General features: G+C 55.9%; 55 protein-coding genes and 2 tRNA genes (1 of these 57 running past the window's edge). 25 read left to right on the top strand and 32 right to left on the bottom strand.

What is annotated here, in order from left to right:
• The 6 genes from arcC to BQ5361_RS03660 all read right to left on the bottom strand — a co-directional run.
• Positions 1 to 416 carry the 5' portion of a carbamate kinase gene (gene arcC / locus BQ5361_RS03685; RefSeq protein WP_035473201.1) on the bottom strand. 523 nt of this gene lie to the left of the window's left edge, so only the first 416 of its 939 coding nucleotides appear in the window; the start codon lies at positions 414 to 416; the stop codon falls past the left edge of the window.
• Positions 417 to 611: 195 nt separating this feature from the next.
• Positions 612 to 1,313 (bottom strand): SIR2 family NAD-dependent protein deacylase, encoded by a 702-nt coding sequence (locus BQ5361_RS03680; protein ID WP_035473199.1) that lies wholly within the window; start codon positions 1,311 to 1,313, stop codon positions 612 to 614.
• A 27-nt stretch (positions 1,314 to 1,340) separates the two neighbouring features.
• Positions 1,341 to 1,814, bottom strand: a complete 474-nt coding sequence (locus BQ5361_RS03675; protein WP_154822314.1) for a hypothetical protein — start codon at positions 1,812 to 1,814, stop codon at positions 1,341 to 1,343.
• 238 nt (positions 1,815 to 2,052) lie between these two features.
• Positions 2,053 to 2,125, bottom strand: a tRNA-Gly gene (locus BQ5361_RS03670).
• A gap of 288 nt (positions 2,126 to 2,413) precedes the next feature.
• Positions 2,414 to 3,619 (bottom strand): OmpA family protein, encoded by a 1,206-nt coding sequence (locus BQ5361_RS03665; RefSeq protein ID WP_143047491.1) that lies wholly within the window; start codon positions 3,617 to 3,619, stop codon positions 2,414 to 2,416.
• A 188-nt stretch (positions 3,620 to 3,807) separates the two neighbouring features.
• Positions 3,808 to 5,031, bottom strand: coding sequence for a DUF763 domain-containing protein (locus BQ5361_RS03660; protein ID WP_035473195.1), 1,224 nt, complete (start codon positions 5,029 to 5,031; stop codon positions 3,808 to 3,810).
• Positions 5,032 to 5,289: 258 nt separating this feature from the next.
• Between BQ5361_RS03660 and BQ5361_RS03655 the strand changes: the two genes are divergently transcribed.
• From BQ5361_RS03655 to BQ5361_RS03645, 3 genes are all read left to right on the top strand, one after another.
• Positions 5,290 to 5,377 (top strand) — tRNA-Ser (locus tag BQ5361_RS03655).
• A 391-nt stretch (positions 5,378 to 5,768) separates the two neighbouring features.
• A complete protein-coding gene (locus tag BQ5361_RS03650) occupies positions 5,769 to 6,314 on the top strand; it encodes a lipocalin family protein (protein ID WP_022063105.1) in 546 nt (181 codons plus the stop codon).
• Between the two features lie 187 nt (positions 6,315 to 6,501).
• Positions 6,502 to 7,641: a hypothetical protein gene (locus BQ5361_RS03645; protein WP_035473193.1), complete on the top strand. Its 1,140-nt coding sequence runs from the start codon at positions 6,502 to 6,504 to the stop codon at positions 7,639 to 7,641.
• A 50-nt stretch (positions 7,642 to 7,691) separates the two neighbouring features.
• Here the strand turns inward: BQ5361_RS03645 and BQ5361_RS03640 are convergent, their stop codons facing one another.
• Together BQ5361_RS03640 and zupT are read right to left on the bottom strand one after the other, a co-directional pair.
• Positions 7,692 to 7,898: a hypothetical protein gene (locus BQ5361_RS03640; RefSeq protein WP_022063107.1), complete on the bottom strand. Its 207-nt coding sequence runs from the start codon at positions 7,896 to 7,898 to the stop codon at positions 7,692 to 7,694.
• Between the two features lie 35 nt (positions 7,899 to 7,933).
• Positions 7,934 to 8,746: a zinc transporter ZupT gene (gene zupT, locus BQ5361_RS03635; protein ID WP_257526631.1), complete on the bottom strand. Its 813-nt coding sequence runs from the start codon at positions 8,744 to 8,746 to the stop codon at positions 7,934 to 7,936.
• Positions 8,747 to 8,950: 204 nt separating this feature from the next.
• Between zupT and BQ5361_RS03630 the strand changes: the two genes are divergently transcribed.
• The 5 genes from BQ5361_RS03630 to BQ5361_RS03610 all read left to right on the top strand — a co-directional run bounded on the left by BQ5361_RS03630 (position 8,951) and on the right by BQ5361_RS03610 (position 12,425).
• The gene (locus tag BQ5361_RS03630) at positions 8,951 to 9,514 is read left to right on the top strand and encodes a phosphoribosyltransferase (protein WP_035473191.1); all 564 of its coding nucleotides are present in this window, start codon (positions 8,951 to 8,953) and stop codon (positions 9,512 to 9,514) included.
• Between the two features lies 1 nt (position 9,515).
• Complete coding sequence (locus BQ5361_RS03625) at positions 9,516 to 10,154, top strand: 7-carboxy-7-deazaguanine synthase QueE (RefSeq protein WP_035473189.1); 639 nt, start codon at positions 9,516 to 9,518, stop codon at positions 10,152 to 10,154.
• A gap of 17 nt (positions 10,155 to 10,171) precedes the next feature.
• A complete protein-coding gene (locus tag BQ5361_RS03620) occupies positions 10,172 to 10,450 on the top strand; it encodes a septum formation initiator family protein (protein WP_022063111.1) in 279 nt (92 codons plus the stop codon).
• On the top strand, positions 10,447 to 10,875 hold the full coding sequence (aroQ, locus tag BQ5361_RS03615; RefSeq protein ID WP_035473187.1) for a type II 3-dehydroquinate dehydratase: 429 nt from the start codon (positions 10,447 to 10,449) through the stop codon (positions 10,873 to 10,875). Before BQ5361_RS03620 ends, aroQ begins: the two co-directional genes overlap by 4 nt.
• 95 nt (positions 10,876 to 10,970) lie before the next feature.
• Positions 10,971 to 12,425, top strand: coding sequence for a lipopolysaccharide biosynthesis protein (locus BQ5361_RS03610; protein WP_035473186.1), 1,455 nt, complete (start codon positions 10,971 to 10,973; stop codon positions 12,423 to 12,425).
• 89 nt (positions 12,426 to 12,514) lie between these two features.
• Here BQ5361_RS03610 and BQ5361_RS03605 read toward each other — a convergent pair whose 3' ends face one another.
• Positions 12,515 to 12,892 (bottom strand): RidA family protein, encoded by a 378-nt coding sequence (locus BQ5361_RS03605; protein WP_022063113.1) that lies wholly within the window; start codon positions 12,890 to 12,892, stop codon positions 12,515 to 12,517.
• A 331-nt stretch (positions 12,893 to 13,223) separates the two neighbouring features.
• Here BQ5361_RS03605 and BQ5361_RS03600 point away from each other — a divergent pair, with 331 nt between their 5' ends.
• Positions 13,224 to 13,673: an META domain-containing protein gene (locus BQ5361_RS03600; protein WP_022063114.1), complete on the top strand. Its 450-nt coding sequence runs from the start codon at positions 13,224 to 13,226 to the stop codon at positions 13,671 to 13,673.
• A 92-nt stretch (positions 13,674 to 13,765) separates the two neighbouring features.
• Here BQ5361_RS03600 and recR read toward each other — a convergent pair whose 3' ends face one another.
• From recR to BQ5361_RS03580, 4 genes are all read right to left on the bottom strand, one after another.
• The gene (recR, locus tag BQ5361_RS03595; protein ID WP_022063115.1) at positions 13,766 to 14,365 is read right to left on the bottom strand and encodes a recombination mediator RecR; all 600 of its coding nucleotides are present in this window, start codon (positions 14,363 to 14,365) and stop codon (positions 13,766 to 13,768) included.
• A 55-nt stretch (positions 14,366 to 14,420) separates the two neighbouring features.
• The gene (locus tag BQ5361_RS03590; RefSeq protein ID WP_035473343.1) at positions 14,421 to 15,206 is read right to left on the bottom strand and encodes a tetratricopeptide repeat protein; all 786 of its coding nucleotides are present in this window, start codon (positions 15,204 to 15,206) and stop codon (positions 14,421 to 14,423) included.
• Between the two features lie 8 nt (positions 15,207 to 15,214).
• Positions 15,215 to 17,041, bottom strand: a complete 1,827-nt coding sequence (locus tag BQ5361_RS03585; RefSeq protein WP_035473185.1) for a BatD family protein — start codon at positions 17,039 to 17,041, stop codon at positions 15,215 to 15,217.
• A gap of 358 nt (positions 17,042 to 17,399) precedes the next feature.
• On the bottom strand, positions 17,400 to 19,010 hold the full coding sequence (locus BQ5361_RS03580; protein WP_035473341.1) for a fumarate hydratase: 1,611 nt from the start codon (positions 19,008 to 19,010) through the stop codon (positions 17,400 to 17,402).
• Positions 19,011 to 19,270: 260 nt separating this feature from the next.
• Here BQ5361_RS03580 and BQ5361_RS03575 point away from each other — a divergent pair, with 260 nt between their 5' ends.
• Positions 19,271 to 20,263: a class II fructose-bisphosphate aldolase gene (locus BQ5361_RS03575; protein WP_022063119.1), complete on the top strand. Its 993-nt coding sequence runs from the start codon at positions 19,271 to 19,273 to the stop codon at positions 20,261 to 20,263.
• Between the two features lie 63 nt (positions 20,264 to 20,326).
• Here the strand turns inward: BQ5361_RS03575 and BQ5361_RS03570 are convergent, their stop codons facing one another.
• From BQ5361_RS03570 to fabG, 3 genes are all read right to left on the bottom strand, one after another.
• On the bottom strand, positions 20,327 to 21,001 hold the full coding sequence (locus BQ5361_RS03570) for a recombinase family protein (protein WP_022063120.1): 675 nt from the start codon (positions 20,999 to 21,001) through the stop codon (positions 20,327 to 20,329).
• Between the two features lie 609 nt (positions 21,002 to 21,610).
• Positions 21,611 to 23,179: a S41 family peptidase gene (locus BQ5361_RS03565; RefSeq protein WP_035473183.1), complete on the bottom strand. Its 1,569-nt coding sequence runs from the start codon at positions 23,177 to 23,179 to the stop codon at positions 21,611 to 21,613.
• Positions 23,180 to 23,335: 156 nt separating this feature from the next.
• A complete protein-coding gene (fabG, locus tag BQ5361_RS03560) occupies positions 23,336 to 24,082 on the bottom strand; it encodes a 3-oxoacyl-[acyl-carrier-protein] reductase (RefSeq protein ID WP_022063122.1) in 747 nt (248 codons plus the stop codon).
• A gap of 170 nt (positions 24,083 to 24,252) precedes the next feature.
• On the opposite strand from fabG, the gene BQ5361_RS03555 reads away from it, so the two are divergent.
• Complete coding sequence (locus BQ5361_RS03555) at positions 24,253 to 24,993, top strand: TapB family protein (protein WP_143047490.1); 741 nt, start codon at positions 24,253 to 24,255, stop codon at positions 24,991 to 24,993.
• Between the two features lie 377 nt (positions 24,994 to 25,370).
• Here the strand turns inward: BQ5361_RS03555 and BQ5361_RS03550 are convergent, their stop codons facing one another.
• Together BQ5361_RS03550 and BQ5361_RS03545 are read right to left on the bottom strand one after the other, a co-directional pair.
• The gene (locus BQ5361_RS03550; protein WP_161940422.1) at positions 25,371 to 25,844 is read right to left on the bottom strand and encodes a hypothetical protein; all 474 of its coding nucleotides are present in this window, start codon (positions 25,842 to 25,844) and stop codon (positions 25,371 to 25,373) included.
• Positions 25,801 to 26,145, bottom strand: a complete 345-nt coding sequence (locus BQ5361_RS03545; RefSeq protein WP_035473176.1) for a hypothetical protein — start codon at positions 26,143 to 26,145, stop codon at positions 25,801 to 25,803. Before BQ5361_RS03545 ends, BQ5361_RS03550 begins: the two co-directional genes overlap by 44 nt.
• A 598-nt stretch (positions 26,146 to 26,743) precedes the next feature.
• On the opposite strand from BQ5361_RS03545, the gene glyA reads away from it, so the two are divergent.
• The gene (gene glyA, locus BQ5361_RS03540) at positions 26,744 to 28,024 is read left to right on the top strand and encodes a serine hydroxymethyltransferase (RefSeq protein WP_035473339.1); all 1,281 of its coding nucleotides are present in this window, start codon (positions 26,744 to 26,746) and stop codon (positions 28,022 to 28,024) included.
• Positions 28,025 to 28,139: 115 nt separating this feature from the next.
• Here glyA and BQ5361_RS03535 read toward each other — a convergent pair whose 3' ends face one another.
• Together BQ5361_RS03535 and BQ5361_RS03530 are read right to left on the bottom strand one after the other, a co-directional pair.
• The gene (locus BQ5361_RS03535; protein ID WP_257526572.1) at positions 28,140 to 28,607 is read right to left on the bottom strand and encodes a GNAT family N-acetyltransferase; all 468 of its coding nucleotides are present in this window, start codon (positions 28,605 to 28,607) and stop codon (positions 28,140 to 28,142) included.
• Between the two features lie 110 nt (positions 28,608 to 28,717).
• Positions 28,718 to 28,957 (bottom strand): hypothetical protein, encoded by a 240-nt coding sequence (locus tag BQ5361_RS03530; protein ID WP_143047488.1) that lies wholly within the window; start codon positions 28,955 to 28,957, stop codon positions 28,718 to 28,720.
• Positions 28,958 to 29,158: 201 nt separating this feature from the next.
• Here BQ5361_RS03530 and BQ5361_RS03525 point away from each other — a divergent pair, with 201 nt between their 5' ends.
• Together BQ5361_RS03525 and BQ5361_RS03520 are read left to right on the top strand one after the other, a co-directional pair.
• Positions 29,159 to 29,605, top strand: a complete 447-nt coding sequence (locus tag BQ5361_RS03525; RefSeq protein WP_083389264.1) for a CidA/LrgA family protein — start codon at positions 29,159 to 29,161, stop codon at positions 29,603 to 29,605.
• Positions 29,602 to 30,297: an LrgB family protein gene (locus tag BQ5361_RS03520; RefSeq protein WP_035473170.1), complete on the top strand. Its 696-nt coding sequence runs from the start codon at positions 29,602 to 29,604 to the stop codon at positions 30,295 to 30,297. The genes BQ5361_RS03525 and BQ5361_RS03520 overlap by 4 nt, the downstream gene beginning before the upstream one ends.
• Positions 30,298 to 30,394: 97 nt before the next feature.
• Here BQ5361_RS03520 and rbr read toward each other — a convergent pair whose 3' ends face one another.
• Positions 30,395 to 30,970, bottom strand: coding sequence for a rubrerythrin (gene rbr, locus BQ5361_RS03515; protein WP_022062916.1), 576 nt, complete (start codon positions 30,968 to 30,970; stop codon positions 30,395 to 30,397).
• A gap of 227 nt (positions 30,971 to 31,197) precedes the next feature.
• Between rbr and ettA the strand changes: the two genes are divergently transcribed.
• The 5 genes from ettA (at position 31,198) to BQ5361_RS03490 (ending at position 37,754) form a co-directional block, all read left to right on the top strand.
• The gene (ettA, locus tag BQ5361_RS03510; RefSeq protein WP_022062917.1) at positions 31,198 to 32,871 is read left to right on the top strand and encodes an energy-dependent translational throttle protein EttA; all 1,674 of its coding nucleotides are present in this window, start codon (positions 31,198 to 31,200) and stop codon (positions 32,869 to 32,871) included.
• A gap of 4 nt (positions 32,872 to 32,875) precedes the next feature.
• Complete coding sequence (gene hisS, locus BQ5361_RS03505; protein ID WP_022062918.1) at positions 32,876 to 34,267, top strand: histidine--tRNA ligase; 1,392 nt, start codon at positions 32,876 to 32,878, stop codon at positions 34,265 to 34,267.
• 175 nt (positions 34,268 to 34,442) lie between these two features.
• Positions 34,443 to 36,053: a S41 family peptidase gene (locus BQ5361_RS03500; RefSeq protein ID WP_257526563.1), complete on the top strand. Its 1,611-nt coding sequence runs from the start codon at positions 34,443 to 34,445 to the stop codon at positions 36,051 to 36,053.
• Positions 36,054 to 36,379: 326 nt separating this feature from the next.
• Complete coding sequence (locus tag BQ5361_RS03495; RefSeq protein ID WP_052131049.1) at positions 36,380 to 37,003, top strand: YqaA family protein; 624 nt, start codon at positions 36,380 to 36,382, stop codon at positions 37,001 to 37,003.
• A 10-nt stretch (positions 37,004 to 37,013) separates the two neighbouring features.
• Complete coding sequence (locus BQ5361_RS03490) at positions 37,014 to 37,754, top strand: shikimate dehydrogenase family protein (protein WP_035473163.1); 741 nt, start codon at positions 37,014 to 37,016, stop codon at positions 37,752 to 37,754.
• 118 nt (positions 37,755 to 37,872) lie between these two features.
• Here BQ5361_RS03490 and BQ5361_RS03485 read toward each other — a convergent pair whose 3' ends face one another.
• Entirely contained in the window at positions 37,873 to 38,118 is a 246-nt protein-coding gene (locus BQ5361_RS03485; protein WP_022062922.1) for a putative signal transducing protein, read from the bottom strand.
• 186 nt (positions 38,119 to 38,304) lie between these two features.
• Between BQ5361_RS03485 and BQ5361_RS03480 the strand changes: the two genes are divergently transcribed.
• The 3 genes from BQ5361_RS03480 (at position 38,305) to trxA (ending at position 43,300) form a co-directional block, all read left to right on the top strand.
• A complete protein-coding gene (locus BQ5361_RS03480; protein WP_035473160.1) occupies positions 38,305 to 38,967 on the top strand; it encodes a TonB-dependent receptor in 663 nt (220 codons plus the stop codon).
• A gap of 239 nt (positions 38,968 to 39,206) precedes the next feature.
• On the top strand, positions 39,207 to 42,923 hold the full coding sequence (gene dnaE, locus BQ5361_RS03475) for a DNA polymerase III subunit alpha (RefSeq protein WP_035473157.1): 3,717 nt from the start codon (positions 39,207 to 39,209) through the stop codon (positions 42,921 to 42,923).
• 59 nt (positions 42,924 to 42,982) lie between these two features.
• A complete protein-coding gene (gene trxA / locus BQ5361_RS03470; RefSeq protein WP_022062925.1) occupies positions 42,983 to 43,300 on the top strand; it encodes a thioredoxin in 318 nt (105 codons plus the stop codon).
• Positions 43,301 to 43,536: 236 nt separating this feature from the next.
• On the opposite strand, the gene BQ5361_RS03465 is transcribed toward trxA, so the two are convergent.
• Positions 43,537 to 45,594 (bottom strand): BamA/TamA family outer membrane protein, encoded by a 2,058-nt coding sequence (locus BQ5361_RS03465; RefSeq protein ID WP_143047487.1) that lies wholly within the window; start codon positions 45,592 to 45,594, stop codon positions 43,537 to 43,539.
• 165 nt (positions 45,595 to 45,759) lie between these two features.
• Positions 45,760 to 46,950 (bottom strand): sugar transporter, encoded by a 1,191-nt coding sequence (locus BQ5361_RS03460; RefSeq protein ID WP_035473154.1) that lies wholly within the window; start codon positions 46,948 to 46,950, stop codon positions 45,760 to 45,762.
• A 283-nt stretch (positions 46,951 to 47,233) separates the two neighbouring features.
• On the opposite strand from BQ5361_RS03460, the gene omp85 reads away from it, so the two are divergent.
• The 3 genes from omp85 to BQ5361_RS10810 are packed head-to-tail and all read left to right on the top strand — an operon-like array spanning position 47,234 to position 49,191.
• On the top strand, positions 47,234 to 48,601 hold the full coding sequence (omp85, locus tag BQ5361_RS03455) for an Omp85 family outer membrane protein (RefSeq protein WP_035473152.1): 1,368 nt from the start codon (positions 47,234 to 47,236) through the stop codon (positions 48,599 to 48,601).
• A gap of 7 nt (positions 48,602 to 48,608) precedes the next feature.
• Positions 48,609 to 49,007, top strand: a complete 399-nt coding sequence (locus BQ5361_RS10940; RefSeq protein ID WP_336433323.1) for a GrpB family protein — start codon at positions 48,609 to 48,611, stop codon at positions 49,005 to 49,007.
• Positions 48,922 to 49,191 carry a GrpB family protein gene (locus BQ5361_RS10810; protein WP_336433322.1) on the top strand — a complete coding sequence of 90 codons (270 nt, stop codon included), beginning with the start codon at positions 48,922 to 48,924 and terminating at the stop codon, positions 49,189 to 49,191. Before BQ5361_RS10940 ends, BQ5361_RS10810 begins: the two co-directional genes overlap by 86 nt.
• A gap of 91 nt (positions 49,192 to 49,282) precedes the next feature.
• On the opposite strand, the gene rsxA is transcribed toward BQ5361_RS10810, so the two are convergent.
• The 8 genes from rsxA to BQ5361_RS03410 form a co-directional block, all read right to left on the bottom strand.
• Positions 49,283 to 49,855, bottom strand: coding sequence for an electron transport complex subunit RsxA (gene rsxA, locus BQ5361_RS03445; protein ID WP_022063036.1), 573 nt, complete (start codon positions 49,853 to 49,855; stop codon positions 49,283 to 49,285).
• 41 nt (positions 49,856 to 49,896) lie between these two features.
• On the bottom strand, positions 49,897 to 50,484 hold the full coding sequence (locus BQ5361_RS03440) for an RnfABCDGE type electron transport complex subunit E (RefSeq protein ID WP_022063035.1): 588 nt from the start codon (positions 50,482 to 50,484) through the stop codon (positions 49,897 to 49,899).
• Positions 50,481 to 51,356 (bottom strand): RnfABCDGE type electron transport complex subunit G, encoded by an 876-nt coding sequence (locus BQ5361_RS03435; protein ID WP_071424932.1) that lies wholly within the window; start codon positions 51,354 to 51,356, stop codon positions 50,481 to 50,483. The genes BQ5361_RS03440 and BQ5361_RS03435 overlap by 4 nt, the downstream gene beginning before the upstream one ends.
• Before the next feature lie 5 nt (positions 51,357 to 51,361).
• Positions 51,362 to 52,342 (bottom strand): RnfABCDGE type electron transport complex subunit D, encoded by a 981-nt coding sequence (locus BQ5361_RS03430; RefSeq protein WP_022063033.1) that lies wholly within the window; start codon positions 52,340 to 52,342, stop codon positions 51,362 to 51,364.
• A gap of 100 nt (positions 52,343 to 52,442) precedes the next feature.
• Positions 52,443 to 53,780 (bottom strand): electron transport complex subunit RsxC, encoded by a 1,338-nt coding sequence (gene rsxC / locus BQ5361_RS03425; RefSeq protein ID WP_257526543.1) that lies wholly within the window; start codon positions 53,778 to 53,780, stop codon positions 52,443 to 52,445.
• A gap of 13 nt (positions 53,781 to 53,793) precedes the next feature.
• Complete coding sequence (locus BQ5361_RS03420) at positions 53,794 to 54,705, bottom strand: Fe-S cluster domain-containing protein (protein WP_022063031.1); 912 nt, start codon at positions 54,703 to 54,705, stop codon at positions 53,794 to 53,796.
• Positions 54,706 to 55,122 (bottom strand): SoxR reducing system RseC family protein, encoded by a 417-nt coding sequence (locus BQ5361_RS03415; protein WP_022063030.1) that lies wholly within the window; start codon positions 55,120 to 55,122, stop codon positions 54,706 to 54,708.
• A gap of 18 nt (positions 55,123 to 55,140) precedes the next feature.
• The gene (locus tag BQ5361_RS03410; RefSeq protein ID WP_022063029.1) at positions 55,141 to 56,715 is read right to left on the bottom strand and encodes an NAD+ synthase; all 1,575 of its coding nucleotides are present in this window, start codon (positions 56,713 to 56,715) and stop codon (positions 55,141 to 55,143) included.
• Positions 56,716 to 56,806 lie beyond the last annotated feature (91 nt).

Here is a 56,806-nt window from a genome sequence, read left to right as displayed (position 1 = left end):
TTCGTATAATAAGGACCGATGGGTTTGGTCGGATTGGCGAAACGCTCGTCGTTGCGGTCCACCACCACCTCCGTTACCATCGTGACGACATTGCGACGAAGTTTCCTGACGGCAAGTTCATTACGCAGGGTACGCTCTATCATGTACCCTATCGACCCCTGTGTTTCGGCCACACAGAAATCCATCGGCATGACCTGCAGTTCATACACCTTGCGTCCGGCATCCTGCTGCAACAGCACGTTGCCCACCTGAGGACCGTTACCGTGGCCTATGACCAGATTGTAGTTCATGGAAACAAGCTGCAACAGGGAGTTGCAGGTATCTTGTACGTTTTGTAACTGTTCGGCGTAAGTACCTTTCTGGCCGCTCCGCAGAAGGGCATTCCCACCCAACGCGACTACTGCGAGTTTTGTCATTTTTTAAGGCATTTATAAAATATCGGGCCGAAAGCCCCTCGGCTTCCGGCGTCCGCAAAAGTACGCAAAACTAAACAAAAAACAAATCCTGAGTTACATTCCGTTACGATTCCGCTTAAAAAACTGCCGATTCATAGCCTTTTCTTCCCGAACACACTCATCCTGCCGCGGCCTCTTTCCGCTTTATAAGCGGCTTCAGTCCATCTCTTTTCTCAGACGGGCCGCAAGCAGCGGCAGTCCTTCGGCACCGCGCATCCGGATGTGCTCCTTGAGATTGCGCAGGCCGCGCACATCCGGTTCGCCCGGGTCCACAAGATAGACCGGAACCCCACCGGGCACGTACCTTACGAGCGAGGCCGCAGGATAGACGGCAAGCGAAGTTCCCGCAACTATCATCAAGTCGGCCTGCGCCGCAATTTCCGCAGCTCGCTCGAAATTGGGGACGGCCTCCCCGAAAAAGACGACGAAAGGCCGTGCAGGCGAACCGTCCGGCGCACGGTCGTCAGGTTTTTGTTCCCAACCTTCGATGGGAAAGACGAGTCGTTCGTCGACCGTACTGCGCAGTTTGCGCAGCTCTCCGTGCAGATGAAGCACCTGCCTGCTGCCCGCCCTTTCGTGAAGGTCGTCGATATTCTGGGTAATCACCCGAACATCGAACACATCCTCCAGCCCGGCCAGTGCATAATGTCCCGCATTGGGTTTCGAAGCCAACAGCTCCCGTCTTCTCATGTTATAAAATCCGATAACCTGTTCCCGGTTTCGTGCCAGAGCTTCCGGAGTACAGACATCCTCTATCCTGTAATTAGCCCACAAACCGTCCGCATCGCGGAACGTAGCGATACCGCTGTCGGCACTGACGCCGGCTCCGGTGAAGACAACCAGTTTTTTCTTTTCCATACCCCTTACTTCCGATTTAATACGAATTTACACGGTGCCGTTCTCTTCCTGCCGACGTTTGACCGTCCGCCATACCGGAAATACGACACAAGCTACGACCATCAGTCTGACAATCACTTCCGCTACACACTCCGCAAGGCTCCGTCCGCCCGCAAGAAAACGCTGTATGCTCGGATAGGCAAGCAGTACCAAAGCCGCCAAAGCACATCCTGCGAGTTTCAGACGCGCCGATATCGTTTCCCTGCCGCCGTTCGCTTCCTCCTCTTCCTCCTCCCGGTCGAGCTGTACGGCACACCAGATACCCACGACATAGCCGAAACCGCACACTCCCGCCGCCACCAGCGCTCTGCGCATGACGGCACTTTCCGACGCCCCGCCGACAACACAATAGAACAGAAAGATGACCGTAAACGCGAGCGCCATGGCAGGCAATACGCCCCGCCACAGACGTGTATGGAAAAACGCCCTCCATACGGAGGGGTCGAAACCGAGTCTGTGCATATCGAATCCCATCGTTCGTCTCCCTGAATGCGGATGCCCACATTGTTCCGCATGCAAAGATACGGAGATATCCGCCTCGCTGAACGAGGAAACCTCGATTTGCCTCTCCGCCACATCCCCTCCATCACTCCGGATTCCGTCCAAGGCCTCGAAAAAGCACAGACACCGCCTGTCTGACATGAAAAAATCCCCACGAACCGCCCAATGGCTTCCCGCAGGGATTAATCATTTATTCATGAGCGGAAAACGGGATTCGAACCCGCGACCCTCAGCTTGGGAAGCTGATGCTCTACCGACTGAGCTACTTCCGCGTTCGGAGTGCAAATATACGAAATCTGCCGAACTTTCATCATCATTCGGCCAATTTTTATTTTCTCCGTCCGACATCGACGATAAACGGACCGGGGCATCGGTGCTATACCGGAAAACCGGGCCGCACGGATACGGCTTACCGGAAAAAGCGGCCATCCACAACCTGCGGCAGACCGTCCCCCTCCGACACTCTCTCCGGCTATCCGCAACAGCCGGACACAGTCCGGGAAACAGAATGCAAAACGGGGGTATCTCCTACCCCCGTCCATTGTTCGGCTGTCGGCCGGTCACTTCGTAAAACGCATGGCGATACTACGGTCTACGGCCCGCTGCGCTGCGGTCGCATCGGCAGGCACCGTCGCGAACTCTTTTCCGAAGCCCTCGGTACTGATACGGTCTGCCGGAATCCCGTCCTTCACGAGTATCGATTTGATATACTCCGCCCGTTTTTTGGAAATTTCGTAATTCACCGCCCGAGTACCCGTCTTATCCGCAAAACCGCCTATTCGAATCCTAACATCGGGATAGTTTTTCAGTATCGCCGCAATATTGTCGAGCTGCTCCATCGAATTTCCTGCAAGAGCCGTCTCGCTGTCATGCATGAAATCTATCTTGTCGAACTGTATCCAATTCTTGCTCAGCTCTTCGTTCGTGGCTTTCCGGTATGCATCGGACTGGAGATACTTCAGCATGCAGTCCTCGCATCCGCCTTCGGCCACCCGGATGGTTCTGCCGTCGGGCAATTTGTGTTCCACGAAAGTCAGTCCCTCCTTCGCAGCAGCAGTCTGTGCCGCCGGAGCAGTCGGAACGACGGTCACATTTTCAGTAACCGCTACGACCTCTCCACCACCGTTCCGATTGCACGAACGGATACTCAGAAAGACGATAATCACAACAATCAGGACAATGATAAGCCATACCAGCCAATTGTTCCTTTTGCCGTCCCGTCCGGCAACCGGCGCACTGCTGCTGCACATGCCGCTGATTCCCGCAGCACGGCCCACCTTCACCGGTATCTCCTTTACTGCCGAGCCGCGCTCCTGACGCAACCCGGCCATTACGGCAGACATGGAGAGATTGTTACGGACTATCTTATGGCCCACATAGCCGGCGATAACCGCTGCCACCCATCCCGACAACCGGTCGGCGCTCGCTGCGGAGATACCGCTTTCGGCCGCCACGGCATTCGGATAGGCCTTGTTTTCCGCCCCGACCAATTCGTTTTCGAACCGCTCGCCGAGATTCATTCCTCCATCTATTCCGTGGCCGGCGAATATCTCCGCCCGTCTGTCAAACAGCTCCGCATTGCCGGCTTCGCGAATAGTCTCATTGACCCGTGCCGTCTCACCCTGGTCCATAAACCTGACCAGCAACGAAGGCAGCAATACCGCCACGGCCGAAGCCACTCCCTTTTCATCCTCGCGAAGCGTAGCCGCGGCCGTTTTCAGCATCTGCGGCGAGATGCTCTCTTTCAGTGATTCATAATGTGTCATAATCGTATAATTTAAGTTGAAATCGAATCCGCCTATATTCCGGTCTTTCCGGAAACATCTGCACACAATATATCCTCATTCAATTTCAATGCCTAACCGTACTCAACGCCGCATTTTATGAACCCTTTTCCACTGGAAGAGGCTGCTCCGAGTGCTGCAAAAAGAAACCCGCTCCTTTTCGCAGTCCGTTACCACAGCGTCAGTTGGCGGGAACCGGCAGTCTCCGGCGGAGTGTCGTCGGGCGGTTTTGCATCGCCGTACACCGTTTTTCCTCCCCATCGCCAGGCATTCCTACGCTCCTGCTCCACATATTTGTCGAAATAATCGCCCGGTTCATATCCGCGTTCCAACGAAACGGATACGCGCGAGAGATGCTTCAGCGCCTCCGTCTTGTCCCTCTCTCCGAGACGTGCACTATGGATGGCCCGGTCGAGCACCTCTATGGTTCTGTCGTAGATTTCGGTAGGCACCGGAAAGGGATGTCCGTCCTTGCCGCCGTGAGCGAAAGAGAAACGCGCCGGGTCGGTGAACCGCGACGGCGTGCCGTGTATCACCTCGCTGACCAACGTCAGCGACTGCAGCGTCCGCGGGCCTACCCCCGGCAGCAGAAGCAGCGATTCAAAATCTGCCACTTCCGATTCGTGGGCCAATATCAACGCCGCACCGAGTCGTTTGAGGTCTACATCTCCGGCGGTCACTTCATGATGGCAGGGCATGACCAATGCCGCTTCGTGCAGCAGCCTGTCGGGCCGTTCGCGCGTAAGTTCCAGAATACCCTCTTTCGTCATGGCCGCCTCCCGATGCGTCAGATTCAATATCAATCCCTGATTAAGCCCGCAAACGGACGCATGCGGTTCCTGTGTAAACGACTCCAGCGAAGAAGAGAGCCAATGATACCGCCGGGCCATCCGACCGGCAGGATTCATCCCCTGCTGTATCACCGCCCAATCCCCTTCCGCCGTCACGACGAACGAATGAAGATAGAGCTGAAAACCATCCTGCACGGCCGTATTGTCCACTTTCGCGGAAAGTCTGCTGCACCGTACCAGCGCCTCCCCGTCCAGACCGGTACGTTCGGCTACGTCCAGCAGTTCAGCGGGAGTCTGACGGGACGACCTGCCGCGGCCGCCGCAGATATAGACACCGAGTTCCGACGACCGCAAGTTCACCGATTTTTTCAGGGCATTCATGACCGAGGTAGTAATTCCCGAAGAGTGCCAATCCATTCCCAGCACACAACCCAGCGACTGGAACCAGAAGGGGTCGCTGAGCCTACGCAACAGCTCCCCCCGGCCGTACTCCATCACTACCGCCTCGACAATCGCACCGCCCAGCAGGCTCATCCGCCGGGCAAGCCACTGCGGCACGCTCCCGTAATGCAGCGGGAGGTCTGCATGTCCGCTTCTTCCCATTTCGGCAAAGATAGGTATCCGACCGGTGTTGTGTGCAGTATGGACATAAATAAAAACGCACCTTCCGGTTTGTCGTCAGGCAGGTACGACAGCATACGACATATCCCTCCGTCTACTGCAGGAATGACGATTTTTTTAACGTCGGGCTTTGCCTGCATGATTTTATTCATTACTTTTGCACCGCCTCGTCCGAAAACGAGGCATCGGGAAGGCCGGGATTTCACAGCGACGAGCAGGCCATTACCGACAAGTCATGATGGAGAGGTGCTCGAGTGGTTGAAGAGGCGCGCCTGGAAAGTGCGTATACCTCAAAAGGGTATCGCGGGTTCGAATCCCGCCCTCTCCGCAAAACGATGAACGCACGGCAGCAAAAGTTGCCGTGCGTTCATCGTTTCCTACCAGCCTGTCCTCACGACGGTACGAGCCACGCCGGGACGGTCGTTCGAATCCGAATTGAGACATCCCGCCGTTTTCCGCACCTTCCGACCGGCCTGTACGGCTTATACCTTATAAAAGGGACCGTACCATCCGCTACGACCGCAACGCAATACCACGTCCCGATATCGGAAATACTCTCGCACATCCATCCCTATCTCCTCGGCATGCAGGCAGCTCGGTTCGCTCCGTACCCTGAAGGACCGGAAAATACTCCGTCCGTATATTTTTCCGCATTCCATCGCACCGTGGCAGGCTATTTGATTATTTCAATACACAAACAACCAAATCAAAATACGTTTATGAAAAGCAGAAATTTAATCATCGGAACAGGCGCGCTGATAGCGATAGGCCTGCTGGCGTCGGCATTTTCTCTCAAAACCAAGCGGACGATACCCGAAGGGGCGCATGCAGTCACCCCGTTCGATGCCGACAAATACCTCGGAACATGGTATGAAATCGCCCGGTTCGACTTCAAATTCGAAAAGGGACTCAGCAAGACGACAGCCAACTACTCTCTGAACGACGACGGCAGTATCCACGTAATCAACAGAGGCTACGATGCCAAAAAAGGGAAGTGGAAAGAGTCTGTGGGCAAAGCCGTGTTCGTTGAGGAACCCGACGTGGCGATGCTGAAAGTATCCTTCTTCGGGCCGTTCTATTCCGGCTACAACGTGGCCGCACTCGACCCCGACTACAAGTATGCCCTCGTCATCGGACGCAACCTCGACTACATGTGGCTGCTTTCGCGCGAAAAGACTATGCCCGAAAAAGTGAAGGACAAATACCTCGAAATCGCCAAGGGTATAGGTTACGACATCTCCAGACTGGTGTGGGTGGAACAGTGACAGGACCTAGGTCTCCCGTAATACGCAGGAAGGACGGCAGCACATTGCCGTCCTTCCTGCGTATTCCAGTGGCTGCTATGGAATAAATTCCTCTTTTGAACATTTTTATGAACAAATAAAAGGTTTTTATCGTATTTTTACCGCGTCGATACAAAACTGCTCCCCGACAACCCAAACGTTTTCGCTTATGATTACCGTCAGCCCGGTCGCCATCAGGAAGGAACTGAAAGAATTCACCAAGTTCAAAATTAAACTGTACGCCGGTAATCCCTATGCTGTGCCGCCTCTGTATGCAGACGAGCGGGAAGCACTACTCGAAGGGCATAATCCGGCGCTGAAAGTGTATGACCATCAAGTTTTCCTGGCAAAACGGGACGGCAAAACCGTAGGACGCATCGTCGCCATCATCAACCATATCAGCAACCGCAAGACCGGTAAAGCCTGTGTCCGGTTCGGATTCATCGACTTCGTCGAGGATTTCGAAGTGGCCAAAGCCCTCATAGAGACCGTCGAACAATGGGGACGGGAACGTGGCATGGAGGCGATACACGGTCCGCTGGGATTCACTGATTTCGACCCGGAAGGGATGCTCATCTACGGATTCGACGAGGTCAGTACCATCGCCTGCCTCTACAACCATCCCTACTACCCGGAGTTCCTCACCCGCATGGGATTCCGGAAAGACGCCGAATGGGTAGAATACAAGATACTCATCCCAAAAGAAATACCGGACAAGCACCAGCGAATCGCAGAGGTTGTGCGCCGCAAATACGGATTACACGTCCTGCGGTTCAAAAAGATATCCGATATCGTCAGGCAGGGATACGGCCACAAACTATTCCGGCTGCTGAACATCACCTATGCGGACCTCTACGGCTTCTCGGAGCTGACGGAGGAAATGATAGCTTATTACATCAAAAAATACGTGCCGTTGCTCCGGCTCGAGCTCGTCACGCTGATTGCCGACGAAAGCGGCGAACTCGTGGCCTTCGGGGTCGCCCTGCCCTCGCTCTCCCGGGCAATGCAGAAGGCCCGCGGCAGAATGTTTCCGCTGGGTGCCTGCCATCTGCTGCGGGCGCTGAACTCCAACAAGGCAGAGGTATGCGACCTGATGCTGATAGCCGCCCATCCTACCGCACAGAACCTCGGTGCCGCCGCACTGCTCTTTACCGAAATGATACCGCAATTCCAGAAACTGGGTACGGTCTATGCCGAGAGCAATCCGGAACTCATCGACAATTACCGCATCCAGGCCCTTTGGGGAACCTTCGACAAGGTACTGCACAAACGCAGGGCTGTCTTCGCCAAAGAAATCGACCGGAAATAATCCGGGCATCCAAGTCCGCTCACACCCCGCCACCGACCGCACGGAAAAATTCATTCGTTCCACACGGTACCGGCCTCGGGCGTCTGCCTCACGGCAGCGGAATCCGCCTGCCGTTCGACGAGTTCATCCGCACGGAACCAGATGAGCGCTTTCCGTTTCACGTTGTCCCAACGCAGAATAACCCCTATCAGAAGCACAAGGATAAGCAGCAGCATCACCTTCTCCTGCCGCGAGAGCGATTTGAACCATTTCACCATACCATTCTCTCTCTTCGTTCCCGGAAACGGACGCCTCAGCCGAGCAATATGAGACTGAGCGCCATGACAGCCATACCCGCCACCAATCCATAGATAGCCAGGTGGCTGTGACCGTATTGGTGAGCCGCCGGGAGCAGCTCATCGAGCGAAATATAAACCATGATACCTGCGACCACGGCGAACGTGCACTCCATCAGCACGGGCGTCAGGAAAGGCATCAGCAAAAGATAGGCGAATACCGCCCCGACCGGTTCGGCCAGCCCCGACGCGAAGGAGTACCAGAACGCCTTCTTCCGGCTTCCCGTAGAGAAATAAATCGGAACGGACACGGCGATGCCCTCCGGTATATTATGCACCGCAACGGCCGCGGCCACGGCAATGCCCACCTTCGCCGAATCGAGTGCCGAAATGAACGTGGCGATACCCTCCGGGAAGTTGTGGACGGCGATAGCCAGCGCCGTCACTATCCCCATGCGTCTCAGCCGATGGGTATGTTCCGGATTAGGGACTCCCCCAATCTCCTCGACACTGTGCAACTCGTGCGGATTCTCGGTATCCGGGATGAACTTGTCGATAAGCCCGGCGATGAAGATACCTCCGAAAAAAGCGAGGGCGGTTATCAGACTGCCCCGTGTCGTACTTTCCGTGATGACTTCGAGCTGCTGACGCGAACTGAAAAGCAGCTCCATGAACGATATGTATATCATCACTCCGGCGGAAAGCCCCAGGGAGAAGGAGAGGAATTTCGCATTGGTCTTTTTGGCAAAAAAGGCTATCGCACTTCCTATTCCTGTGGCGCAGCCTGCCATCAGGCTGAGCAGCAAGGCTTGACCTATGTTTCCTGTCATCATTTCGTCATCGGTGCGGTTACGGTCGGAACGCTCTTCAAAAATCCTGCAAAGTTCCCGGGAGCGTACGGCGTCTTCGCTTTTATTATTACTTTTGCAACGGATGTACGGCAGGAGTTCCTGCCTGCACAAAGATACCCGTTTCCGGCCTATTCGGTACACCGGACAGCCGCACAAGGACGATTTTACTTAATTATTATCACCATGCACAGCGAAAGGCCGCGCGTCAGACTCCACGACAGGACATTCGAACTCGCCGTACCGCACGGGGAAATCATCGGCAAGATAGAGGCGCTGGCAGCCCGAATCAATGCCGATTACGGAGACGGCAGCAGGGGCATCCCCCTTTTCGTCGGCGTACTGAACGGGGCTTTCATGTTCTTCGCCGAACTGCTCCAGCGCATATCGTTCCCCTGCGAAGTATCTTTCGTCCGACTCTCCTCCTATCACGGCACGACCTCCACAGGCAGCGTGACCGAGGTTTTCGGACTTCGGGAGAACATCGAAGCCCGCCATGTGATAGTAGTGGAGGACATCGTCGAAACCGGCGAAAGCATCCGGGCCCTAACCGATTCGTTGGCTGCGATGAACCCTGCAACGCTTGAAGTGGCCACGCTGCTCTTCAAACCCGCCTCCTACCGGAACTACTTCCCGATACGTTATCCGGCCATGGAGATTTCCGACGGATTCATCGTAGGCTTCGGACTCGATTATGACGGTCTGGGAAGAAATCTGTGCGACATTTACCGGCTTGCGAAGGAGGTGTGACATGCGCAGCGACAGAGGAAAAGAGTCATCGGAAAAGGGGGGAACGGCACTGCCGCTGGCAGAAGATTTCTACACCATCCAAGGAGAGGGATATCAGACGGGAACGGCCGCCTATTTCATCCGCCTGGCCGGATGCGACGTAGGGTGTCCGTGGTGCGATGCCAAATACACCTGGAATATCCACCGCTACCCCGTATCCGCCGTCGAAAAGGTTATCGGACGGGCGGCGGCATCCGGCGCTCCCTGTGCAGTGATAACCGGCGGAGAACCTCTGATGCACCCGCTGGTCCCCCTGACCGAAGGACTGAAGGCCAACGGTCTGCAGGTATTCCTCGAAACTTCGGGAACGCATCCGCTGCAAGGGGAATTCGACTGGATATGCCTCTCCCCGAAACGGCAGGCCCCTCCGCTGGAGGAGGTCTTCCAAGCAGCCGATGAACTCAAGGTAGTGATAGGCAACGCCGAAGACCTGCTGTGGGCCGAACAATGCGCAGCACGGGCGGGAAAGAGCTGCCGGCTCTATCTGCAGCCCGAATGGAGCAGGTTCGCAGAGGCCGTCCGGCTCATTACGGAGTATGTGAAAGCCCATCCGCAATGGAAGGTATCGCTCCAGACACACAAATTCATGGAGATACCCTGAAAGGATACAGACCGGCAATGAAGGGATTCTGGGAGAAATATCGTCTATGGGTTATCATCACGATAGCCTTTTTGTTGATTATCACCGTATTTTCCAAGAATACGGTGTTAGAGGCCATGGCCATACGCCGGCGTATCAAGGTCATGCAGAAGGAACAGCAATATTACAGGGAACGTTCCAAAGAGGACAGTACGTTTCTGGAAAACCTGAAACAGGACTGGTTTCTTGAAAAATATGCTCGCGAAACCTTCTATATGAAGGGCCGCGGCGAGGAGATATACCTTTTGGAGGAATGAAGATACTGATAATCAATGGGCCCAACCTGAATCTCATCGGGAAGCGCGAACCTTCCATATACGGAAGCACCGATTTCGAGACGTGGTTCGCCGCCCTGCGCCGTACATACGCCGCACGCAACGTGGAGCTGACATACCGCCAGTCCAACATCGAAGGGGAACTTATCGACTGCATCCAGGCGGCCGATGGCAGATACGACGGCGTCATTCTGAATGCAGGAGGCTATACGCACACGTCTGTGGCTATCGCAGATGCCATCCGAGCTGTCGGAGTCCCCATCGTGGAGGTACATATCTCCAACATCTTCGCCCGGGAAAATTACCGGCAGCAGTCGCTGACCGGCGCCGCCTGCCGCGGAGCAGTCACGGGATTCGGGCTCGACTCCTACCGGCTGGCGATAGAGAGTTTCCTGCTGCCTCGCTGACCGGCAGCAGCAGATGTCCGGTCCAGCCAGTACCGGAGATATCGGGGAAACGAACCGACCGGATACCAATCGAATCAAAGAGGGCAAACCCGTATATGGAGCTGAAAAAGCATGTGGTCAAAGGGATGGCGTGGACCTTCGCGGAGAAGGCCCTGACGGCCGTATTCCAGATGTTCGTCGGGCTCGTACTGATGAACTTTCTCTTTCCGGACGACTACGGCACGATACAGATACTCGTGGTCTTCACATCGGTATGTTCGGTATTCGTGGACAGCGGCTTTTCCGCAGCGCTGATACGCAGGAAAGAGGTCGGGCAGGCAGAGTATTCCGCTGTCTTCTTTTTCAACATCTTCACCGCCTGCGGGCTGTACCTCGTGCTGCTCGCCGTCACACCCTTTCTGGCAAGCTATTACAACGCTCCCATAATGCGGACGCTCGCCCCGGTACTGTTTCTGCTCGTTCCCGTAAACTCGTTCTCCAACATACAGAACACCATCCTTACCCGCCGTTTCGACTTCAAGACCATCTCCAAATATACTCTGTGGGCCACGCTGGCCGGAAGCTGCGTGGCCGTCGGCATGGCCGCCGCAGGATGCGGCATCTGGTCGCTGCTCGGACAACGACTGCTCACACCCGCAGTCAAATCCATGCTCCTGTGGATACGCAGCGAATGGCGCCCCTCGCGCCGCGTCTCGTTTACGGCCCTGCGGCCGATGCTCGGATACAGTTCGCGCCTACTGCTGAGCGACATAACGAATACTGTCTATGCCAACATCTCCGAACTCTTTATCGGAAAGATGTACACCAAAGAGGCACTCGGTTACTACAACCGCGGCAAACAGTACAAGGACATGCCGGTAAGCGCCGTCATCAGCTCCGTACAGAACGTCACTTTCCCCGCCCTCTCCCAATTGCAGGACAATCCGGCCAAAATGAGAACGAGCGCACATCAGGTGACCGTCGTGATGAATTTCATCATCTTTCCGGTCATGCTGGGACTGATAGCCGTCGTCGGCGACTTCATCGCGGTCTTCCTTCCGCAGCGATGGCTGCCCGTCATTCCCTACTTCCGGATACTCTGCCTGTCGGGGCTGTTCGCACCGCTGTCGGTCGTATCCTACAACATTTTGAAAATCAAGAGTGACGGCAAACTGATATTCCGTCTCGAAATCATCAAAAAGCTGATAGCCACGGTCATACTCGCCATAACCATTCCGATGGGGGTCAAAGCGATAGCCTGGGGACAAACGGTGATTTTCCTATCTGACGCCATCGTCAATATGCTCGGGGCGGGACGTTACTTGCGTTGGACGATTTGGGACGGTATTCGTTCCACGGCCCCCTACCTTGCCATGTCCGCCGTCATGGTCGCTGCGGTTTACGGTACGCATATGCTCCTGGCCGGACATATCGCCCTGTGGGCCATCCTTCTCATCGAAATAACGGCAGGCATCGCCGCATACGCCCTGCTGACCCTGCTCTGCCGGCCGGAGGGATGGCGTGAGGTACGGACTATCCTGCAACAGACCGCTGCCGCACGCCACAAATAAAAGCAGGGATTTCCCTGGCAGCATTCACTTAACCGACAAAGCGGCCGTATCGGAAGATACGGCCGCTTTTATCGGGAGACGAGGTCTTCCTATTTTTTTACCGCTATGGTATCTATCTCGACCTTTACGCCCATAGGCAGTTTGGCCACCTGATAACATACGCGGGCCGGCATATCTTTTGTATAATACCGAGCATATACCCCGTTCATCGCGGCGAAGTTGTTCATGTCATCCAGAAGCACGGTCGTTTTCACGACATCCTCGAACGTATATCCGGCCTCCTTCAGAATGGCGGCGGTATTGTCGAGCGACTGTGCGGTCTGCTCCTCGATGGTTTCCGGTATCTTGCCGTCGGCAGGATTTATCGGAAGCTGTCCCGAAATGTAAAGGGTGCCACCGGCCTCGATAGCCTGCGAATAGGGCCCTACCGCTTTGGGAGCATCGGGCGATGCGATTACTTTTTTCATGACTTATTGGCTTTTAATGAATAGTATACGAACTAAACAATACAAATATACGGATATTCGATGAAAACCGAAAACGGTTATCGGACGACCGCCCGGCCTGTAAATTCGGTCGTAACAAATATACTCAATGAAGGTTGAACGCTCAACCGGCTGCGTGACAAACTGCTCCGTCAGTACGGAAAGCCCTGTCCGCGTTCGGATGCCCCAAGCCATAATCGGTTTGCAGCGAATCGGGAGAACATTTGCTGCAAACCGCCCCCGCCCACTCGGCCATATGCGGTTTGCAGCGAATAATCCCTATATTTGTACGACATTTAAACAAAATACGGAAATGAAGAGAACAATCACTATCGCGGCAGTCGCCCTGCTGGCGGGAATCCTGCTGACAGGATGCTGCCAGAAATGCCGCAAAAGCCGCGAAGCGGCAACCAGGCCCATACAGGGAACCGTATGGCATCTGGTGGAGTTCGACGGCAAACCGGTCGACGCCCCCGACAAATACGAACTGTCATTCCTGGCCGACGGACGTGTGGCCGGTATCGGCGAATGCAACCGTTTCTTCGGTCCCTATCAGGTCGTAAACGCCAACGGAGGAATAAAGATAGGCCCCGTAGCATCCACCATGATGGCATGCCTCGACCCGAACATCGAAACGGAGTTCTTCCGCATGTTCGAAAACGTACACCTCTATCAGCTTGACGAAAAGAACCTCTACCTTTTCGTCGATAACAAGATAAAGGCCGTTTTCGAACCCACGGACAAACCGGTGGACGAAGAGTAAAAGCGATGCCGGCAATCACTGCAAAAGAGAGGCAGTGCCATAAATGGGCACTGCCTCTCTTTTATTGTCCGCTCCGCAAAAACGAAACCCGCTCAGCGGCTGACCGGAGTACGGTTATGAAGAGCATGGGCTATGGTCAATTCATCAGCATACTCTATCTCGTCACCGAACCCTATCCCACGTGCGATATTGGTTACTTTCAGGTCGGGAAACCGTGCCAGTCGGCGGGTAATATAAAAAAGTGTCGTTTCGCCTTCCACGGTCGTACTCATTGCAAGAATGACCTCCTTCACCCCCCCCTTCTCTATATTCTCCAACAGCAGGTCTATCTTTAGGTCGGACGGAGCAATTCCCTGCATGGGCGATATGACGCCGCCGAGCACATGATACAGCCCGTTGTATTGGCGGGTATTTTCTATGGAGAGAACATCGCCCACCTGTTCGACGACGCACACCACCGACCGGTCGCGCGACGGGTCCGAACAGATAGTACACACATCGCTGTCAGACAAATTATTACAGCGAGCACAATATTTAATATCACTGCGAAAACGGTCTATGGCAGCCGTCATGCGCCGCACCTCCTCCTCGTCCATGCGCAGCATGTGCAGGGTAAGCCGCAGGGCAGTGCGCCGTCCTATTCCCGGCAGGCGGGAGAGCTCCCTCACCGCATCATCAAGCAATTCAGACATTTAGTAATCGTATGGCCCCTTTCAGGCCTGCTTGTGCTCCGGAACGATTCCGAAGTCAATAGGTTATCAGTTCCACAGAGTCGGTAGGCACCCATCCTTTGTTGCCGTCGGCAATCATTATCTCTGTCCAACCGTCGTACGACGACAGCACCTCCACCTTCGTCCCCTCGTGCAGAATGAAAATGTCGCTGCCCTCCTTCTCCGGAGCACTCTTCACTGAAGCGGCCTGCACCATCACGATGGCTTCGGAAGCCTGCGTAAGCTCTCTTTTCTCAACCGCCGCAAAAACCACCGCAAAGACGAAAAGTACGGTAAAAACCACGGCCGCCACGAAACCGACCTTGCGCCACCCGCTGCGCTCCTCCAAAAGGAACACCAACACGCCGGCCAATGCGACGGCAAGCAGTACCAGCGACCTTGCGGCCCACGTATTGCTGTCGAGCGACGAGCGCCAGGCCTTTATCCATCTGGAAAGGAAAAACTCCGGTACGGTGTCTATCTTATCCTTGACATACCCATTGGCTACGGCAAGATTATAGGTTACGTCCTTGTCGTACGGCATCAGCTTCTGGGCCCGGTTGTAATTGAGCACGGCCCTGCCCAGCTCGCCCGCCTTGAAATATGCATTGCCGAGATTATAAAACAATCTCCCGCTTATATACCCTTTGTCGACAATAGCCTCGTAAAATGCCGCCGCCCCGACATAATCTCCATTGATATAGAGGGTATTGGCTCTTTCCCACACCTTCTCCGCCTCCGCTTTCACTTCCGCCTCACGCGGATAGAGCGCAGGAACCGCACATACGAGAAAACCTATCAAAAGAATTATCCTTTTCATCATGCCCGCCACTACTTTCCGATTATGCTTTCGAGTCTGGAGACCATCTCCACTCCGGCCCCGTACACCTCCGTCATCCGACCCGTAGCCGCCGGAGCATATTGGGCGTATTCGCACTCCACGATGATATCGATGTATTTCTGTGCCGCTTCAGGCGATACGCCCCGCTTCACCAATTCTTCACGAACATTCTCTTTTGTAAGATTCGACGAAGGGATATTGAGCTTATCGCCTATGTATCCCCACAACGCCTTCAGCATCTCTTCATAGAAGCCCCGTTGGTTGTCGGCCTTCATGTGCTCCTCAGCCGCACGGAAACGCTGCAACGCCACCTTGTTGGCCCTTTTCCCCTTGATAAGGGCGCTGTTGTGGCGCTCTTCGGCCACCTTGCGCAGCCATACCAGCAGGCCCGCAAAGAGACCGCCTATGGCCGCAATACAGAGGAAATACCACACACTGCCGAAGAACAGACCGCCTTTCTGCCGAAGATGCGGGGAATCGAGCTTGATGAAACGGATATCCCGACCGAGAATCTTGATATCCTCTTTCGAGAGCCCGCTGAGCACAGCCCCCTGCACCGAACCGCCCATGCCGGTCGAATCGGGAACCACGGTCAGCGCCATGGAGGGGCCGGACAGTGTTTCGTATGTTTTCAAACGGGGATTGAAATAGGTAAACTCTATCGGCGGAAGGTTGTACTCGCCGGCCACGCGAGCAATTACCGGATACTCGAACTGACGGTATCCGTAAATGCCGCCCGAAGTGTTATTAAAACTTTCGGTAGTCTTCACGTTGTACTGCTCGAACGAGGCCGGCAGGGAGAGTTTCGGCGCCTGTATCTGGGGTAGATTGCCGCTGCCCGAAATCTTGATACCGAAAGTGAATGCCGAATTGGCAGCCACTTCGGGCGGCGGAGCGACCGTTTCCAACTGGAAATCCCCGACAGCTCCCGAAAAGCCCGAAGGAGCACCGGCAGGCAGTTCCTTCACCGTGATGGATACCGGAGCCGTAGCGACCTTGCGACGCACCTCCTGTATGTTGGGGCCTCCGAAAAAGTCGTCGATGATAGACTGACGGCGCGGCTCCATCACTATCTGCGCTACCACGCTCAGTTCAAGTGGGTCAACGGTCAGACTGCCGGCCTGCTGCGGAAACAGCAGGTCTTCGCGGATGACATGCGTATCGTATATTTTGCCGTTGAACTCCTCCCGCTGAGGCGGATAACCGTCCACATTGAGCTGCTGGGCCCAAAAACCGTTGTAGGTGGGAAATTTGGCGCTTTCGAGATTCAGCGGGACCCGCCTGTACAGCTTATAGGTCACCCGGACGGGCTCTCCCTTATATACCTCTTTCCGGTCGACTACCGCCCGTATCAGAATGTCGTCGGGGGCCAGCGTGGGACGGTCGGAATGTCCACCTGCGCCCTGTTCCCCGCTGACAGCAGCCTGTTCCGTCAAAGCCCTGACTGCGAAAGGAGCGGTGCTGTACGTCTTGCCCTTCACCGTCAGAACCGCCTCGGACACATTGAATTCGCCCTCCGAATTGCATTGCAGCACATACGTATAGGTATAACGCACCTCCTGCGTCATGTTACCGTTCACGATGGATACCGATTTACTCGTGGAGAGCGTCGGTCCGGCCAATACATCCACTCCTTCAAACTGAGGGCCCTTAAAATCCTGCGGTTTCGAGTCGGTCACATACTCGATACGGAATATCTCTCCCACGGCTACCACACGCGGGGCATTGACCTCAAAGGCGACTTTCTGCCCCCATACCGCCACAGGTAGGGCCGCCATCACCAACAACAGTAAGAATTTTCCGACGTATTTCCTCATATATCGAATCGAATCACACTTCCGGAACAGCCTGCCCCGCTGCCCTCGGCCGAAGTCTCCGTAATACACGGGGCGGCACCGGCGCAGACAGGAAAAAGAGCGCACGCCTGCCTGCCGTGCCCTGCGGGCCCCTCGGAACTGCTTTATGCCGCTATAACGCACGGAATCCGGCTTTTAGTGTTCCGGCAGACAAAAATATTCATTTTGGCGGTGACAGACAAATAAACGTATCGATTCCCCGCTCTTATCAGGATATTTTCCGCCGACGGAACCGTACTGCATTCCCGGCATCGCCGAAAACATTCCCGCCCGCCGGAAAACTTTCCGGCGGGCGGGAATGGGAACGCCGCATTCGCAATCAATGTTTGAAATCGGCGAAGAAGTCGTTGCCTTTATCATCCACGATGATGAATGCCGGAAAGTTCTCGACATATATCTTGCGTACCGCTTCCATGCCGAGTTCCGGAAAATCGACCACCTCCACGCTCTTGATGCTCTCCTTGGCCAGAATGGCGGCAGGTCCGCCAATAGAGCCGAGGTAGAAACCGCCATGTTTCCGACATGCGTCGGTAACCTCCTGCGAACGGTTGCCCTTGGCCACCATGACCATCGACCCGCCCTTACTCTGGAACAAATCCACGTAAGGGTCCATCCGTCCCGCGGTCGTCGGCCCGAAACTGCCCGACGCCATCCCTTTCGGCGTCTTGGCCGGTCCTGCATAATAAACGGGATGTTTTTTCATGTATTCCGGCATGGGGTTACCCTCGTCAAGCATCTGTTTGATACGGGCATGCGCGATGTCGCGTGCTACAATCAGCGTACCTTTCAGGTTCAGACGCGTCTTAATCGGATATTTGGAGAGCGTCTCCAGCACCTTGTCCATTCCCTCATCGAGGTCTATCTCCACCGCCGGCTTCATTATCGGCGCATCGGCCGGCAGGAAGCGGGCCGGATTGTGTTCGAGCTCTTCGAGGAAAATACCCTCTTCGGTTATCTTTGCCTTGATATTGCGGTCGGCCGAGCAGCTCACGCCGATACCCACCGGACACGACGCCGCATGGCGGGGCATCCGGATAACCCGCACGTCATGAACAAGGTATTTGCCCCCGAATTGCGCCCCGATGCCGCTCTCCTGGCATATCTTCAGTATTTTCGCCTCCCACTCCAAATCACGGAAAGCACGGCCCCCCTCGTTGCCGCTTGTAGGCAGCGCATCGTAATAACCGGCCGAAGCCTTCTTGACCGCCGCGAGGTTGGCCTCGGCGGAGGTGCCGCCTATCACGACTGCCAGGTGGTAAGGCGGACAGGCCGACGTACCGAGGTCCTTTATCTTCTCCCTGACGAACTTCGTCAGCGACTCCTCGTTCAGCAGCGCCTTGGTCTGCTGATAGAGAAAAGTCTTGTTGGCCGAACCGCCGCCTTTGGTGATGAAAAGGAACTTGTATTGGTTGCCCGGTTCGGAATAGATGTCTATCTGGGCCGGCAGGTTGTTGCCGCTGTTCTTCTCTTCGGTCATGGTGAAAGGCACCACCATCGAATAACGCAGATTACGGTCGCGGTAGGTCTCATACACTCCCTTCGTGATGGCTTCGGCATCGTCCGTCCCTGTATAGACATCTTCGCCCTTCTTGCATATCGCTATCGCCGTACCGGTATCCTGACAAGTAGGCAGCTCCCCTTGAGCGGCCACGACCTGATTGAGCAGCATCGTATAGGCTACAAATTTGTCGTTGTCGGTCGCCTCCGGGTCTTTCAGTATGTTGGCGACCTGCTGCAGGTGCGACGCACGCAGATAGAAAGACACTTCGGCGAAAGCCTCGCGCGAAAGCAATTCGAGCCCGCGCGCATCCACACGCAGGATACGCCTGCCGCAGCACTCTTCCACATGCACATAATCTTTGGTAAGAAGCCTGTACTTGGTTTCGTCCTTTCCCAGCGGGAAAGGTTCCTGATACTTGAATTCCGACATCGTCATGCTATTTTTAATTCGGACGGACACGGCACGGCCGCTCAGGAAAAAATAATTCTCACGCCATCCTTGCCCGTCTCCAATGTTTTTGCTTACCTTTGGAATACCGTTGGCAAAGATAGGAAATTAGCCGCAATATCCGGGTATGCAACGTTATTAAAATAACAACAACCGGGTATGCGCACTTTCCGCCCGACGGTATGCAAATTGCGACGTTATCATCATCATTCTTTTAATATAAACCTTAAAACTGATTCGATATGGTATCATACAAGGAATTGGGACTGGTCAATACCAGAGAGATGTTCGAGAAAGCCATGGCGGGAAAATATGCCATCCCGGCCTTCAACTTCAACAACATGGAACAGATGCAGGCCATCATACAGGCCTGCGTCGAAACCGCGTCGCCCGTCATCCTGCAGGTTTCGAGCGGAGCACGCAAGTATGCGAACCAGACCATCCTGCGCTACATGGCACAGGGAGCCGTGGAGTATGCCAAGGAGCTGGGCAGGAACATTCCCATCTGCCTCCATCTCGACCACGGCGACACCTTCGAACTCTGCAAATCCTGCATCGACATGGGTTTCTCGTCGGTCATGATAGACGGCAGCCACCTTCCCTATGACGAAAACGTGGCGCTCACCCGCAAGGTGGTGGAATACGCCCACCAATTCGACGTAACGGTCGAAGGAGAACTCGGCGTTCTGGCCGGTATCGAAGACGAAGTATCGGCCGAACACCATACCTACACCGAACCCGACCAGGTGGTGGATTTCGTCACCAAGACGGGTGTGGATTCCCTCGCCATCTCGATAGGCACATCGCACGGGGCGAACAAGTTCCGGCCGGAACAGTGCACCCGCAATGCGGAGGGTGTACTCGTACCGCCGCCCCTTCGGTTCGACATCCTCGAAGAGATTGAAAAACGCATTCCCGGCTTCCCGATTGTCCTCCACGGTTCGTCCTCCGTACCGCAGAAATACGTGGACATCATCAACAAATACGGCGGCGCAGTGAAAGACGCCATCGGCATTCCGGAAGACCAGCTCCGCAAGGCTGCCGAAAGCGCCGTCTGCAAAATCAACATCGACAGCGACGGACGGCTGGCCATGACGGCGGCCGTGCGTGAAATACTCTGGACCAAACCCGCCGAATTCGACCCGCGCAAATACCTCGGCCCGGCTCGCGAATGGCTGAAGGAACTCTACAAGCACAAATGCGAAAAGGTGCTGGGCAGTGCAGGCAAGGCCTGACAGCACATGTCTTACGCATACAAGCTATCGAGGGGAACGGCAGCACGCTGTTCCCCTCGATAGTTAAACCGGACGGGAAGAAGACCTCGTACCGCCATACGCAGCAATCCGCCTCACCTCCTTCTCCTGAACCGCCTTCTGCACGGACGGATATCTTTTCCGGAATTTGGCGAACGTATCGCGCGATATGTCGAAACGTTTGCAAATATCGCCTATCGACTTGTCGTTGTTGAGCATCTCGATTATCGCCTGTCGGTTGGCCATCAAGATATTCGTCTTGGTATAACTGCCTTTTCTCCTGCCGAGCGTCACCCCCTCCGCCTTGCGCAGTGCCAACGCCTCTTTGGTACGCATGGAAATCAGATTGCGCTCTATCTCCGCCACCAGTCCGAAGGCAAAACAGAGCACTTTGCTGTTGATGCTGTTGTCGAAGGAGTACCCCTCCTTGGTGGTATAGAGATTTATCTCACGGCTCAGGCACTTTCCCATTATCGCCATGATATCGGTCAGGGTACGACTCAAGCGGGAAATCTCCGTCACTATCAGCGTATCGCCCGGTTTCATCCGCTTCAACAACGTACCGAGCTTCCGCTCGCGTTCGTTCTTCTTTCCGCTGACTACCTCCGTCACCCAACTGTTCACCGTAAAATTCCTGCTCTCGGCGAAACGCCTGATTTCGTCCTGCTGATTGGCCAAATTCTGTTTTCCCGTACTGACCCTCAAATATCCTACAATCATATCCCTAAAACATTTATACGAAAGCCCGCAGCTTCCAGGTTCCCAAAAACGGCACGACGGTCACGGCCGGTCTCCGACCATACGGATGTTGCACCACGGCAACTCCGCCTGTTCCGGCTGCCGGCACGATAACCCGCCGGACTACCGGAAGGAGTCCTGTTCGCCCAGCTATCGTCTGCGGTGACACCGAATGCCCTTGCCGAACCCGGGCGCTGCAATACGCCGACCGCGCACCGCTGTATACACAAATTCTCCTGCCGACCGCGGCAGCACATACGGGAAATTTACTTTACTCTCACTTAGTTTTGTGTTAGACGGCAGACAACCCGTCCTCACTCTCTGTACGATATAACGCGAAAAGAGCCCACCTTCATATTTTTAAAAGGGCAAAAAAACATACTCCCCGTTGCAGGACACACAAAATCCGCCAATAACTTTACAAAGATAATCGTAATTCTCCATAAAATTCTGTCCTACTAAGCCCCCAAACTTTTCTGCATGAAAGGCACACCGCATCCGCACAATCGACGGCGGACACAAGACGAATGAACTCCGGATGACATGAGCCATCCGGAGTCCTGCATCCGTACCGTTCCTTACAGCGCTCCCCTACTCCTCTATCATCCGCAGCAACCGTTCGAGACTGCGGTTTTCGCGATGCAGCCACTCCTCAAACGGATGCTCTATCGGAATGTCCACCGTCGGGTATGTATACGGTTCGTCGTCGGGGGAAATGACCTCTTCGCGGAAAGGCACCTGAAACTGCATCCAACGCGAAACGGGCAGTTCTACCCGTGCGGCATTTCCCGTCACGGCATTGTAACCGCCGCAGTGCTGCCCGGCCACCTTCCCGATGCCGAGTACCTGACAGTAACGGGCGAACATCTGTGCCGCCGAATAGGTCTGATGGCTCGTCAGCACATAGACCTCGCCGTCGTAGGCGTGTTTCGGGCGCTGCGGGAGATACCGCATCCGGCGCACCGTATCGGTACGGAAACGGGTGCCGTCCGGCACGCTGTCGATATAGTGCATCATATACTCCCTGTCGGCCTCGGACAAGTACGGACTCCGGTCGACGTTGTTCTTCGCCGTTTCGCGGCATTCGTCCGTTATAAGGTAGGTGTATGTTATGTCTACCGGCTTGTCCGTCAGATAATCGAGCGTATAAAAGACATTCTCCGCCATGCCGCCCGTATTGAGGCTCACGTCGATGACCAGCCGGTCGATTCCGTCTCGGTCGATGCGGCGCATGGCCTGCCGCAGCAGCCGCTTGTAACGCCAGTCCTTACCGAACAACAGCATATGGCTCCACCGTTTCCCCCAGAACGAGTTAATCGTAAGTACGCCCACGCCGTCACCCATATCGGCATAGATTATCGGCTTGCGTGCAAAACCGAGTTCCTCCTTAGCACGGCGCTTGTTACCCGTCTTTTTGTACAGTTTGAACAGTTCGTCGCGTCTTATTCCGTCCAGCATGACTGTATCCGGCTGTTCGGCACCCGGTACCTTGTAGACGACTTCCCACGGCGGCATCGAAAAATCGGACAGGAAATTCGTGAAACTCGCCCAGTCACGCGGATTGGGTTGATGACAGGAGTTGCCATTGGCAAAAGCGTATGCCGGTTCGCCGGGAGTCAGCCGCATGCAACCAATCCCCAATCCTTTCCCAGAAAACGTCTGTGCACGTTGTCCGTTATAGAACTTCGTAATTGCGATAATTTCCGAACATTCCGGAATCACTCCGCTGTAATCGTAAACATTATATATGGAGCCGTCTACCCATATCTGTATCCATAACGGAAAAATCGGTTGGCTCTCAGCGAACAGTTCATAACGGCTGAACGAACCGTTGTCGGGAAAAGCGAAATGACCGTCGTCCAAAAGCATGCTATAGTCACGCCATAACCACCACACAGCCGGGTAATCGCGAAGATATATCGCAGCACCGCTATGCACGGATTCCACCCCCTGTTGCCACTCCTCGTCGCCGATACCTCGGCGGCCGGAAACATACCGGTTTTCGATGCAGTCGATGATGAAGTCCAGTTCGTCCATATACGCCTGCCGGACGGAATCGCGGGGACTTGGTTCCGATTCGGTTCCGGCGGCCGTTTCCCGCCCGAATCCGGACAACGGGAACAGTACCGCACATAACGACAGAATACTCCACTTCAGCATACCTTACAACACATTGTTTCTGTCGCAATGATAGCGATTCCTTCCCGTTTCTCCTAATACATACATTTCGCTGCGTTTTCCGCACACGCCGAAATACGACAAGGGGATGCGCAAAACCTGTTCGCACATCCCCTCTCCGTTCACAAACGGCCGTTATCAGGAATTCATGGCACCGTTCACCTCGATGACCTGGCCGCTGACATAGCTGGAAAGATCGCTGCCGAGGAACAGGGCCACTTTGGCGATTTCCTCGGGAGTACCGCCGCGGCGAAGCGGTATCTTCTTGTTCCACTCCTCTTTGACAGCCTCGGGCAACTTGGCAGTCATATCGGTGATGATGAAGCCAGGAGCGATGGCATTGGCACGTACGCCGCGCGCACCCAATTCGAGTGCAACGGATTTGGCAAGACCTATCATGCCCGCTTTCGAAGCCGAATAGTTGGCCTGCCCCGCATTGCCGTGCACGCCTACCACCGAAGACATGTTAATAATGCTTCCGCTGCGCTGACGCATCATAACCGGGGTAACAGCATGGATGAAATTGAATGCAGACTTCAAATTGATATTGATGACCATATCCCATTGCTTCTCCTCCATCTTCAGCATCAGTCCGTCCCACGTGATACCCGCATTGTTTACGAGAATATCTATACGGCCGAAATCGCCCATTATCTTCTCGACGACCTCGTGCGTCTGCTGGAAATCGGCGGCGTTGGAGGCATAGGCCTTGCAGCGCACCCCGAACGCAAGTATCTCCTCCTCCGTCTTCCTGCCGTTCTCATCTATGGACAGGTCGGTAAAGGCGATATCCGCACCGTTCTCGGCAAAGCAAAGGGCAACGGCCTTGCCAATGCCGCGGGCCGCACCCGTTATCACGGCCACTTTTCCTTCAAGTAATTTCATAGTCAAGATGTTTAGGTAAAATCCAGGCAAATATAACACTTTTTTCCGAGGCAGCGGAACCCCGCCATGCTTTTCAGCCGACCGGCACAGAGGATAATCCGTTTATTTTTCATAGCTTTGTCCTATCGACACGGGAAGATATGACCTCCGACCGTAAATCCGAAACAGCCATGAAAGCACTGAAACCGATTATCGCATCCCTCACGCTCCTGTTCGCCGTACCGGTCTGCATTGCAGGAAACCCTTTCGTACCGTCCGAAAAGGGAACCGCACTTACATACGTGAACAGGGACCGAAAAGGAAATATCGTCGGCCGTTCCGTCCAAACCGTTACCGACATCGCCGAAACGGCGGAAGGCACGGTAATCACCATAAACGACAGAGCGCTGGATGCAGACGGCAAGCCCCTGACGGCCGACACTTCGGCCATGTCGGACATCACCGTACGGATACGCATATCCGGCGACAGGGTAATCTTTCCGATGGAGAACATCGACCAACTGATAGCGGAGATAAAGGAAAGCATCCTGGGAAACGATGACATCGACTTCACGGTGGCGATGGACGAAATCTGCTATCCGCTTCACCCGCAAGTGGGCCAGCAACTCGAAACGGTCCACATCTCCATGTCGTTAAAGTCAAATGACCGACAGTTCGATATCATCAAAATAACCATCAAAGACCGCAGCATAACCGGCCGGGAAACGGTAACCGTCCCGGCCGGTACTTTCGACTGCTGGACAGTGAACGAGACGGAGGTGATGAAAACCCCCATAGGGATGGGAACGACCACCCAATCCGTCACGTGGTATGCAGAGGGTATAGGAGAAGTAAAGTCGCAGACCCTTAACAAACGCGGAAAACTCGAAGAGAGTTCCGAGCTCGTATCCATCGCCGTCGTCCGTCGCTGACAAGGCCGCGCGGATACAAGGTAAACGGGAAGCAGGAGACGCAGCGTCTCCTGCTTCCCGTTCCGGCCGGAACGCATCCGAAGCCTCCCTTGACAATTACCTACAATTTTTTTTCATGCAGGTGCCCCTGCCCCGGCAGCACAAACTTCATCCGCTCACATTCGCAGGAGGCCGTCCGGTTTACTGCCGGACGACCTTCGGGCCAAACGTTATTTCAAGGTTATTCCACGATGTCCGACGTCCAACGCCCTATAAACGATGTGCATGCAGTCCGCTTCCGAGACGATGGCCCGGGACACTCCTCCGACAAACGACACTCCCGGCACAATACCCTGGCAACGGGCAGCCGCCCCGGAGGACCTCTTCCCAGGAAACAGTTACTCCAGAGCCACCGCCGCATAGGCGGAATAACGCTCCCCGTCCACGGAGGTAAGTGTCACGGTCAGCGTATGCGTCGCCGCCCGGTTGGGCCGTACGAGAAAGGTCAGTACCCCAATCATGCCCATTCGCCGCCCGCCGTCGTCTCCGCCCAGCAGCGTCAGGTCATCAGTCGTCAGCTCCGACACTTTACCGTATACCGGATGGTAACAGCTCTTCCACTCCGTATCGTAGGGCAGGACGGTGCCGAAATAGCGATAAACCTCCGCAGGGACTCCGGCATTCCACTCCCCCTGCTCGACGTAACGGCTCCGTATGAAACGCCACGGCGAAGCCGAGCAGAACATCATCACGTCATCCAGCCGGGTACCGGCGGGGTGCGCCTCATCGAAATCCGTATCGCTCACCACCTCGATAGAGCGGAAATCCTTATCGGGAAAGGAGTTCGGCACCATATTCGGACCGGGGGCCATAGGTAAAGACGAACGGATATCCCCGGTCGCCGTGTTCGGCGCACTTCGCCTCGTAGGCCCGCTTCAACTCCTCCCAGTCCGACAGAACGCCGTAATACGTCCGGCGGTGCTCCGGCGAACTCCTCAGGTAGAGCTGCAACCGGGGCTCCGGCCCGACAGTTACGGCTTCCAGCCGGTCGAAGGTCCAGTATTGCACGACGAACGAGTCGGAGCTGCCCTGCTCATACTTATCCGTAACGAGCTTTTCGCATGCACAAAACCCGGCGCACGCGAGTATGGCGATAAAAAGTCCGGTTTGCATAATTATGAATTTTTAATGTTTGACGAATCTACTCGACAAATGCAAGCGCGCTATAAGTGATAATCTTAAGACGATGATTGTAATTGTGTTTATCCGCACTTCGGGTTTCTCCCAAATCAGGAACATTAAAATGCGGTCCCATGGTAGCATTGAATACGGAAGAGGCAAAGTATCCATCATAACTCCCCTGCCAGCCCCAATTGCAATGCATCAATGTACGTTGCCACTGGCCGCATTCACACGCGAAAACGTCATTCGGAAGTACAAGAGGCTACACAAAAAGCGACTGCAAACAGCAGACAAAATCGTTTCATAAGCCGAAAGTCTTAAAGATGAACCGACAACTCTACCCATTTCTCACCGACAAGCCCTCAAACGTATCTGCATCTGTCTCAAATATAACTTTTTATTTCATGATTTCCAAATAATTTCTCTTTTTGTTCGACACATCTCTCCGCCGCAAGGCACGGAACACGATGCGCCGGATTATTCCCTGTTATTTTCCGCTTCCGGTAGAAATTCAATGGAAAAAAGTTTAACTTTGCGGGAACTCGAATGCAAGAGACGATTCATTTTCAATATAAACATTAAAAACTTCATGAAAAGGGATAATCAGGTCTTCGACCTCATTGAACAGGAAAAACAGCGTCAGCTCCACGGTATCGAACTGATAGCATCGGAAAACTTCGTCAGCGACGAGGTGATGCAGGCCATGGGCTCCGTACTCACCAACAAATACGCCGAAGGGTATCCCGGCGCACGCTACTACGGCGGCTGCCAGGTGGTGGACAAGGTGGAACAACTCGCCATCGACCGCGTATGCGAACTCTACGGCGCCGAATACGCCAACGTACAGCCCCACTCGGGCGCACAGGCCAACATGGCAGTTTTCATGGCCGTACTCAAACCCGGCGACACCTTCATGGGTCTTGACCTGGCACACGGAGGCCACCTCTCGCACGGTTCGCCCGTCAACATGTCCGGCATCCTCTACAAGGCCGTCGGCTATCAGGTAGGCCAGGAGACCGGCACCATTGACTACGATGCGATGGAAGCGCTCGCCATGGAGCACAAACCCAAACTCATCGTCGGCGGTGCTTCGGCCTACTGCCGCGAATGGGATTACGAACGCATGCGTGCAATCGCCGACAAGGTGGGCGCCATCCTTCTTATCGACATGGCCCATACGGCCGGCCTCATCGCCGCAGGGCTGCTGAAGAACCCGGTGAAGTACGCCCATATCGTCACCTCCACTACGCACAAGACGCTCCGCGGTCCGCGCGGTGGCATTATCCTTATGGGCAAGGATTTCGACAACCCCTGGGGCATCAAAACGCCGAAAGGCGAAATCAAGAAAATGTCGGCCGTCCTCAACTCCGCCGTATTCCCCGGCATTCAGGGCGGTCCGCTGGAACACGTCATCGCAGCCAAAGCCGTAGCTTTCGGCGAAGCGCTCCAGCCTGAATACAAAGAGTATCAGGCACAGGTGAAGAAAAATGCGGCCGCCATGGCCGATGCCTTCATGAAACGCGGTTACAAGCTGGTTTCCAACGGTACCGACAACCACCTGATGCTGATAGACCTCCGCACCAAATTCCCGGAAATATCGGGTAAAAAGGCGGAACGCACACTCGTGGAGGCCGACATCACGACCAACAAGAACATGGTGCCGTTCGACAGCCGCTCGCCGTTCCTCACCTCCGGTATCCGTATCGGCACGCCGGCAATCACCACCCGCGGCCTCAAGGAGGACAAGATGGATTACATCGTAAGCCTCATCGACAGGGTGCTTTCCGACATCGACAACCCCGACACGATAGCTGCCGTAAGGGAAGAAGTACACAAACTGATGGCCGATTACCCGCTCTTCGCGTGGTAATCTGTCATCCATTGTATGGATAGGAAAAGTCCGGCTTATGGCCGGACTTTTCTCTTTTAATAAAGAGACGCAGACAAAACCGCAGCCGTCAAAATATCCTACGCCGCCGCCCTGCTCATAGCAACATACCCATGCGCACCATATCCGTACAGGGAAGTCCCGCCTCCAGGATGGGCTCAGGATAGTGGAGGGAGAAAAAACCGCGGTCTATCCACTCCATTCGGAAACCGCACCGGATATAGAGAGCCATCTGTCCGAATCCGGAATTGCCCGTACCGATTTCGAGTTTGCGGAAACCGGACGCACGAGCGGTCTCCGCTGCATGGCGCAGCATCGCACCGCCTATCCCCTGCCGCTGTACCGCCGGTTCGACGGCGATATTCACCACCTCCGCCGTAAACGGCCGGGTGTGGAGCAGAACATATTCGCCGACCATGCGTCCGGCGAGAAAGGCGCCGTAACACCAGCCGCGGTCCACATAGTCGGCGACGGCTTCCCGCGACTCGTCTGCCGCCAGCAAAAGACGCTGCGGCAACTCACTGCCGGACACCCGCCTTATCTCCAACGAAGCAAGTATATCCATCGAACTTCCTGTTTTAAAACGATTCCGATTCCCTGCCGACGGCAGAATATCGACGGTAGTCCCCAACGTCCGGAAACGACCGAAGCCACCGCCCGACCGGCACGAGAGGTTCAGACGTTGCGTTCGGTCCCGCCGTCCGTTCCGTTCCCTTTCGTCTTGCGCCGGCTGACGACGAGATAGACCACTCCGATAATGACGGCACAGAGCAACAGCCATCCCACAACGGTCGAAAGTAACGCCTGAGGCGTGAGCCTCCAGCCGGTACGGGCCAGCATGAGTACGAAAAGCAACACAAAAAGAAGGGCGCAGGCCGTAAAATAGTATCTCCTTATCTTTGAAAAAGGCATCATTCCGCAAAACATTTGTTTCAAAAATAGTCCATTTACGGAACAATACCAAAAACCGGAGAGACGGTGGAGAAGCGAACGGCAGGCGGTGCACCGCAACACCTGTACTCGCCCCCACTGGAAATCGGGCGTAAAAAGACGAAGCGGAGATATTCTTGGCAGAAAAGCATTACATTTGCGCCCTCGACAGACAACGTGCATTCCATGTTACCGGGAATTTTCATCATTCTGCTGTTTTACGCCGCCGGCGAATTTATCGGTACGCTGACGGGCGGTCTCATACCGGGCAGCGTCATCGGCATGATACTGCTGTTCGCAGCACTCTGCGGCAAAGTCGTCAAACCGGAAACAGTCAGACCGGTCGCCCGGTTCCTGACCGACAACATGGGACTCTTTTTTCTGCCGGCCGGTGTGGGCATCGTCAATGCAATGGACATCCTTTCGCAATCCTGGCAGGCGGTATTGACGGCCTGCGCCGTAAGTACGGTAGCCGTCATCGTGACGGTCGCCTGCACACAGGAGTGGCTGGAGAGCAGGAGCCGGAGACGGGCAGCCAAACCCCGAACCGTCTCCCCCCCCCCCCCCGCCGCAGGAGTACCCGATACGGACACGGCAGCACAAGAGGCCGCAATCAACGACACCAGACCATGAACCCACTCCTCCATTCGGAAATATTCATCCTGACACTCGTCACGGGCGTCTACCTCGCCGCACTGTGGCTCTACCGGAAAACACGGCTCAGCCTGCTGCATCCGCTGCTGGTCTCTATACCGGTGCTTGCCCTCGGCATCCGGTTTCTCGGCATCCCTTTCGCTACATTCGAGGCCGGAAGCCGCATCATCAATTTTCTCCTGGGCCCGACAGTCGTGGCATTGGGCTATTTGTTATACGAACAGAGAGAACACCTGAAAGCAAACGGAATCTCCATCCTGACCTCGGTTTTCGTGGGAAGCGTCATCGGCATCGTCAGCGTGGTGCTCATCGCCCGCTGGATGGGAGCCGACCGGACGCTGATAGCGTCGCTCGAACCCAAATCCGTCACTACTCCCATCGCCATGAGTATCGCCCAACGGTCGGGCGGCATCCCTGCCATCGCCGCCGTGGTCGTCATCGTGGTAGGTATCTTCGGCGGAATCGTCGGTCCGTTCATTCTCGACAGACTGGGTATCCGGAGCCGCATCGCCCGGGGCCTGGCACTCGGTTCGGCCGCCCACGGACTCGGTACGGCCAGGGCTATGGAGCTGGGCGCGATAGAAGGAGCGATAAGCGGCCTGGCCATCGGCGTCATGGGCATCATGACCGCCATTCTCATACCCGTCATCGAGTGGCTGCTGAACCTTTGAGACCGGCTCCGCCAAACGTTCCGACGCAGCATGCCGACACACAGGAAAGGCCGCCTTTTCCGGGCGGCCTTTCAGATTCCGTTGCACAGAGAAAAAATCAATAGTTCTGCTTCTCCTCTTCAAAAAATGCCTGCGGATGCTGGCAAACAGGACAGGTCGCAGGAGCATTCTTACCCCTGTGCACATAACCGCAGTTACGGCACTGCCATTCCGTCTCCTCCTCGCGCTCGAATACCGTTCCGTCGATAACCCGTTTGTAAAGACGGCGGTAACGTTTTTCATGTTCGACCTCCACTTTAGCTACCATGCGGAAAGTAGCTGCAATCTGCGGAAAGCCCTCTTCGTCGGCCACCTTCGCGAAATCGGGATAGAGTTCACCCCACTCTTCCAGCTCGCCTTCGGCCGCTGCAAGCAGATTTTCGGCCGTCGTGCCTATCACGCCCGCAGGATAGGAGGCGGTAATCTCCACCATGCCCCCTTCGAGAAAACGGAAAAACTTCTTGGCATGTTCCTTCTCCTGTTCCGCGGTCTCGGTGAATATCGCGGATATCTGTTCGAAGCCCTCCTTTTTGGCGACGCTCGCAAAGAAAGTATAGCGCGTCCGGGCCTGCGATTCCCCTGCAAAAGCCTTCAGCAGGTTCTGTTCTGTCTTGGTACCTTTGATTGATTTCATTTAGCCATTTCTTTAAAATCCGTGAAACAAAGATACGGACTTCTTTCGGGAACCACCCAATTCCATGGCAACAAGTTGCATCATATCTTTTTATTCCGCTATTCGTTCAAACTATAATGACGGTTATTCGGGGCTTTGCGCTATCTTTGTACCCTCGGACAGAGTATCCCGCAAGGCCGTTCAGGACGGTGCGGGACAAACATGCAACGACAAAAAACAACCATACGATGGCAGACGAAAAAATCATATTCTCGATGGTCGGCGTCAGCAAGACCTTTAACAATCAGAAAAAAGTCCTTAACGACATTTACCTTTCGTTTTTTTACGGGGCGAAAATAGGCATCATCGGCCTCAACGGCTCTGGAAAATCGACGTTGATGAAAATCATTGCAGGCATCGACAAGAGCTACCAGGGCGAAGTGGTCTTTTCGCCTGGTTACAGCGTGGGCTACCTCGAACAGGACCCGAAACTGGACGATACGAAAACGGTGAAGGAAGTGGTGCAGGAGGGCTGCGCCGCTACCGTTGCACTGCTGAAAGAATACGAGGAAGTGAACGCCCGGTTCATGGAACCGATGGACGACGACCAGATGGCCAAACTCATCGAACGGCAGGGCGAACTGACCGAAGCGATAGATCACGTAAACGGCTGGGAACTCGACAGCGTGCTCGAACGGGCCATGGACGCCCTCCGCTGCCCCGATGCCGACGAACCGGTGGCCCACCTCTCCGGAGGAGAACGCCGCCGCGTGGCGCTGTGCCGGCTGCTGCTCCAGCAGCCCGACGTGTTGCTGCTCGACGAACCCACCAACCACCTCGACGCAGAGAGCATCGACTGGCTCGAACAGCACCTGCAGCAATACCCCGGCACGGTCATCGCGGTAACCCACGACCGTTACTTCCTCGACAACGTGGCGGGCTGGATTCTCGAACTCGACCGCGGCGAGGGTATCCCGTGGAAGGGTAACTATTCCAGCTGGCTCGACCAGAAGACCAAGCGTCTCGAACAGGAAGAGAAACAGGAGAGCAAGCGGCGCAAAACATTGGAGCGCGAACTCGAATGGGTGAAGATGAGCCCCAAAGCCCGGCATGCCAAAAGCAAAGCTCGTCTTTCGGCCTACGACAAGATGCTCAACGAGGATACCAAACAGAAAGAGGAAAAACTGGAGATATACATTCCCAACGGCCCGCGTCTGGGCAACGTGGTCATCGAGGCGAAGAATGTCACCAAGGCATTCGGCGACCGGGTGCTCTACGAGAATCTCAACTTCTCGCTACCGCCCGCCGGCATCGTGGGCGTCATCGGCCCCAACGGTACGGGCAAGACCACCCTTTTCCGGATGATAATGGGGCTGGAACAGCCCACCTCAGGCGAGTTCCGGGTGGGTGAGACCGTCAAACTCGCCTATGTGGACCAACAGCACGCCTCGATAGACCCCGAAAAGACGGTATATGAAACCATTTCGCACAACAGCGACATCATCCAGCTCGGCAACCGGAGCGTGAATGCCCGCGCCTATGTGGCCCGCTTCAACTTCACGGGGGCCGACCAGGAAAAAAAGGTGGGCGTACTCTCCGGCGGCGAACGCAACAGGCTCCACCTGGCCATGGCCCTCAAGGAGGGCGGCAACGTACTGCTGCTCGACGAGCCCACGAACGACATCGACGTGAATACGCTGCGTGCGCTGGAAGAAGGTTTGGAGAATTTCGCCGGCTGTGCGGTGGTCATCTCGCACGACCGCTGGTTCCTCGACCGCGTCGCCACCCACATCCTCTCTTTTGAAGGCGATTCGCAGGTGGTCTTCTTCGAAGGCGGTTACAGCGAATACGAGGAGCACAAGAGGCTGCTCGGCGAAGATACAACACCCAAACGGGTGAAATACCGCAAACTCATGGAGTAACGTCATGGCACAGAAACCTTCCATTCCGAAAGGGACGCGCGACTTCTCTCCGCTGGAGATGATGCGCCGCACCTACATGTTCGACACCATCCGGCGGGTATTCCGCACCTACGGATACGCCCCGCTCGAAACCCCGGCCATGGAGAACCTCTCCACCCTGACGGGCAAGTACGGCGAAGAGGGCGACAAGCTGCTGTTCAAAATCCTGAATTCGGGCGATTTCACCCGCGGATTCACGCCGGACGATGCGAAGGTCATCGCGGCGGGAACGGAGACGGGCGGCGCACCGCTCAATGCCATGGCCGCGCGGATATGCGAAAAGGGGCTCCGTTACGACCTGACGGTTCCCTTCGCCCGCTATGTGGTTCAGCACCAGGCCGAAATAACATTCCCGTTCCGGCGCTATCAGGTACAGCCGGTATGGCGTGCCGACCGGCCGCAGAAGGGGCGCTACCGGGAGTTCTACCAATGCGACGTGGACGTCATCGGGACACGGAGCCTGCTGTGTGAATTCGAACTCGTCAAGATAGTGGAACGGGTGTTCGGCGACCTGGGTATCAATGTGACGCTGAAGCTGAACAACCGCAAGATACTCTACGGCATCGCCGAAACCATCGGACATGCCGACAAGATGACCGATATCACCGTGGCCATCGACAAGCTCGACAAGATAGGCATCGGGAATGTCGAGGCGGAACTCGCCTCCAAAGGCATCGGACAGGAGGCCATCGCCGGACTGCGCCCCATTCTGGAGCTTTCGGGCACGAACACCGAGAAGCTGGCCCGCATGAAAGAGGTCATCGCCTCATCCGAAACGGGTATGCTGGGCATCGCCGAAATGGAGGAACTCTTCTCTTACATCGCGGCAGCCGGCTCGACGCTCGACATCGAGCTCGACCTCTCGCTCGCCCGCGGTCTCAACTACTATACGGGCGCCATTTTCGAGGTGAAGGCCAAAGACCACGCGATAGGGAGTATCTGCGGCGGCGGACGGTACGACGACCTGACGGGCATCTTCGGCATGCCCGGCATGTCGGGCGTGGGCATCTCGTTCGGAGCAGACCGCATCTACGACGTTATGCTGGCCTTGAACCTCTTCCCGGAAGAGGCAGGCATCGCCACACGCATTCTGTTCATCAATTTCGGCGGACCGGAACAGCTCGCCTCCCTGCGGCTGCTCCAGCAGGTGCGCGATGCGGGCATCCCCTCCGAAATCTATCCCGAACCGGCCAAGATGAAGAAACAGATGGAATATGCCAACCGACGCGGCATACCTTTTGTCGTCATCGTCGGCGAAGACGAACTCGCCTCGCGGCATGCGACCGTAAAGGAGATGCACAGCGGAGAACAACAGACGGTTCCTTTCGACAAACTGTCGGAATATATGCAGCACTGACCCCGTCAGGCGAAACGGATACGCCCTCCGTCAATCCGTGACGGCACCGTGCAGCAGCATCCATGTACCGGCGGACAGACCGCCAAGTTCCGCCCGGTGTCTGTCTTGTTCGCCGCAACGATACGGCATGTGCTCGAAAGACCGGGACAGGGCCGTGGTACCGATACGATAATTCATGACTATGAAAAAAGCGACGATACTGCTGCTGCTCGCACTGCCGTTTTGGGCAGCGGCACAATCCCCGAAGGGAGGCAACGCTTCCCAAAGCGCGGAGTACCAGAAACTGAAGTTCGAACAGTTTTTCGACTACCTCAATGCGAGGTATGTCGATACGCTGAATAACGAAACTCTCGTGGAAGAGGCCATCACCGGTATCCTCTCGGCACTCGACCCGCACTCCTCCTACTCCTCTGCAGAGGAGATGAAAAGCATCACGGAATCCTTTGACGGGAGTTTCAGCGGCATCGGCGTGGAATTCGACGTCATCAACGATACCATCATCGTCGTGAACACCGTCGCGGGCGGCCCGGCCGAGAGCGTCGGGATACTGCCCAACGACCGCATCGTATCGGTGGACGGCAAATCGTCGGTCGGCGTAAGCCGTGCCGACGTTCCGAAACTGCTCCGCGGCCCCAAACGGAGCCGGGTACAGCTCGGCATCGAGAGACGGGGAGAACCGGACGACCTGATTTTCAATGTCACGCGCGATGATATCCCCATCCATACGATAGATGCCGCCTACATGGCCGCTCCCGGCATCGGATACATCAGAGTCAACCGCTTCGCCGGTACGACCATGCAGGAGTTCCGACAGAGTTTCGACGGGCTCGGCCCTCTCTCCGCACTTATCCTCGACCTGCGCGGCAACGGCGGAGGCCTCCTGGACCAGGCGATAGAGATGAGCGAGTTCTTTCTGCCGGCAGGCTCTGTAATCGTCTCCACTGAAGGGCGGAATGTCCGGAACATCAGTTACAAATCGCGCCGGGCCGGAACGTTTACCGAAGGCAAGCTCGTGGTACTGATAGATTCGTCGTCGGCATCGGGCAGCGAGATTGTAGCCGGAGCCGTACAGGACTGGGACCGCGGCGTCATCATCGGTCAGCCGAGCTTCGGCAAAGGGCTCGTCCAGCAGCAGATTCCCCTCATAGACGGTTCGGCCGTCCGCATTACGGTAGCGAGATACCATACCCCATCGGGGCGGGTGATACAGCGTCCGTTTGAGAACGGCGACATTGAGGGATACTATCTCGACCATATCCGCAGGACGCTCGACAGCAGCTATGCCGACTCCCTCAACATGGACGCCCCGGTGTACAGCACCCTGCGCAACGGTCGGAAAGTACTCGGAGCCGGAGGCATCTACCCCGACATCCATATTCCGCTGGACACAACGAAAAACTACTCCTATTGGAACCAGCTCATACGCGGAGGCGTCATCAACGAATACATCAACACGCTGCTCGAAAAAGAACGCGGCAGATTGACCACACAATACCCCACTTTCGAACGCTTCGCCGAGCAGTTCGAGGTAACCCCCTCCATGCTGGAGGCTCTCGCCGACCTCGGACGCACACGGAATATCCTCCCCACTCCCGAAGAGGAGGCCGCAACGCTGCCCGACATCAGGATGCACCTGAAAGCGCTCATCGCCCGGAAACTGTGGGACAGCAACGAATATTTCCGGATAACGAACAGCGCGGACGACAGGGAATTCGCCAAGGCAGTCGAAATTCTCCAGCATCCCGCCGAATACGACCGGTTGCTCGGCAATGCCGACAGGAAATGACACCCTACCCGCACGGGACGCATCAGTCCGTCGAAAGAGAGTCCGGTGCTCTCCTACGGAACCGGAGCAGGACGCGACGGGAACAGCCGCCTCTTTCGTTCCGCCCTATATATCCGCATACCCATTTCCTGGCACGGCCACGCTGTCCCTCCCGCTCGTGAATATCCGAAAACTCCGCCCGCCGTACAAAATGCCCGAGCATCCTGTACAGACCGAAACGATATCGCCGTCGGCAGTACGCACTCCATGAAAAACAGCGGCCGGCAGCCAGCCGTTTACAATGTTTTTCGTACCTTTGCGGGGAAGATGAAAACACGAAGGGACGCATGGATAACGGAACGACCGAAGTACCTGTAAAAAAGCCTAATATAATCCGTCGGGCCTATGACTGGATACTCGGCTGGGCCGACAGCCCGTGGGGGCCGGCCGCGCTGTTCATTCTCGCTTTGGCCGAAGCGAGCTTCTTTCCGATACCGCCGGATGTATTGCTGATAGCGCTGTGCCTCGGATGTACGCGCAAATCGTTCCGCTATTCGGCCATCTGCCTCGCCGGTACGCTCGTGGGCGCCGTCATCGCCTATGCGCTCGGCTTCTGGGCCTGGAATGCGATAGACCATTGGTTCATCCCGGGGGTATTCAGCCAGGAGGCTTTCGATTCGGTAGCCGACATCTACGAACAGTGGAACTTCTGGGCCGTCTTCACGGCCGGTTTCACCCCGATACCGTACAAAATCTTCACCCTCGCCGCAGGAGTATTCCACATCAATTTCGGCATGTTCATGCTGGCCTCGGTCATCGGACGCGGCCTGCGCTTCTTCCTCGTCGGGTGGCTCATCTGGAAATTCGGAACTCCGATAAAGAGCTTCATCGACAAGTATTTCAACCTCATCGTCATAGCTTTCACCGTCCTGTTGGTAGGCGGATTCCTGCTCATCAAATACGCTTTCTGACCCCCTTTCCATGCGTTCGTTCGGACTCATCGGTTATCCCCTCGCCCACTCTTTCTCGGCGGAATGGTTCGCAGAGATGTTCCGCAGGGAAGGTATCCGCGATGCAGTTTATGCCAACTACCCGCTCGGTTCGATAGAAGAGCTGCCGGCCTTGCTGGCGGAACACCCGCTGCTGGGCTTCAACGTCACCGCTCCCTACAAACGGGCCGTCATGGACTACCTCGACCAAATTGACCCGACAGCCGAACGGATAGGCGCCGTGAACTGCGCCGTCCGGCAGGGCGACACATGGAAGGGATACAATGTGGACTGGATAGGGTTCGCCGAATCGCTCATGGCACTGACAGGCGGAGAATGCCCTCACGCACTCATTCTGGGCAGCGGCGGGGCGGCGGCGGCAGCGGCATACGGACTCGATGAACTCGGCATGGTACACGCCACCGTTTCGCGCAGCAAGAAAGGTGCAGGCATCCTCTCTTACGAAGCATTGACTTCCGAACTACTGCAGAAGTACAGGCTCCTGATAAATGCCACCCCGCTCGGCACCTGGCCCGATACGGAGCGGTTCCCCGCCATCCCCTACGAATGGCTCACACCCGCACACATGCTCTACGACATGGTCTACAATCCGCCCGAAACCGCATTCCTGCGCAAAGGCCGGGAAGCCGGAGCGAGCACGATGAACGGCCGGCGCATGCTGGAGATACAGGCCAGGGAGACATGGAAGCTGTTCCTTTCAGCCTGCCGCTGACCCTCTGCGGTTCATCGACCGGACAAAGCATCCCGTCCGCCACACAAAATGAAAGGGCGGAAAAAGATTTCCCGCCCCTGTTTCACTGCAGAAAGCCGTGCCATGCACCTCGCACGGCCTACTCCTTCCAGGCATCCTTGAAACTCTCCTTATCGAATTTGGCCTTCATCAGCTGTTTTGCCTTCGGCAGGTCGGCCGTATTGACGATAATACGGATATCCCTCTCCAACATCGGAAGAATATCGGCCGCGATATCGTTCACTATCTGATTATTGACCCCCATCGAATCGAGCATCGCCTTGACTACCTGAGCCTGTTCCATCGAGGAAAACCTCGCTACGGTTGCAAATTCCCTGTCTTTCATATCTTCACGGTTTTTATTCTGTATTTACCATTCTCCAATATACGGATTTTCCGTATAACCTGTAACCGTAAGAGTAACAAATTCCATACCTTCCGACACCGGTTTCCCATCACAAAAGAGAAAAAAGCGGCTGTTTTGGAACGTATCTTGCAAGGTTTACCGACAAACAATTTAACAACTACAATTATGAAAAGATTACTTTGCGTGCTCATGCTGCTGCTTCCCCTCGCGGGAATGGCACAAACCGGCGGACATCCGGTAAATATTACTGTAATCAACAACAAGGGGGAAGCTCCGCGACGCGACATCATCGCCTACGTCAAAGGCGAAAACCCCGTCGTCCATACCCTCAAAGACGGGAAACTGACACTGCAGCACGTCGCCGACAACGACACGGTGGCAGTCATCATCAAACACAGGAAATACGAATTCCCCGCCAACGGAATGACCGCCCTTCAGCTCAACCTGAACAGAAACGACAAGATAGCGACCGCCATGCGCAACGGCGAAAAGATGCCGGCAAACGCCTACAAAGCCGTTCCGCTCTCGGTCTCCTCGCCCGATGTCAGCGTCAATAACATGGCCAGTTCGCTACAATACTCCAGCCTGGCCGACTACCTGACAGGCCGTATAGCCGGCCTCATCATCGAAGGCGGCCCCGGCAATTACCAAGCCTATCTCGACGGTATGGTCCCACTCGTGGTTGTGAACGGCATCCGGATGCAGAGCTTCAATGCCGCCAACATGCTCGTCAATCCGAACGACATCGAGTCCGTTACGATTGACCGAAACGGTGTCATCTACGGCGCATCGGGCATGAACGGCGTACTCGTCATCAACACGAAATAATCCGGACATTCGTTCGGTGGATGCAAACAGGACAGGGACGGAATTTCCGTCCCTGTCCTGTTTGCATCCGGAAGGCAGTTCCCCGCCGCCCTTCCGGCCGCAATATCACTGCACCGTATGGCGGTATAAATAATTCCGATAGGTCCGACCGGCCGGCAAGGTTCAAATAGCCGGAGAAACGTAAGGCTATTCCGCGATAAATGGCTATCTTTGTTGGGTCGTTACAAACACGCATCGATATGCCTCAATTCACTCATCTTCATGTACATACGCAGTACTCCATCCTCGATGGGGCCGCCTCCATCCCCTCTCTGATGAAAAGGGCCAAGGAGTTCGGCATGACGGCCGTTGCCATTACCGACCACGGCAATATGTTCGGCGTAAAGGAGTTCTACGATGCGGCCAACGCGGCGGGACTCAAACCCATCCTCGGATGCGAAGTCTATGTGGTAAAGAACCACCGCGAAAAGGACAAGGACGAAAAAGCGGGCGACCACCTCATCCTGCTCGCCAAGAATCTCAAGGGATACCACAACCTCGTCAAACTTGTCTCCTACTCCTGGACGGAAGGATTCTACTATAAACCGCGTATCGACAAGGAGCTGCTGCGGCAGTATCACGAGGGGCTGATATGCAGTTCGGCCTGTCTCGGCGGCGAACTGCCACAGGCCATCATGCACGACGATTTGGAGGAGGCATCGCGCATCGTGGAGGAGTTCAAGGAGATATTCGGCGAGGACTATTATCTGGAACTTCAGCTCCACCGGTCACTCTCCGGCGCACCGGATACCGATACGTGCCGTCATCAGGTAGAGGTGAACAAGGTGCTGCACGACCTGGCCGCCCGGCATGGCGTCAAACTCATCGTCACGAACGACGTACACTTCACCCTCGAAGAGGATGCTCCGGCGCACGACCATCTGATATGCCTCAATACGGGGCGCGACCTCGACGACCCGAACCGCATGCGCTACACGGGACAGGAGTTCTTCAAGAGCCCGGACGAAATGGCGGCGCTTTTCCCCGACGACCTGGAAGCATTGGAAAATACCATGGAGATAGCGGACAAGGTCGAACATTATACGCTGGAACACAAGCCCCTGATGCCCGACTTTCCGCTGCCGGACGATTTCGTCATCGACCAGGCGGAGCTGCGCCGGATATTCCTGCGCCGTTTCGACGGCCAGATAAGCGGCCTCGAAAAGAAGATGGCCGATGCCGACGAAGCGAAAAAGCCCTCCCTCCTGCACGAAATGGAGGGGTTGCGGACGGAAAAGGCACAGGCAGAAACCGCTGACGACCTCGATGCGTTTGCCGCCGGCAACGAACGGCTCGGCGAATGGCTGACGGTATCCAAACAGTACCTTTACCTCGTGGCACTTACCATGAAAGGGGCGAAGGAACGGTACGGCGAACCGGACGAGAAGACGCTCGAACGTATCCGGTACGAATTGGGCACCATCGAATGGATGGGCTTTCCGGGCTACTTCCTCATTGTGTCGGACTTCATCCGCGCCGCACGCGAAATGGGCGTATCGGTCGGACCGGGCCGCGGTTCGGCTGCCGGCTCCGTCGTCGCCTACTGTCTGAAGATAACAAACATAGACCCCCTTAAATACGACCTGCTGTTCGAACGCTTTCTGAACCCGGACCGCATCTCCCTTCCCGATGTGGACGTGGACTTTGACGAGGACGGACGTGCGGACGTGCTGCGGTACGTCATCGAAAAGTACGGCAAGAAGCGGGTGGCACAAATCGTCACATTCGGCACGATGGCGCCGAAGCTCGCCATCCGGGACGTAGCGCGGGTAGAAAAGCTGCCGTTGGCCGACAGCGACCGCCTTGCCAAACTCGTTCCCGACAAACTGATGGTCGAAAAAGGCGAAACGCCCTTCGAGCGAGCTTACAAGGACTCGCCGGAGCTGGCCCGCGAACGCGAATCGCCGAACCCGCTGATACAGAACACGCTCAAATACGCCGAAAAACTCGAAGGTTCGGTGCGGCAGACGGGCGTACATGCCTGCGGCGTCATCATCGGCAAGGACGACCTCGAAGAGTTCGCCCCGGTGGCAACGGCCAAAGACGCCGACCTGAACGTGGTGCAGTACGAGGGCAAACTCGTGGAGAGCGTGGGACTCATCAAGATGGACTTCCTCGGTCTCAAGACGCTCTCCATCATCAAGGATGCGGTCGAGAACGTCCGACGCGTACAGGGCATCAATCTCGACATAGACAACATCCCGCTGGACGACCGGAAGACATACCAGCTTTTCTGCAAGGGAGAGACGACCGGCATCTTCCAGTTCGAGTCCGCCGGTATGAAAAAATACCTCCGGGCTCTCAAACCGAACAGGCTCGAAGACCTGATAGCCATGAACGCCCTTTACCGTCCGGGCCCCATGGACAACATTCCCAGCTTCATCGCCCGCAAGCACGGCCAGGAGAAGGTGGAGTACGAATTTCCGGAAATGGCCGAATATCTGGAGGACACCTACGGTATCACGGTCTATCAGGAGCAGGTCATGCTGCTGTCGCAGAAGCTGGCCGGATTCACCGGGGGCGAGGCCGATACACTGCGCAAGGCCATGGGCAAAAAACAGCGTGCCACGCTGGACAAAATGAAACCCAAATTCCTCAAGGGAGCGGCCGAACGGGGGCATGACCCGGAGATATGCGAAAAGATATGGACAGGATGGGAAGCGTTCGCATCGTACGCGTTCAACAAGTCGCACTCGACCTGTTACGCTTATGTAGCCTATCAGACCGCCTACCTGAAGGCGCACTACCCTTCCGAGTTCATGGCCGCGCTGCTCAGCCGCAACCTTTCGTCGATGGACAAGATATCGTTCTTCATGGATGAATGCAAGCGCATGGGCATCAAGGTACTCGGCCCGGATATCAATGAGAGTATCGAATCGTTCACTTCGGACAAGGAAGGCAACGTGCGATTCGGACTGGCCGCCGTCAAAGGTGTCGGCGAGGCGGCCATGCAGTCCATCGTGGAAGAGCGCGAACGCGGCGGCAAGTTCCGCAGCATCTACGACTTCATGGAACGCGTGAACATGCAGGCGGTAAACCGGAAAAATATCGAGAACATGGCGCTCGCCGGAGCATTCGATTCGATAAGCGGCTTCCACCGCAGCAAGTTCTTCTCGGCCGACCAGCGCGACTCCGGAGGAGCGGTATTCCTCGAACAGTTGATAAAGTACGGTTCGCGTATGCAGACCGAACGCAATACGGCCCAGCAGAGCCTCTTCGGCGGAACCGATATCGTGGATATCCAGCAGCCGCTGCTGCCCCAATGTCCCGACTGGAACAAGCTGGAAACCTTGAACCACGAGAAGGAGATGATAGGCATGTATCTGTCTTCTCATCCGCTGGACGACTACGAGGTGGTGATAAAACGTTACTGCAACACGCAGTTGACACAGTTCGCCAATCTCAACGACCTGCGTGACAAGGATTTCACCATTGCCGGCATGGTCACGGACGTACAAAACCTCTACACGCGCAACGGCAAACCCTTCGGGCGTTTCAAGCTGGAGGACTACTCCGGCCAGCACGAATTCGCGCTGTTCGACAAGGATTACGAGAATTTCCGTAAGTTCCTCTTCAAGGATTACTTCCTCCTGATAAAGGGCAGTGTCCGCCCCCGGCCCTACAACAAGGACGAATACGAAGCGAAAATCACCTCGATGCAGATGCTCGGCGATGTACTCGACTCGGTGAACGAACTGACCATCAGCCTACACATCAATGACATCAGCCCCGACATGACCGCAGAACTCTCGGAACGCATCGCTGCGACCAAAGGCAAAATAAACCTGCGCGTCAAGGTCATCGATTCACGGGAGGGGGTATCGCTGGCATTCTTTTCGCGTAAGTACAAGGTGGCGCTCACGCAAGAGCTCGTAAGCTACCTCGAAAGCAACCAGATAAACTACTCGATAGCATAACTGCGTCAACATATAACGAAAAACGCATTAACGCAAAACAATACTAAACGATTACAACTATGGCAAAAATCATTGATTCCGCCGCTTACGACGAACTCGTCGCTTCCGGCAAACCTTTCGTTATCGACTTCTGGGCAGAATGGTGCGGTCCGTGCCGCTCGCTGACCCCCATCATCGAAGAGCTCGCCGAAGAGTATGAAGGCAAGGTAGTCATCGGCAAATGCGATGTCGACCAGAACAACGACCTCGCCATGAAATTCTCGGTAAGAAATATCCCGCTCGTCGTATTCGTCAAGCCCGGCGGCCAGATGAACGACAAACTCGTAGGGGCAGCTTCGAAAGATGCCATCAAGGCAAAAATCGATGCACTGCTGTAAAAACGTACCGAATTTAAAACAGGGAGGGACAAAAGATACGTTGTCCCTCCCTGTTTTTCATACTCTTCCTTTCCGGACATCAACGACAGTCCGGCCTGTGCCTGCGTCACAGCCTTCGGCAAAGTACACCGCCCGGCACCGGCAATCTGTCTTCGCCGCAAACAGCCTGGCACTGACAGGCCGAAGGTATCCTATACTGCCACACTCCTCATCCCCGAAAACGTATCCGACAACAGTTACTGGAAGGGGGCGACCTGTGGTTTGGTCGGAATATAACGCATGGTCTGCATACGCTGTTCGCTGGTGAGCTGTATCCATTCGTTGCTCATCAGGCCGTGTTTGCCGAAATTGACGAAGAGGCTCAACTGTATCGTTCCGAAAACGAGCATTTCATTCTTCAGGCGGATACCGAGCCCAACGGTAGCGAAACAGTCGTTACGGAAAACATGCTTGTTGTAACCGAGAAAACCGACATCGCCGAATCCGTAAAGGGCGATGCGGAAACCGAGCGGCTGCCACGGCGTAAAGATTACGGTTTCGGCACTGAGCACCAACCTGTCACGGCCCAGCGGACTGTTATGCATCGCACGCGGCCCGCTGGCCGGAGTAAACCACACCGCCTCGTAGAAACCGTCGGAACGGTTCCAGCCGTTCAGGTAATTCAGGGATATGAATTGTCTGACCTTGAACTTGCGGCGTCCCAGCATATTGGTGAAATAATTGAACCGTACATTCAGAGCGGACTGAAACGGTCGCCTGCTGCGGAAATCGTAAAACGTACCTACCGACAGGTCGCCCATAAAATATCCCACCGGCGTAAAACCGCCCGACCGGAGGGCTATGCCCCCGTACCATCCCGACTGATAGTCCGAATGGGTATATCCGAAAGTAGCTTCGGCACGGTATCCTGTCGCCACATACTCGTCGTATCCGTATCCGTAAATAAGACTCGTCGTCAGGAAACGTTCGCTGTAAAAGCCCAATGTTCCCAGCACGAGCGTCCGGTCGTAAAAATAGGGATTCATCCCCTCCCCCACGGGCAGTTCGACGGGATTTTGCGGCGGGTCCTCCTGTTCGTAAATCCTCGGCGGGTCCAGATAACGGATATTATTGAACCGTGCCATACCGTACACGCTGCTCTCCACCTCGGGCAGATACCACGATTTACCGCCCCACAAATCCACATTGTTGTAATGGAGCATATAGGAGGCCGCCACCGTGTCCCGCGGCGCCTCGTACCGCACATACAGGGCATTACGCACGTTCTCGAACACGGCACCTATCTCGTAATCGGCGGGCTGTATGAACTTCTTGTTCAGCGTGGCCCCGTAATAACGTTCCGTGAAGGAGCGCCCCCCCTTCAACGTCGCTTCGTAAAAGGTACCGAAAAGGTTGGGAATGTAGTATTGGAACATACTCCCCTCATACTTCTTCTTGCGCCAATCGAGGCTCAGCTGATAGCTCAGTTTATCTCCCGTTCCAAGGAAATTGGCATCGTAAAGCTCGCCCTTTACCTGGCCGGTCAGTCCGCGTATCGAACCGTCGGCGCTGATACTCCAACTGTCGCGGGTGATGACGCGCACGATGACGGCGTCCGGGTCGTCCGGAACGGGCACTACCTCGATAGAGGCATCGGCAATATACTGTCTCGAACGAAGCAACTGCTTGTAGCGCACCACCGCCCCCGCATCGAAAGCGTCACCCTCCTTAAACAGGAGGTCGCGTTTGATGGCATGGGTTCCAGTCGTTACATGGACGGCATTCGCCCCTTTTTCCAGATAGCTTCTCGCCGGGTCGAAAACGGGTTTGCGCACGAACTCTATCGAATCGATACGTTTACCGTCATAGATGCCGTACACGGCCGTCTCGTCGACAACCTCCGGTTTCAGCTGCGAGCCGTTGCCCGGCGGCACGATTATCAGTCCGTGTACGAATTTCCAGAAACCGTTCCGCTCGGAACGTACACGCAACGTATCGTAAAACCGTTGGGTGCGTTCCTCCTGAGAAAGCGAATCCCGACCGGGCACCACCCATACGCCTATGGCAAGCGAATCGGGATGGCGGGCAGCCAACGAAAAGTCGCAAACGGTCAGAGCCGTATCGCATATCCCGGTAGCTACGAGTACCGAATCGGGCGTCAGCGCATCCAGACGCCGCCACCCCGCCCGTATTCTCGCCCGGTCGGACAACGCCGTACTGTCCTTGACCGCAGCTGATTCCGGAATAATAGCCACCGGCCGGCCCGACGTCGGAACCGGCAGCACAAACGATACGGCAAACCATACCAATCCCACGATATATCCCCGAAAACGCATTCAGTCCAAAAATAACGAATTTTGCGTGATTCCGGGACATGAATTCCCCCTTTTCTTCCACAAGGGCATCTCTTCCGGAATCCCTGCAAACCGCCTTTTCTTCCACGGCATAAACGGTGCCGGCCTCTCCTTCGGAGGTATCGGTCAAGAGATGCGTCCTTTCAAAAGAGGCAACAGCCGGCACAGACAGAAGACGACCGCAGCAACGGCCAGCACACCGCCAGCATACCCGATGTCCGCAACCGACAGATAGGTACAGACAGCGCCGCCGAACAGGGCACCGCATCCGATACCCACGTTGTAGATACCGGAAAAGATGGACATGGCGACCGGAGCGGCATCCTCCGGAGCATAACGGATAGTCTCAGCCTGAAAGGCCACGTTGAAGGCCGTCACGGCAATCCCCCAGACGATGCAGAGCGCCATGACGACGTAACGGTCGAATGCAGCGGACCGCAGCAGGAGCAACAGCAGAGCGATACCGACCACCACAGCCGCGACGAACCGGGCGGGCCGTCGGTCGTAATAACGGGCAAAGAGCATGCTGCCGAAAATCCCTGCCGCACCGAATGCGGTCAGTGTCAAGGTAATCCATTCGGCAGGAAGTCCTGCCACCTGCTGGAGAAACGGTTCGATATAACTGTACACGGTGTAATGGGCAGTGGGTACCAGCAATGCCATCAGATAGATACCCACCAAAACGGGATGTTTCAGCAATACGGGAAGCCGGCGTACGGAGAAAGACTTGCCTCCGGGAACCTTCGGAAAAACGGCAAGCAAATAGCAAAAGACAACGGCAGCGAGCACGGCGACACAGAGAAAAGAGGTACGCCAACCGACATAAAGACCGATAATGCGCCCCAGCGGCATGCCTACCACCATCGCCACGGAGGTGCCGGTCACTATCATGCTCAGCGCCAGCGACCGTCGTTTCTCCGGCACGATACGCACCGCCAGCGGAGAGGCTATCGACCAGAATACCGCATGGGAGCAGGCTACGCCGATACGCGATGCCATCAATACGGCATAATTGCCGGCTACGGCCGACAGAAGGTGGCTTACGATGAAAAGCGCCAAGGTGACGAGCAGCAGGCGGCGATACTCCATCCGGGCGACAAGCAGCATCAGCGGCAGCGAAAGCAGGGCCACCACCCACGCATAGACGGAAATCAGCATGCCGGCCCGCGCCTCGGTGACGTGCAAATCGACCGCAATATCCGTCAGCAGCCCAATAGGCATGAACTCTGACGTATTGAAGATGAATGCGGAGAGCGTCAGCCCCACCAGCGGAAGCCACTGTCCGGCTGACATGCCGTCTCCCGTACTACCCGACATAACGATTGCTGTTGACAGTCCAATTCCTGCCGTCCGGCCTCTCCGGACGGGCCGCATATGCAACGGCCTCGCAAAAGTAGAAAAATCGCGCGGTACGTGTATCGTGCGGTCACAAAAATACCGCCGCCCTGCAACCCGGAAAACTTCACACGACCGGCATAACGCCGCACACCGTATCTCCTGCCACTCGGCGACCGGCCCGAATAAAAAAGGGATTGGTGCGGATTCATGCCCCGTATCACCGATTTTTTAAATACTTTTACGGTCGCAAACCCACTGACGGATGACGGGAAAAAGAGCTGACAAGACGGTCGTGAAACTGCTGTTCACAACGGCAATCCTGCTGGCTGCCGGAACATGCTGTCCCGGTGCCGAAACCGGCTGTTCCGACGGTATGGCCACCCCATCCCGCAGCGCCCTCACACGCCCGGAAGATACCTATCGGAAAACGGGATTCAGCTTCACCCCGATACCGGCACTCAGCTACAGTTCCGACCTCGGTTTCCAACTCGGTGCCATTCTCGATGCCTATTGGTTCGGCGACGGTTCGACCTATCCGAAATACAGGCATAAGCTGACTGCCGAAGCGTGTTACTACACGAAGGGTTCCGGCATCTACTACCTTTTCTATGACTCGGAATACCTTATCCGCGGCCTTCGTTTCACGGCGAGTGCCAGCTACCTGCCCAACACGATGATGGCTTTTTACGGTTTCAACGGCTACCCCGCCCCGTTCCTGCGCGACAAAAACGCCGGATTCTACGCGGTGGACCGCAATCTGCTCCGCATCATGGGGGACCTGCAGGGCCCTATCGCCGGCCATCTCGGCTGGGCGGCAGGCGCGGCCTTTTTCCACTACGCGACCGGACGCACCCGGGTGGAAAAATATGCGGGAGAAACGACGCTCTACGACCTTTACCGCCGCTACGGAATCATATACGACGACGAAAGCGGCGGAGGCAGCCACATCGAACTGCGGGCCGGAGTGGTGTACGATACCCGCGACAACGAACCCGACCCTTCGTGCGGTCTCTATGCCGACCTGCTGCTCTACGGCTCGCCCGACATCATCGACCGGCGCGGCTACCACTACCTGAAGGCCGCCGTTTCGTTCCGCCACTACCTGCCGCTCATTCGGGGCAAGCTGGTTTTCGCCTACCGTCTATGCTGGCAGGGAACGGTAGCCGGTCGGGCCCCCTTCTACGTACAGCAAAACTACGCCACGCTCTTCCTGAAGCAAATCAACTCCGACATCCTCGGCGGAGCCATCTCCCTGCGGGGAATCCTCTACAACCGCGTCGTAGGCGACGGCATGGCCTGGGCCAACGCGGAATTGCGGCTCCGGCTCTTCGATTTCCGACTTTTCGGCCAGGAGTGGTACATCACCACGAATCCCTTTTTCGACCTGGGTATCGTCACCCGTCCGTTCCGGGCGGAGGAGCTGCAGGCCGTCGGGAACGACGCTTCCGTCCCGGACGACATCCGCAAGGCGATATACAGTGGCGAAAGGGAGACGCCCCACATGAGTGCCGGACTCGGTATCAAAATCGTGATGAACCGCAACCTCGTCCTGTCGGTCGAATACGGCATTCCCTTCGACCGGCGCGACGGTACGAACGGCCTCTACCTGAACATGAACTACCTCTTTTGACGAAGACATGGACAAATGTCCGACTAAAATGCGCGACGAAGAGCTCTGGCAACTCTTTCCGATAATACTCGTACCTTACGATACATCGTGGCCGGAGGCCTATCGCAGCGAAAGTTTCCGGCTGCGGGAAGCCGTCGGGAGCGACATCGTCCGCATCAGCCATATAGGGAGTACAGCCGTTCCCGGCCTGACGGCCAAGCCGACGATAGACATCCTGCTGGAGATAGAACCCGATACCTACCTGCCTGCCGGCCCTGCCCGTACGTATGGAAACCTGCGGTTATCTCTACACGTCGCAGCCGCAAAATCCGCCGCCGGGAATGATGTACATGAAAGGCTATACCCTCCGCGGCTTCGAAAGGCAGACCTACCACCTGCACGTCCGATACCCCGGCGACTGGGATGAACTCTATTTCCGCGACTACCTGTGCATCAATGTGAAAGCAGCCGCCCGCTATGCAGCGCTCAAAATGCGCCTCATGCGGCCATACGAACACGACAGGGACGCCTATACCGCTGCGAAAGGCGGTTTCATCCGGAAGTGCACGGCCCGTGCACGCGCCCTTTGGCCGGAAAAACATCTCCTCTGACTCCCGCCCGGCGGAGTTATCGGAAAAGGAGCGGCGGAAGGTGATTTCTCTACCTTCCGCCGCTCCCTCAGGAGAAAATTCCCCCTACAAGCTATACCAGTCCAGCAAACCCCATGAATGCCATGGCCAAAATACCGGCCGTGACGAGCGCCACGGGCACGCCCCGCATCGCCTTGGGTACGTCGTTGAGCTCAAGCCGTTCTCGGATGCCCGAAAAGACGACCAGTGCAAGGGCGAACCCCACCGCAGTGGACACGGCATAGGTAAAAGACTGGAGCAGATTGTAATTCTTCTGCACGAGCAGTATCGCTACGCCGAGCACGGCACAGTTGGTCGTGATGAGCGGCAGGAAGATGCCGAGTGCCTGATAAAGTGCCGGACTTATCTTCTTGAGAATTATCTCGACCATCTGCACAAGAGCCGCAATCACGAGGATGAAAACAATAGTCTGCATGTACTCTATGCGAAGCGGCACGAGTACATAGTATTGCAGCAGATATACCACGATGGAGCTGATGGCCATGACGAACACCACCGCCGCCCCCATGCCGAGCGAGGTATTCACCTTGTTCGACACACCCAGAAACGGACATATGCCGAGAAACTGGGCCAGCACGACATTATTGACGAAAATCGCCCCGATTATGATTGCAAAATATTCCATCTGTTCTTGTTTTTAATCCTTAAACATCGCCGGACGACCGTCTATCGCAGTCGGGCTGTCGCCTTATTGAACAATACCATCAGGTATCCCAGCACGAGGAAAGCTCCCGGAGCGAGCACGAAGGCAATCATACCGTCACCCTCGATGAATTTGTATCCGAAAACCGAACCGCTGCCGAGTATCTCCCTCACCGCACCGATGACCGTCAGCGACAGGGTGAAACCGAGCCCTATGCCCAAACCGTCGAGTGCCGAATCCAACACGTTGTGTTTGGACGCGAACGCTTCGGCGCGGCCGAGAATAATGCAGTTCACGACGATAAGGGGAATGAATACTCCCAGCGTCTCGTAAAGCGACGGTACATAGGCTTCCATCAGAAGCTGGATAACCGTCACGAACGAGGCTATCACAACGATGAATGCCGGAATACGCACCTTGTCGGGTATCAGGTTCTTGATGAGCGAAATGACGATGTTCGACATGATGAGTACGAACATGGTGGCTATGCCCATGCCCGCCCCGTTGATAGCCGAAGTGGTGGTTCCCAGCGTGGGACACATACCCAGTATCAACACGAAGGTAGGATTCTCCCTGATAATTCCCTTCAGCAGTATATTGAATCTTTTCATTGCCGTTTCCCTTTCTGTTCGTTATCACCCGAAACATGATTCGCAGAGGAAGATGTGGCGCCCGACGAGACATCGGTGTTCTCCGTCTGCAGCGTGGCTCCGGAGACCGTATCGCCGACAGCACCCGCAGAAGCAGACTCCGTATCCGTTCCGGCCTCCGTGTCTGCCGACGGAGTCGCTCCCGAGGCGGTATCCGCCTCTTCGTTCCGGCCGGTAGCACCGCTCGCCGAATCCGACGTTGCGGCTTCCTCTTCCCGCACCTGCCGCGACGATGTTGCCCCGCTCGAAGCGTCCCAGCCCGAAGCATCCGCCCCGCTCACCTCGAGGAACGCGGTATAAGCGAGGCTGACTGCCTGTATATAGGCCCTGGAGGATATCGTGGAAGCGGTTATCGCATCGATATCGCCTCCGTCCTTACGCACGGACATCTTCACCTCCGCCGGACTTTTGCCGAGAAGACTTGCCTGGACAGGATTGCCCTCCTCGGCGAGTTTCGCCCCGAGACCCGGAGTCTCCGTCTGTTCCAACACCTGTATGTTCCGTATCCTGCCGTCGGGTCCGAAACCTACCATTATCCGGATTGGGCCGCCGAAACCGGAAGCGAAACTTTCCACCGCATAGCCGGCCACAGTCTGTCCCATCCGGGCCGTATAGACATACACCGAATCATTGCCTGCCGCTACGGCCTGCATCTCGTCGGCGGGAGTATTATCGAACGGCGGGAGTACCTGTGCCAGTGCATCCGCCTTTTTGTGCAGTTTCGCCTGAGCGATGGGCGCCTCCGTCACACGGTACACCAGTCCGACCGCCGAGGAGGTGACCGCAGTGATGCCCAGCAACACCACGACCATATTTACCAGAGAACTTTTCATAACTGTCAGGCCCTCGCTTTTCTGACCGCACCGAAGCGGCGTGGTTTCACATATTTGTCTATCAGGGGGACGAAAGCGTTCATGATGAGGATGGCGAACGACATCCCTTCGGGATACTGTCCCCAGATACGTATCAAGACCGTAATAGCCCCGATACCGATACCGTAGAGCAACATTCCGCGATTGGTCATGGGGGAAGTCACATAATCGGTCGCCATGAAGATGGCTCCGAGCAGCGCACCGCCCGTCAGCAGATGGAATACGGGGCTCATGTACTGGTCGGGATTCACGGCCCAGAGAATACCGGTGAAGAGCGCCATGGTACCGAGCACATAGACCGGAATACGCCACGTTATCACCCTGCGCACGAGCAGCCAGACAAAACCGAGCAGCAGCGCCACGGCGGACACCTCACCGAACGAACCGCTCTTGAAACCGACCAGCAGGTCCTGGTAGCTGAACATCCGCATCGCCTCCGGTACGGTCATCCCGCTGGCCAACGCCCCCTTCATTGCGGAGAGCGGCGTGGCCCCCGTAGCGGCATCGGCCACTTCAGGGAAAGTGGTCATCGCCACCGGGAAAGAGAGCAGCATGAAGACACGCCCCACAAGCGCCGGATTGAAGGGATTTTTACCGAGGCCTCCGAAGGTCATCTTGCCGACACCTATCGACACGAGCGCCCCCACGGCGACCATCCACAGCGGAATGGACGAGGGCAAATTGAAAGCCAGCAGCATCCCCGTCACGACAGCCGACCAGTTATTGACCGTAAGCGGTCCGCGCAGCAGAAAACGCTGTATAAGGTACTCGAACACCACGCAGCAGGCCACCGATGTGCATGTCACCAACAACACGCTGAACCCGAACACCCATGTGGATACCGCAAGCGCCGGAAGCAGCGCAATCACCACATCGAGCATCAGCCGCGACGTAGTCTGCTGTCCGTGGACATGCGGAGAGGGTGAAACAATCAAATTCTTATCCATATCGATTTCGTTTCTCTTCTTTTCAACCGAACCTCGCAGCGTCTTCTTCCCGGTCGGAACGAAACCGTCACCGGAACGGAAAAAGCCGCCGCTTCCGCCGTTACCGTCCCTTCCGGGAACGTATTATCTTCATCACCTCCGTTTTGCCGAGCCGGATATAGTCCAGCAGGGGCAGTGCCGAAGGACATTTCCAGGAACACGAACCACACTCGATGCAGTCGGTCACACGGTGTGCCTCGGCTTCGTCCCAGACCGCTTTCTGTGAAAGTTTGGAGAGCAGATAGGGCTCCAGTCCCATCGGACACACGCTCACGCACTTGCCACAGCGGATACATGACTGCTCCGGCATGCGCCGCGATGCGCTTTCGGGCAACACCAGAACGGCCGACATTCCTTTCACCACCGGAGCACCGAGGTGCGCCATGGCCCTGCCCATCATGGGGCCGCCAGCAATCACTTTGCCCGTATCGGCAGGCAGACCACCACAGTAATCCAGCAATTCCGAAACAGCCGTTCCAATCCGAACCTTCAGATTGGCCTGGCGGACGAGCGAAGGCCCCGTCACCGTCACGACGCGCTCTATCAACGGTTTGTTTTTCTGTACTGCGTCATACACCGCCAGCGCGGTACCCACATTCTGGACAATGGCTCCCACATCGATGGGCAGGCCGCCGCTCCGCACCTCCCTTCCGGTCAGGGCCGCTATCAGATGCTTCTCGCTCCCTTGCGGATATTGTACCTTCAGGGGCACGACCTCCACCTCGGGGGCCGAAACGGCCGCAAGCTGCCGAAGCGACCCGATGGCTTCCGGCTTGTTGTTCTCTATGCCGACCATTACTCGTTCCGCCCCGAGAGCACGGGCCAGAATCCGGATACCCGTCAGCAGCTCCTCGCCGCGTTCGAGCATCACCCGATAGTCATCCGTCAGGTAAGGTTCGCACTCCACTCCATTGATAATGAGGAACTCCGCCTTCCTGCCATCCGGAACGGAAAGCTTCACCTGAGTAGGAAAGGTAGCCCCACCCATGCCTACGACTCCCGCAGCCCCCACTTTGGCGACTATCTCCTGCGGCGAAAGAGTGCATTCGCGTATTATCCTGTCGCTCGTATCGATGCCCTCCATCCATTCGTCCGGCTCCGTCTTTATCGTCACTCCCGGCCGACGCAAGCCCGCCGGGTCGAGATAGCTGTCGACGGCCGTGACCGTTCCCGTGACAGAGGAATGTATGTTGCTCGAAACGAATCCGGTACTCCTGCCTATTAACTGCCCCGTACGTACCCGTTCGCCCTTCGTCACCACCGCTTCGGCGGGGGCTCCGATGTGCTGCGACAAAGGTATCGTCACCGTCTCCGGAAGGGGCATGGTCTCGATGGGGCAGTCCCGACTTATCTTACTGTCCGACGGATGAATACCGCCTATGGGAAATGTTTTCAACATACTCGTAGGATTTCTAATTCTCTGATTTTCCAGGCTGTTCCGGCTCTTTCGCCGCCGAGGCCGGCCGCACGGACGACAGGTCGGCGACAGCCTCCGCTTTCCGTGCGGGAGCCGGGAAATTCACGTCGTGTATGGCTCCCGTCGGACACTCCGGCACGCACTTCCGGCACAGACGGCACTTGTTGAAATCGATATATGCCAGGTTGTTCACCAGCGTTATGGCATCGAAAGGACATGCCTTGACACACTTCCCGCACCCTATACAGGCAGCCGTACAGCTTTTGCGGGCAACTCCGCCCTTATCCCGGTTCATACAGGCTACATAAACCCGTCTGTCATGCGGCCCCTTCTTACGCAGTTCAAAAAGCATCTTCGGGCACTTCTTCACGCATGCTCCGCAGGCCGTACATTTCTCCTGGTCCACGACCGGCAGTCCCGTTTCCGGGTCCATATGCAGCGCATCGAAATTGCAGACGGCCACGCAGTCGCCCTTGCCGAGGCAGCCGAACGCACATCCCGTTTCACCGGCATAGAGCGCCGCCTCCACGGCACACGACGACGCACCGTCATAGACACTGTTCCGAGGCCGGTTGGCTTGCGAACCGTTGCAGCGCAGTACGGCCACCATCGGTTCCCGTTCCGGCGCCGCCTTCCCGAGGAAATCGGCGATACGCTTCATGGTCTCCGCACCGCCCACCGGGCAGAACAATCCGGACATATCGTCCACACCGACCGCGGTGGAGGCGAAAGTACGGCAACCGGCATAACCGCAGCCGCCGCAGTTGGCCCCCGGCAACATCTTTTCGACATCGTCGATACGCGGGTCCTCATACACCTTGAACTTCTGCGCCACGAAATACAATATCAATGCGCAGAGTACACCCAGCACGCATAGCGTGAGGATTGTATATCCCAATATGCCCATTTATATCTTTCTTAATTTAAAAATGATATCCCTTTCAATACGATGGCGGAAACAGGCGAGCACCGCATAATAGACCGCTATCGCTCCGAGCGACGAAAGCCCCGCCGCCGTTTCGGAAAAACCCGCCCCGAACATCACCAGCAACACCGCCACCATGATGAAGAAGGGGAATATGTAGGCATATGTCGCAGCCTTTATCCCCATCTTCCGTTCGATGGAAACCATCACTTCATCACCGACCTCGTACAGGCCGGCCGAGGCGGTAAGCAACGACACCACCTTGTCCCGACTCTCTCCCATACCGCAGGCTTTCGCAGCCTTGCACGTAGCGCAGGCACCCTCGACGGTCATCTCGACATCGATACGGTCACCCTCGACCAGTACCACCCTGCCCTTATGTTCTATCGGCTTTTCCATACTCGTCCGACTGTGCGGTCAAAACCCGTACTTACTGGTTATGGGCATCACCCTGAGTACCCCGAAAGGACAGGTGGAAACCCTCAGCGTCGGGCAGAACTGTTTTCTTTTCTGTTCGTTGCGCAGTATCATGGCATATATCTTATGCACCACTTCGGCATCGAACCCCGCATTGATTATCTCTTCGCGCGACTGGCCCTCCTCTATCATGCGGTATATGACCGAATCGGTGATGTCGTAAGGCGGAAGGTAGTCTGTATCCTTCTGTTCGGGACGCAGTTCAGCGGAAGGCGCCTTGAGCAGAATGTTCTCCGGAATCACCTCCCCGTTACGGTTGATATAGCGGGCGATATCGAACACCTCGCTCTTATACACGTCGCCTATCACGCTGAGCATCCCGGTATGGTCGCCGTAAAGCGTTCCCCACCCCAGAGCCAACTCGCTCTTGTTCGAGGTATTGAGCAAAATATGTCCGAATTTGTTGGAGAGGGCCATAAGCAGCACGCCCCGGATACGGGCCTGGATATTCTCCTCCGTTACCCCGAACTCGGTATCCTCGCCGAACACCGGATTCATGCTATCGACCACACTGCGGTAAATGTCCGTAATGGGAACGATGTCGTACTGCATACCGAGCGTGCGTACCATCTGCATGGCATCTTCCACCGAATGGTCGCTCGAAAACTGCGACGGCATAAGCAGCACCCGGACGTTTTCCGCCCCGAGCACTTCGACCGCAAGCGCCGCGACAACGGCGGAATCGATACCGCCGGAGAGTCCGAGGCAAGCCCTGGAATAACCGTTTTTGCGGAAAAAATCGGCCAGTCCGAGCTTGATGGCCCGATATACGTTCCGCGTCTTATCCTGATAAGGCACTTCCATGGGTTCGTGGACGCCACCGAGCTCCACCACCCGATAATCCTCCTCGAAACCCGCAAGCAGGGCCAGCGGTTTTCCTTCGGCACTGAAAACGGCCGACGAGCCGTCGTATATCACATCGGTATTGGCTCCCACCTGATTGACGAACACCACATCCGTTCCCAGCCGGTAAGCCATTCCGGCGAAAAAATCGTAACGTTTTTCGATGCGCTGACGCGCGTATTTGCTCGAACCGATATTTATCACTGCATCCGCACATCCGGAACATTCGTCCGGGTGCATGATGTCCTCTCCGACCACAACAGCGATTTTCCGCCCGGCAACCTGTATGAATTCGCGCCCCCGGCCCGGATAAAGAAACGTGGCGTCGTCGCGCTGAAGGATATGCTTTCTCGTAATATATCCGACTATCTTGCGGTTCTGGATGAAAGCCGCAGCACTGACCGTCCACCGTCCCTCCTGTACGGGAAGCCCCACCAGAGCCGAAATGCCGTCGCAGCAGGCCGCTATCTCGACAAGCGCCTCCTCGCAAAGGTCAAGAAAATTCACCTTGTTCAGCAAATCGTAGGCAGGCGCCCCGCTTATCGACTGTTCAGCGAACACCACCAGGTCGGCGCCGTCGGCCTTGGCTCTCTGGACGGCATCCATGATTTTGAGTTTGTTGTTTTCGAAAGCTCCGATGGTATAATTTAGCTGAGCAATTGCGATTCTCATTTTTCCGACATTAAAAAAACCAGCAACAAATATACGATTTTTCGGTAACGATGAACCGGAAAGCGCATCTTTTTCTTTAACATTGAAGCTG

It is taken from the genome of Tidjanibacter massiliensis, from assembly GCF_900104605.1.
Taxonomy (GTDB): domain Bacteria; phylum Bacteroidota; class Bacteroidia; order Bacteroidales; family Rikenellaceae; genus Tidjanibacter; species Tidjanibacter inops.
The sequence above is the reverse complement of the archived record's forward strand: the minus strand, read 5'-3'. Positions and strand labels throughout refer to the sequence as shown.

Excerpts from the sequence above, each read along its gene's own strand:
- BQ5361_RS03680 (WP_035473199.1), bottom strand. The coding sequence starts at position 1,313 with ATGGAAAAGAAAAAACTGGTTGTCTTCACCGGAGCCGGCGTCAGTGCC.
- BQ5361_RS03675 (WP_154822314.1), bottom strand. The coding sequence starts at position 1,814 with ATGCACAGACTCGGTTTCGACCCCTCCGTATGGAGGGCGTTTTTCCAT.
- BQ5361_RS03665 (WP_143047491.1), bottom strand. The coding sequence starts at position 3,619 with ATGACACATTATGAATCACTGAAAGAGAGCATCTCGCCGCAGATGCTG.
- BQ5361_RS03660 (WP_035473195.1), bottom strand. The coding sequence starts at position 5,031 with ATGGGAAGAAGCGGACATGCAGACCTCCCGCTGCATTACGGGAGCGTG.
- BQ5361_RS03650 (WP_022063105.1), top strand. The coding sequence starts at position 5,769 with ATGAAAAGCAGAAATTTAATCATCGGAACAGGCGCGCTGATAGCGATA.
- BQ5361_RS03645 (WP_035473193.1), top strand. The coding sequence starts at position 6,502 with ATGATTACCGTCAGCCCGGTCGCCATCAGGAAGGAACTGAAAGAATTC.
- BQ5361_RS03640 (WP_022063107.1), bottom strand. The coding sequence starts at position 7,898 with ATGGTGAAATGGTTCAAATCGCTCTCGCGGCAGGAGAAGGTGATGCTG.
- zupT (WP_257526631.1), bottom strand. The coding sequence starts at position 8,746 with ATGACAGGAAACATAGGTCAAGCCTTGCTGCTCAGCCTGATGGCAGGC.
- BQ5361_RS03630 (WP_035473191.1), top strand. The coding sequence starts at position 8,951 with ATGCACAGCGAAAGGCCGCGCGTCAGACTCCACGACAGGACATTCGAA.
- BQ5361_RS03625 (WP_035473189.1), top strand. The coding sequence starts at position 9,516 with ATGCGCAGCGACAGAGGAAAAGAGTCATCGGAAAAGGGGGGAACGGCA.
- BQ5361_RS03620 (WP_022063111.1), top strand. The coding sequence starts at position 10,172 with ATGAAGGGATTCTGGGAGAAATATCGTCTATGGGTTATCATCACGATA.
- aroQ (WP_035473187.1), top strand. The coding sequence starts at position 10,447 with ATGAAGATACTGATAATCAATGGGCCCAACCTGAATCTCATCGGGAAG.
- BQ5361_RS03610 (WP_035473186.1), top strand. The coding sequence starts at position 10,971 with ATGGAGCTGAAAAAGCATGTGGTCAAAGGGATGGCGTGGACCTTCGCG.
- BQ5361_RS03605 (WP_022063113.1), bottom strand. The coding sequence starts at position 12,892 with ATGAAAAAAGTAATCGCATCGCCCGATGCTCCCAAAGCGGTAGGGCCC.
- BQ5361_RS03600 (WP_022063114.1), top strand. The coding sequence starts at position 13,224 with ATGAAGAGAACAATCACTATCGCGGCAGTCGCCCTGCTGGCGGGAATC.
- recR (WP_022063115.1), bottom strand. The coding sequence starts at position 14,365 with ATGTCTGAATTGCTTGATGATGCGGTGAGGGAGCTCTCCCGCCTGCCG.
- BQ5361_RS03590 (WP_035473343.1), bottom strand. The coding sequence starts at position 15,206 with ATGATGAAAAGGATAATTCTTTTGATAGGTTTTCTCGTATGTGCGGTT.
- BQ5361_RS03585 (WP_035473185.1), bottom strand. The coding sequence starts at position 17,041 with ATGAGGAAATACGTCGGAAAATTCTTACTGTTGTTGGTGATGGCGGCC.
- BQ5361_RS03580 (WP_035473341.1), bottom strand. The coding sequence starts at position 19,010 with ATGTCGGAATTCAAGTATCAGGAACCTTTCCCGCTGGGAAAGGACGAA.
- BQ5361_RS03575 (WP_022063119.1), top strand. The coding sequence starts at position 19,271 with ATGGTATCATACAAGGAATTGGGACTGGTCAATACCAGAGAGATGTTC.
- BQ5361_RS03570 (WP_022063120.1), bottom strand. The coding sequence starts at position 21,001 with ATGATTGTAGGATATTTGAGGGTCAGTACGGGAAAACAGAATTTGGCC.
- BQ5361_RS03565 (WP_035473183.1), bottom strand. The coding sequence starts at position 23,179 with ATGCTGAAGTGGAGTATTCTGTCGTTATGTGCGGTACTGTTCCCGTTG.
- fabG (WP_022063122.1), bottom strand. The coding sequence starts at position 24,082 with ATGAAATTACTTGAAGGAAAAGTGGCCGTGATAACGGGTGCGGCCCGC.
- BQ5361_RS03555 (WP_143047490.1), top strand. The coding sequence starts at position 24,253 with ATGAAAGCACTGAAACCGATTATCGCATCCCTCACGCTCCTGTTCGCC.
- BQ5361_RS03550 (WP_161940422.1), bottom strand. The coding sequence starts at position 25,844 with ATGGCCCCCGGTCCGAATATGGTGCCGAACTCCTTTCCCGATAAGGAT.
- BQ5361_RS03545 (WP_035473176.1), bottom strand. The coding sequence starts at position 26,145 with ATGCAAACCGGACTTTTTATCGCCATACTCGCGTGCGCCGGGTTTTGT.
- glyA (WP_035473339.1), top strand. The coding sequence starts at position 26,744 with ATGAAAAGGGATAATCAGGTCTTCGACCTCATTGAACAGGAAAAACAG.
- BQ5361_RS03535 (WP_257526572.1), bottom strand. The coding sequence starts at position 28,607 with ATGGATATACTTGCTTCGTTGGAGATAAGGCGGGTGTCCGGCAGTGAG.
- BQ5361_RS03530 (WP_143047488.1), bottom strand. The coding sequence starts at position 28,957 with ATGATGCCTTTTTCAAAGATAAGGAGATACTATTTTACGGCCTGCGCC.
- BQ5361_RS03525 (WP_083389264.1), top strand. The coding sequence starts at position 29,159 with ATGTTACCGGGAATTTTCATCATTCTGCTGTTTTACGCCGCCGGCGAA.
- BQ5361_RS03520 (WP_035473170.1), top strand. The coding sequence starts at position 29,602 with ATGAACCCACTCCTCCATTCGGAAATATTCATCCTGACACTCGTCACG.
- rbr (WP_022062916.1), bottom strand. The coding sequence starts at position 30,970 with ATGAAATCAATCAAAGGTACCAAGACAGAACAGAACCTGCTGAAGGCT.
- ettA (WP_022062917.1), top strand. The coding sequence starts at position 31,198 with ATGGCAGACGAAAAAATCATATTCTCGATGGTCGGCGTCAGCAAGACC.
- hisS (WP_022062918.1), top strand. The coding sequence starts at position 32,876 with ATGGCACAGAAACCTTCCATTCCGAAAGGGACGCGCGACTTCTCTCCG.
- BQ5361_RS03500 (WP_257526563.1), top strand. The coding sequence starts at position 34,443 with ATGACTATGAAAAAAGCGACGATACTGCTGCTGCTCGCACTGCCGTTT.
- BQ5361_RS03495 (WP_052131049.1), top strand. The coding sequence starts at position 36,380 with ATGGATAACGGAACGACCGAAGTACCTGTAAAAAAGCCTAATATAATC.
- BQ5361_RS03490 (WP_035473163.1), top strand. The coding sequence starts at position 37,014 with ATGCGTTCGTTCGGACTCATCGGTTATCCCCTCGCCCACTCTTTCTCG.
- BQ5361_RS03485 (WP_022062922.1), bottom strand. The coding sequence starts at position 38,118 with ATGAAAGACAGGGAATTTGCAACCGTAGCGAGGTTTTCCTCGATGGAA.
- BQ5361_RS03480 (WP_035473160.1), top strand. The coding sequence starts at position 38,305 with ATGAAAAGATTACTTTGCGTGCTCATGCTGCTGCTTCCCCTCGCGGGA.
- dnaE (WP_035473157.1), top strand. The coding sequence starts at position 39,207 with ATGCCTCAATTCACTCATCTTCATGTACATACGCAGTACTCCATCCTC.
- trxA (WP_022062925.1), top strand. The coding sequence starts at position 42,983 with ATGGCAAAAATCATTGATTCCGCCGCTTACGACGAACTCGTCGCTTCC.
- BQ5361_RS03460 (WP_035473154.1), bottom strand. The coding sequence starts at position 46,950 with ATGTCGGGTAGTACGGGAGACGGCATGTCAGCCGGACAGTGGCTTCCG.
- omp85 (WP_035473152.1), top strand. The coding sequence starts at position 47,234 with ATGACGGGAAAAAGAGCTGACAAGACGGTCGTGAAACTGCTGTTCACA.
- BQ5361_RS10940 (WP_336433323.1), top strand. The coding sequence starts at position 48,609 with ATGGACAAATGTCCGACTAAAATGCGCGACGAAGAGCTCTGGCAACTC.
- BQ5361_RS10810 (WP_336433322.1), top strand. The coding sequence starts at position 48,922 with ATGATGTACATGAAAGGCTATACCCTCCGCGGCTTCGAAAGGCAGACC.
- rsxA (WP_022063036.1), bottom strand. The coding sequence starts at position 49,855 with ATGGAATATTTTGCAATCATAATCGGGGCGATTTTCGTCAATAATGTC.
- BQ5361_RS03440 (WP_022063035.1), bottom strand. The coding sequence starts at position 50,484 with ATGAAAAGATTCAATATACTGCTGAAGGGAATTATCAGGGAGAATCCT.
- BQ5361_RS03435 (WP_071424932.1), bottom strand. The coding sequence starts at position 51,356 with ATGAAAAGTTCTCTGGTAAATATGGTCGTGGTGTTGCTGGGCATCACT.
- BQ5361_RS03430 (WP_022063033.1), bottom strand. The coding sequence starts at position 52,342 with ATGGATAAGAATTTGATTGTTTCACCCTCTCCGCATGTCCACGGACAG.
- rsxC (WP_257526543.1), bottom strand. The coding sequence starts at position 53,780 with ATGTTGAAAACATTTCCCATAGGCGGTATTCATCCGTCGGACAGTAAG.
- BQ5361_RS03420 (WP_022063031.1), bottom strand. The coding sequence starts at position 54,705 with ATGGGCATATTGGGATATACAATCCTCACGCTATGCGTGCTGGGTGTA.
- BQ5361_RS03415 (WP_022063030.1), bottom strand. The coding sequence starts at position 55,122 with ATGGAAAAGCCGATAGAACATAAGGGCAGGGTGGTACTGGTCGAGGGT.
- BQ5361_RS03410 (WP_022063029.1), bottom strand. The coding sequence starts at position 56,715 with ATGAGAATCGCAATTGCTCAGCTAAATTATACCATCGGAGCTTTCGAA.